The sequence below is a fragment of the Delftia sp. S65 genome, assembly GCF_016516495.1.
Taxonomy (GTDB): Bacteria; Pseudomonadota; Gammaproteobacteria; order Burkholderiales; family Burkholderiaceae_C; genus Comamonas; species Comamonas acidovorans.
Genome location: NZ_JACVUR010000044.1, coordinates 1 through 52,569, shown reverse-complemented (window position 1 = coordinate 52,569; position 52,569 = coordinate 1). Strand labels below are relative to the sequence as shown.

Below are 52,569 nucleotides of genomic sequence, written 5' to 3'. Positions count from 1 at the left end.
GGGGGGGGGGGCCGTGGGGGGCCCCCACGGCCCATCTTCTGGCGGGACATGGCGTGGGCGACCCGGATGCCTGCCCGCTGGCACCGGTGAACGGTGCCGAGGATTTCAGCGCGGCGATCGAGGCGACCTCCTGGGGCGCGGCGCGGCGCCTGAGGGCGCCGGTGGAGGTGGCGGGTGCGTCCATGCATTGGGAGCGCGCGGCCTGTGCGCTGGGCACGTCTGTCGCAGCGTGGTGAGACGGGCGGCTGGAATGCAAAACGCCCCGCGTGAGCGAGGCGTCTGTGGGTGCCGTGGGCTGGATCTGTGCGATCAGCCGCCGCGGCGCATCATGTCGAAGAAGTCCACGTTGGTCTTCGTGGCCCGCATGTTCTTGATCATCAGCTCCATGGCTTCGATCTCGTCCATGTTGTACATGAACTGGCGCAGGATGCGGGTCTTTTGCAGGATCTCGGGAGCCAGCAGCAGTTCTTCGCGGCGTGTGCCGCTCTTGTTGAGTTCGATGGCGGGGAACACGCGCTTCTCGTAGAGGCGGCGGTTCAGGGCCAGTTCGCTGTTGCCCGTGCCCTTGAACTCTTCGAAGATCACTTCGTCCATGCGGCTGCCGGTATCGACCAGGGCCGTGGCGATGATGGTCAGCGAGCCGCCTTCTTCCACATTGCGTGCCGCGCCGAAGAAGCGCTTGGGACGCTGCAGGGCGTTGGAGTCCACGCCGCCCGACAGCACCTTGCCCGATGAGGGCACGACGTTGTTGTAGGCGCGGGCCAGGCGGGTGATGGAGTCCAGCAGGATGACCACGTCCTTCTTGAGCTCGACCAGGCGCTTGGCGCGCTCGATCACCATCTCGGCCACGTGCACGTGGCGCGTGGCGGGCTCGTCGAAGGTGGAGGCGATGATTTCGCCCTTGACCGAGCGCTGCATCTCGGTCACTTCTTCGGGGCGCTCATCGACCAGCAGCACCATCAGGTGCACGTCGGGATGGTTGGCCGTGATGGAGTGGGCGATGCTCTGCATCATCATGGTCTTGCCGCTCTTGGGCGGTGCGACGATCAGCGCGCGCTGGCCGCGGCCGATGGGGGCGATGATGTCGATGATGCGGCCGGTGATGTTCTCCTCGCCCTTGATTTCACGTTCCAGGCGCAGCTGCTGGGTGGGGAACAGGGGGGTCAGATTCTCGAACAGCACCTTGTGCTTGTTCTGCTCGGGCGAGCCGCCGTTGACGGAGTCGAGCTTGGTCAGTGCGAAGTAGCGCTCGCCATCCTTGGGCGTGCGCACTTCACCTTCGATCATGTCGCCGGTGTGCAGGTTGAAGCGGCGGACCTGGCTGGGCGAGATGTAGATGTCGTCGGTGCTGGCCGTATAGCTGGTGTCGGGGCTGCGCAGAAAGCCGAAACCGTCCGGCAGGATTTCCAGCACGCCGTCGGCGAACACTTGTTCGCCTGCCTTGGCTCGCTTTTTGATGATGGCGAACATCAACTCTTGCTTGCGCATGCGACCGACGTTTTCGATCTCAAGCGCTTCGGCCTGCTTCAGGACTTCAGACACGTGCAGTGCCTTGAGTTCATTAAGGTGCATGGAGTGACTCCAGAACGGAGTGGAAAGAAACCAGGGGAAGGCGTTGAGCCAAGCGAAACACTGTGGAAGTGGGCTGGCTTGCCTGAGGGTCTCAGCGCGGCCTTCAATGCATAAGGCCGGTGATGAAGGGCATTATGACAGGAAAAAATCCGAAGGTCACAGGGAAATTTGCGCTGGCGCCTCGTTTATGCGCCAGTGCGATGCGGTGCTGCGGCCAACGCCGGCCCGCATCTGTGACGGCCCCATGTGCGGGGCCGTCGGGGGAATCAGGCCAGGTGCTGTTCCAGGAAAGCGGACAGCTGTGCCTTGTTGAGGGCGCCCACCTTGGTGGCGGCCAGTTGGCCATCCTTGAACAGCATCAGCGTGGGGATGCCGCGGATGCCGAACTTGGCGGGGATCTCGCGGTTCTCGTCCACATTCATCTTGGCGATGGACAGCTTTTCCTTGTAGGTCTGCGCTGCTTCGTCGAGGATGGGGGCGATCATCTTGCAGGGGCCGCACCATTCGGCCCAGTAATCGACCAGCACCGTGGTGCCAGGCTGCAAGACGTCGGCTTCAAAGCTTGCGTCGGAGATGTGTTTGATCAGTTCGCTGGCCATGGGTGGAGTCCTTGATTTTTCGCAATGAGGAAGGCGCAGGAAAATCCGCACCGCAAAAAGATTGTGACAGAAACCTATCACCTGCTGCACCGTATGGGCGGTAGCTCAATGCTATGACTGTCATAGCTGTTTATGGGGTGGCGACAGGGTTGCCGGGACTCCGGGAATTAGTGGCGCCTGCGCGCAGACCGGCCTGCGGCAGGGTATTCTGCGCGCCCGCGCTGCAGGCATATGTGCCGGCCGGCAGCGCCAAGTTGAATGCGAGCATGGAATGGAAACTGATGTGATGGATGCTTTTGAACCCGGTGCGGCAGCGCGCACGATGGACTGCGATGTGGCGGTGATCGGTGCGGGGCCTGCGGGCCTGATGGCGGCCGAAGGGCTGGCCGGCAAGGGGCTGGATGTCCATGTGTTCGAGGCCAAGTCCTCCGCTGGGCGCAAGTTCCTCATGGCAGGCAAGGGCGGGCTCAACCTGACCCATTCCGAAAACCTGCCCGCCTTTGTCTCCCGCTACGGCGAGCGCAGTGCCGAGGTGTCGCGCTGGCTGGAGCTGCTGTCCCCGGATCAACTGCGTGCCTGGGCCGGTGAACTGGGCGTGGAAACCTTTGTGGGCAGCTCGGGCCGCGTATTCCCCAAGGACATGAAGGCTGCGCCCTTGCTGCGTGCCTGGCTGGTGCGTCTGCAGACCCAGGGCGTGGTGCTGCACACGCGCCACCGCTGGGTGGGCTGGCAAGACGGCGATGCGCTGGGCTTTGATACACCCGAAGGGCGGCTGCAGGTGCGGGCAAGGGCCGTGGTGCTGGCATTGGGCGGTGGCAGCTGGGCGCGCCTGGGCTCGGATGGCGCCTGGCTGCCCTTGCTGGAGCAGCGCGGTGTTGAAGTCGCTGTGTTGAAGCCTTCCAACTGCGGGTTCGATGTGGGTCTGGATGGCGCGGCTTCGGGCGGACAGATCGATCGCCGGGAGTTCATGGCCGAGCTGCTGGGTGCCAGCCCCCAGCCTGCGCGCGGCTGGAGTCCTTATTTCACCGAGCGCTTTGCGGGCCAGCCCTTCAAGTCGGTGGCGCTGTCCTTTGATGATGGCAAGGGCCACGTTTTCTCGCGCAAGGGCGAATTCGTTGCCACGACCACGGGCGTGGAAGGCAGCCTGATCTATGCCGTCTCTGCGGCGTTGCGCGAAGCCATTGCGCGCGATGGGCAGGCCACCGTCCATCTCGACCTGCTGCCCCAGTTGACGCCCGAGCGCGTGCTGGTGGAAGTGCGCCATCCGCGCGGCTCGCGCAGTCTGGCCAGCCATCTGAAGGGACGCCTGGGCCTGGACGGCATCAAGGCCGCCGTGCTGCATGAGGTACTGGGCAAGGAAGGTGTGGCCGACCCTGTGCGGCTGGCCCATGCCATCAAGGCCCTGCCCATCACCGTGGTGGCGGCCCGACCCATTGACGAGGCCATCAGCACGGCAGGTGGCGTGCGGCTGGAAGCTCTGGACGCCAACGGCATGTGCGCAGCCGCTCCTGGCGTTTTCTGCGCCGGCGAGATGCTGGACTGGGAGGCTCCCACGGGCGGCTACCTGCTGACGGCGTGCATGGCCAGCGGCCTGCAGGCGGCGCAAGGCGTTGCGCGCTATCTCAAGGCGGATGGCGCAGAGCGTTAAGGAGGAGAGGGTGCCGCAGCGGGCCTGGACGGGGCAGGCGCCCGCAGGGCCTGCTGTTCAATGAAGGTGACGAGCCTTGCCCTCGGCACTGGTTTCACGGTTAGGGCTGCTTGGTTCCCCACCTGACCCGGTTGGCCGCTTCCCCATGCGAGGAGGCCCGTCACTCTCGATTATAGGGGCAAACACCGGGCCGCCCGGACGACATGGCCGGCCAAACCCGGGTGGCCTCGGGCAAGGGCGCCCAGCCCCGTAGAATCGCGGGATGTCTTATCTTGTGCTGGCCCGCAAATACCGCCCCCGCAATTTCTCTGAAATGGTGGGGCAGGAGCATGTCGTTCAGGCGCTCACCAATGCCCTGACGCAGCAGCGCCTGCACCATGCCTATCTGTTCACCGGCACGCGCGGCGTGGGCAAGACCACGGTCTCGCGCATTCTGGCCAAGTCGCTCAACTGCCAGGGCGCCGATGGCCAGGGCGGCATCACGGCAACGCCCTGCGGCGTCTGTGCGGCCTGTACCGAAATCGACAGCGGGCGCTTTCCCGACTACACGGAGCTGGACGCTGCCTCCAACCGTGGCGTGGACGAGGTGCAGAGCCTGCTGGAGCAGGCTGTCTACAAGCCGGTGCAGGGACGCTTCAAGGTCTTCATGATCGACGAAGTGCACATGCTCACGAACACGGCCTTCAACGCCATGCTCAAGACGCTGGAGGAGCCGCCCGAATACCTGAAGTTCGTGCTGGCCACCACCGATCCGCAGAAGGTTCCCGTGACCGTGCTCAGCCGCTGCCTGCAGTTCAACCTGCGCCCCATGGCGCCCGAGACCGTGCTTGAGCATCTGGGCCAGGTGCTGGGGCAGGAAGGCGTGGCCTCCGAGCCCCAGGCCCTGCGCCTGCTGTCACGCGCCGCGCGTGGCTCCATGCGCGATGCACTGTCGCTGACCGACCAGGCCATTGCCTTTGGCAGCGGACAGCTGCAGGAGGCCACGGTGCGCCAGATGCTGGGCAGCGTGGACCGCAGCCATGTGTTCCGCCTGATCGAGGCACTCGCCCAGGCCGATGGCCAGGTGGTGGTGGAAACCTCCGACGCGCTGCGCCGCAATGGCCTGTCCGCAGCCTCCACGCTGGAGGAAATGTGCGCCGTGCTGCAGCGCATGGCCGTGGCACAGGCCGTGCCGCAGATGGCCGCCGACGCCAGCGATCCAGAAGCTGCAGAGATCGCCCGCCTTGCGGTGCTGATGCCGCGCGACGAAACCCAGCTGCTCTACAGCATCTGCCTGCATGGCCGGGCCGAACTGGGTCTGGCACCCGACGAGTACGCGGCGCTGACCATGGCGCTGCTGCGGCTGCTGGCGTTTAAGCCGCAATCTGCAGAGCCCGCCCCGGGCGTGGCTGAAAAAAAAACTCCAGCGCTGACCCCCTCCACGGCGAAGCCTGAATCTCCCGCGCCCGTTGCGCAGCCCGCACAGCCCGCTGTGCCTGAGGCTCCCGCTGTGCCCGAGGCTCTCGTTGTCCCAGCCAAGGCGGCCATGCCCGTCCCGGTAGCGCCTCCTGCTCCTGTCGCGCCTGTCGCATCTCCCGTGACCGCTGCGCCCGCCGTGGTCGCTCCCGTGGTGCAAGCCGTTGCGGCTCCAGCGCCTGTTCAGGCGCCCGTGGCCGTGGCCGCAGTTGCCAGGCCGGAACCTGTGCTTGCGCCTGTCCAGGAGGCCAGGCCTTCCGCTGCTCCAGAGGTGAAGCCGGCCGTCGGTGTCGCCCAGGAGCCCCTGGACGAGCCTGTGGATGAGCCCGTGGACGATGTGCAGGAAGACGAAGACTCTTCTGCCGATGAGGCGCCGCAGGCGCAGGATGCCGATGCACCGGACGAGGGTGCCTGGGCCGGGATGCCCGATGAAGGCTGGGCCGACGAAGGCCGCTGGAGCGATGACGGAGATCTGGCCCTGGAGCCGCCTACCGCTGCCGTGGCACGGCAGTCCGAACCGCAGATCGACACTCAGATCGATGTGCAGGACTTCGCTCCCGAACGTGGCCGCCAGTCCCCCGGTGCGCCACCCGCGCCGACCGTGGAGCGCACGCCCGATGGCGATGTCTGGCACGCTGCCGTCCAGCAACTGGTGCAGGCCGAGGCCGTCACGGCGCTGGCGCGGCAGCTGGCGCTGCAGTCGCAACTGGTGGCGCGCGATGGCGATGCATGGACGCTGCGCGTGGAAAGCAGCTCGCTGGCCCAGCCCGCCACGCGCGAGCGCCTGCGTGCGGCGCTGGAGGTCGCTGGCCTGGCGCGGCAACTGCATGTGGAGCAAGGTGCCGTGGTGGACAGCCCCGCGCGGCGCAATGCGGTGGCCAGCCATGAGCGCCAGCGCATTGCAGAAGACATCGTGATGAATCATTCTCTGGTGCAGACCCTGATCCGCAGCCATGGCGCGAAAATCGTGCCCGGCAGTATCAAGCCCGTATCCATTCAGCCCTGACACGCTCTAGAGCGTTTCGTTTTTACCCTACAGAAGAAGGAACTCACATGTTCAACAAAGGACAACTGGCCGGCCTGATGAAGCAAGCCCAGGCCATGCAGGACAACCTCAAGAAGGCCCAGGATGAACTGGGCAACATCGAGGTGGAAGGTGAATCGGGCGCGGGCCTCGTGAAGGTGGTCATGACCTGCAAGCACGACGTCAAGCGCATCACCATCGACCCCAGCCTGCTGGCCGAAGACAAGGACATGCTGGAAGACCTGGTGGCTGCCGCCTTCAACGCCGCCGTGCGCAAGGCCGAAGAGACTTCCAACGAGAAGATGGGCAAGCTCACGGCTGGCATGCCCGGCCTGCCGGGCGGCATGAAGTTCCCGTTCTGAGGCAGGCCCCAGCGGTTGTGCCGAACAGCCTGGAGAGGCCATGCCGGCTTCTCCAGCTGCCCACTCGTGTGGAGTGGCCATCGAGCGATCTGCCCCTGCAGATCGCTTTTTTTCTGAGAACCTTCTCCATTGAAAGGAAGCTGCCATGTCGGACGTGCAATCGCTCGATGGCCTGATCGAGGCCTTGCGCAGGCTCCCGGGTGTGGGCATCAAGTCGGCGCAGCGCATGGCCTTCCACCTGTTGCAGCGCGACCAGGACGGCGCGCGGCAACTGGCCCGTGCCCTGACCACGGCCGTGGAGTCGGTCACCCACTGCGAGCGCTGCCATACCTTCACCGAAGGCCGCATCTGCTCCATCTGCCAGGATGAAGGGCGTGACGCGGCCCGGTTGTGCGTGGTGGAGGCACCCGCCGATATGGCGGCCATGGAGCGCACGGGTGCCTACCAAGGCTATTACTACGTGCTGATGGGGCGGTTGTCGCCACTCGACGGCATAGGTCCGCGTGATCTGAACCTGTCATCCCTGCTGGAGCGTGCCGGCGACGGCAAGGTGCAGGAGGTGATCCTGGCCACCAGCTTCACGGCCGAAGGCGAGGCCACGGCCCATGCGATCAGCGAGGCCCTGAAGGCGCGCGGCATCCATGTGACGCGGCTGGCGCGCGGCGTGCCCATAGGCAGCGAACTCGAGTACGTGGACCTCGGTACGATCGCCCATGCGCTGGTGGACCGCCGGTAGTGGCCGAGGCGGCTGGCGTTTCTTGTCTATTCATCAGGAGCCTGTATGCCGACCTCTGTCATCCTGCCGCCCGGCGGCTTCTCCATAGCGCATTGGTGCCTGTTGGTGGCGGCCCTGCTGCCGCTGGCCTGCGCCTACATTGCCAAGGCGCCCGGCATGAAGCACCGGCCGGGGCAGCGCGGTTTCGACAACCACGAACCCCGGGCCTGGCTGGCGCAGCAGACGGGCTACCAGGCACGGGCCAACGCGGCGCAGGCCAATAGCTTCGAGTGCCTGCCGTTCTTCATTGGCGCCTTGCTGGTTGCCTGGCAATTGGGTGCACCGTCCGCGCGTGTCGATGGCCTGGCCGTGGCCTTTGTTGTGTTGCGCATTGCCTACATCGCCTTCTATGTGACGGACCGCGCCACGCTGCGCAGTCTGGCCTGGGCGCTGGCGCTGGTGGTGAATCTGCTGCTGTTTTTCGCGGGCTACCGCTGAGGCCTGGGTGAGACCTGGGTGAGGGCCGGGCGCGTGTTCACCGCGCGCCGTGCTGGCCCTGAAGCCTACGGTGTTTCACATACGGGCAAGCACCGATGCTGTGCATGCGGGCTCTGGGCATGATCGTGTTGCACTGCAGCAAAATAACCATCATGTCTTCCCACGTGCTTGATCGCCGAACCTTGTTGAGCCTCATGGGGCTGGGTTCCCTTTGGTCGCTTCCTTCCCTCGGTTCGGCCGAGCTGGTGACGATTTCCGTGGGCGGTCAGGGCCTGCTGTATTACCTGCCGCTGGTGATTGCCCAGCAACTGGGGTACTTCGAGGCCGAGGGCCTGACCGTGCGCATCGATGACTATCCGGGCGGGTCGCAGTCGCTGCAGGCGCTGGAATCGGGCGCCGCCGATGTGTGCGCGGGTGCCTATGAACACACGCTTGTCGCGCAGCAGCGCGGCAGTGTGCTGCGTGCCTTCGTCGTGCAGGGGCGTGCGCCGCAGATTGCGCTGGGCGTGTCCTCGCGCTGGATGCCGCGCTACCAGACGCTGGCCGACCTGCGCGGGCGGCGCGTGGGCGTGTCCTCGCTGGGCGCATCCACGGCCCGGGCCGTGCAACTGATGCTGCTGGGCGATGGCCTGGAGGCCGATCTGGTGCAATTGGTGGGTGTGGGCTCGGGGCCTGACGCCATGGAGGCGCTGCGCACCGGGCGCGTGCATGCGCTGTGCCATGCGGACCCGCTGATGAGCGTGCTGGAGGACAAGGGAGCCGTGCGCATCGTCAGAGACCTGCGTGATCTGCGCAGCAGCGCACAGCTGTACGGCGGCTCCATGCCCTCGGGCACGCTGTACGCGACCCAGGCATTTTTGCGCAAGAACCCGGCCAAGGCCCAGGCGCTGAGCAATGCCATGGTCCGATCGCTCAAGTGGCTGCAAACGGCTGCGCCCATGGATGTGCTCAGGGCCGTGCCTGCACCTTATCTGCTGGGCTCGCGGCGCGCCTATCTGTCGGCCTTCGAGCACATGCGCACCACGATCTCCCCGGATGGCCTGATGCCCGATGACGGGCCTGCCACGGCCCTGCGCGCCCTGGTCCGGCTCAACCCTGCGCTGGCGCGCAGCGGTATCGACCTGGAGCGCTCGTTCACCAACGAATTCGTGCGGCAGTCCCGCCAGCGTTTCCACACCTGAGCCCCGGGCCGCACGCAAAAGAGCCCGCGAAAGCGGGCTCTGTGGAGGGGGCAGCGATGGTGCCTTCAGCGCTTTTTCACCTTGGATGGCTTGCCGCCACGCGGCGCCGTGGTGACCGACACCTTGGCGTTGCGGTTTTGCGGCTGCACGGCCACCTTGCGCGCGGTTCCGGTGGACTTGGCCGCCCGGGCATTGCCGCCGCTGCTGGCGCGCACCGGCAGGTAGGCCACCAGCGATTGGCCGGCATGCAGGGTGGCGGAGGACTTCAGGTCATTCCAGTCCGCCAGATTGGACGCGCTGACGCCGTAGCGGTTGGCCACGCTGATCAGCGTGTCGCGCTTGCGGGCCTTGATGGTGGTGCGGCGCGTGACGATCTCGGGGGCAAAGCTGATCTGGCCGTTGTCGGCCACGTGGCCGGCCACGTCGGCACGCACGTTGGCGCCGCGCGGCACCATGAGCGCGGAGCCGGCCTTGATCAGCATGCGGGGCGGGATGTTGTTGAGGGCGCGCAGGTCGGACTCGCCCAGGCCCACGCGCTGGGCTGCCTCGGCCACGCTGATGGTGGAGGGCACGGTCCACACGGTCCAGCTCGCGTACTGGCCTTCGTCGAAGGCCTGCATGTTGCGGCGGAACACCTTGGCGTTGTCCCAGGGCAGCAGGATTTCCGGCGTGCCGGCCGCAAAGATCACCGGCTTGCGGAAGCTGGGATTGAGCGCCTTGAAGTCATCGGTCGACACGTCGGCCAGCTTGGCCACCAGTTCCACGTCGATGTCACGGGTGATGGTGACGGTCTGGAAGTAGGGGTGGTTCTCGATCAGCGGCAGCTCGGTGTTGAACGCATCGGGGTTGGCCACGATGTTCTTGACGGCCTGCAGCTTGGGCACGTACATGCGGGTCTCGGCCGGCATCTGCAGGTCGGTGTAGCCCGTGGGCAGGCCCAGCTTCTCGTTGCGCTTGATGGCGCGGCCCACGCTGCCTTCGCCCCAGTTGTAGGCGGCCAGGGCCAGGTGCCAGTCGCCGAACATGTCGTAGAGCTTTTGCAGGTAGTCCAGCGCGGCGCGCGTGGAGGCCAGCACGTCGCGGCGGTCGTCGCGGAAGGCGTTTTGCTTGAGGTCGAAATAGGTGCCGGTGGCCGGCATGAACTGCCACATGCCGGCCGCCTTGGCGGTGGAGACGGCCTGCGGGTTGAAGGCGCTCTCGATGTAGGGCAGCAGTGCCAGCTCGGTGGGCATGTTGCGCCGCTCCAGTTCCTCGACGATGTGGAACAGGTACTTGCTGGAGCGCTCGGTCATGCGCTGTATGTAGTCGGGCCGGCTGGCATACCACTGCTCGCGGTCCTTGACCAGATCCTGGTCCAGGTCGGGCATGGCGAAGCCCTGCCGAATGCGTACCCACAGATCGCCCGTGGTCTCCAGCGAGGCCACGCCGCCGTTGCCGGCGCTGCCTGTGCCCAGCGGGCTCAGCGGTCCGTTGGGGTACATCGGGGAGTGCGGTGCGGTGCTGGGGGCGGGGGCCGTGCTGGCCAGGTCCGGGCTGCTGGTGGTGGCGCAGCCCGCAAGAGCCAGCAGGCTGCCCAGCAGCAGGGTGTGTAGCAGTTTCATCAGAAGACGTTTTTCCATTGGCGCAGGCCGGCCAGCACGCTGGCGGGGTCCTGCTGTCTCACCTGTGCGTCGAAGCCTGCGGCGGCGGCGGCCACTGCGGATTCGCGCGTTCTAAGAAAGGGATTGATGGAGCGCTCGGTCTCCATCAGGGAAGGCAGCGTGGGCCGGCCGGCCTCGCGCAACGCCTGACAATGCCTCTGGTAGTGAGCCAGGGCCTGGTTGTTTGGTTCCACGGCCTGCGCAAAGCGCAGGTTGGACATTGTGTACTCATGTGCGCAGCAGACCAGGGTGTTGTCCGGCAGCGCGGCCAGATCGTCCAGCGATTGCTGCATCTGCTGCGGCGTGCCTTCGAACAGGCGCCCGCACCCCCCTGAAAACAGCGTATCGCCGCAGAACAGCACGGGCTGCGCCTGCGCCGCCGTGCTGTAGAAGGCGATGTGGCCGCTGGTGTGGCCGGGCACGTCAATGACCTGCCAGGGGCCGCCCAGGGCCTGCACGGTATCGCCACCCTGCACACGCTGCACGGGTTCGGGCAACTGCTCGTAGGCGGGGCCCCAGACCTGGGCGCCCGTGGCCTGGCGCAGCTGCGCCACGCCGCCGACATGATCGGCATGGTGGTGGGTGACTAAAATGCCCTGCAACTGCAAGTCCAGCTGGCGCAGGCTGGCCAGCACGGGCGCTGCATCGCCGGGATCGACGACCAGGGCCTGCCCTGCGTCGTACAGCAGCCAGATGTAGTTGTCGGAAAAAGCGGGGATGGGCAACAGGTTCATGAGCAGCAAAATTATAGGGACGCATCACTGGACGCAATCTGCCCTCGGCCACTACCTGCTGGAATGGGAGCAGCAGCGCTGCGACGAGGCGGTGGCCGATATTTTCGGCTATCACAGCCTGCAGTTGGGCATGCCCATGCTCCAGGGGCTGCGCGCCAATCGCATGCCGCACCGCTGGCTGGCCCTGGATTCCATGCAGGATGCGGTGCCAGCCGAGGCAGTGCCGCCGCTGGAGGTGCCCGTGGCGCTGCTGGCCGATCCGGCCGCGCTGCCGTTTTCCGAGGCCAGCCTCGACCTCGTCGTCATGCCGCACACGCTGGAGACCTCGCCGGACCCGCATGCCGTGTTGCGCGAGGCGGCCAGGGTGCTGATGCCCGAGGGCCGTATCGTCGTGTGCGGGCTCAACCCCGCCAGTCTGCTGGGCGTGCAGCGCCGTGCCGAGCGCGGCGTGTACCTGCCTGATGTGGGCTGGGGCGTGGGCTACTGGCGACTGCGCGACTGGCTGCGATTGCTGGCCTTCGAGATCGAGGCCGTGCAGTTCGGCTGCTATCGTCCTGCCGTGCAGACGGATCGCTGGCTGCGGCGCTGGCAGTTCATGGACCGCGTGGGGCGGCTGGGCTGGCCCATGCTGGGCGGCGTGTACTGCGTGGTGGCCGTCAAGCGCGTGCCGGGCGCACGCATGCTGGAGCCTGCCTGGCGTGGCCGCGCAGCCGTGTCGGGAGCCTCCGTGCCTGTGGCCCACCGCATGCCGGCGCAGGCGGTGCAGGGCGGCGATCCGCATTCCAACCGGCCTGAAGGCCGGGCCATTCAACCCAAGGAAATTTTTTGAATCAAGTTGTTATCTACACGGACGGTGCCTGCAAGGGCAATCCGGGTCCCGGCGGCTGGGGCGTGGTGCTGGAGGCCGGCAGCGCCAGGAAAGAGCTGTTCGGCGGCGAGCTGAACACGACCAACAACCGCATGGAGATGATGGCCGTGATCGAGGCGCTGTCCGCGCTCAGGCGGCCCTGCGATGTGGTGCTCTACATCGACAGCCAGTACGTGCTCAAGGGCATCACCGAATGGATCCATGGCTGGAAGGCCAAGGGCTGGAAGACGGCCTCCAAGGAGCCGGTCAAGAACGTCGAGCTGTGGCAGCGGCTGGACGCCCTGGTCCAGGGTGGCGGCCACCGCATCGACTGGCGCTGGGTCAAGGGCCACGCAGGCGACCCTGGCAACGAGCGGGCAGACGCCCTGGCCAACAAGGGCGTGGACCAGGCACTGGGGCGCTGAGCGCCTGGTGCGGGGGCGGGTGCAATGCCCGTCCCTTGCTTCCACCTCCCGAGACCTACCTACAACGCGGTAGATGAAAACCCCAGAACCAGAATTCGGCCCGCGCAGCTAATATTTCCATAAGTGGAAATTAGTTCGCGCCCTGCCAGGCATCTTCCGTGGCGTGGTGTTCAAAATTGCCACTTGTGGAATTTTTAAACCATCTCACGATGAAAGAGCCTTGCGATGAAATACAAAGCAATTGCCGCATTGGCGATGCTGGGCGGCGCGGGAGCGGCGCTGGCCCAGAGTTCGGTGACGCTGTACGGCAGCATGGACCTGACCATGCCCTGGATCAGCGATGTGCGCGGGAGCCGGCTGACGCGCATGGATTCGGCCATTTCCCAGCCTGACCTCTGGGGTCTGCGCGGCTCGGAGGACCTGGGCGGTGGCATGAAGGCCTCGTTCCAGCTGGAGAACGGATTCCTCACGGACATCGGCTCGCCGATCTCGCCGACCAGCTACTTCAACCGGGCTTCCTGGGTGGGTCTGGACAGCGCGTCGATGGGCTCGGTGCGGCTGGGTCGCCAGGTCGATTTCACGGCCGGCACGCTGAGCCAGTGGGGCAACGGCTATCAGCTCTACAACTTCTATCTGTACCACCCGGGCAACCTGGACGGCCTGTCCAGCCAGTTTCCGGTGGACAACTCCGTGGTCTACCTGACGCCCAGGATGGGCGGCATGCAGTTCGGCGCGCAGTACGGCTTTGGCGAGGTGCCGGGCCGCTCGCAGGCCAACCGTACCTACAGCGTCATGGGCAGCTATTCCAGTGCCAAGCTCAATCTGGCCGTGGCCTACACCGATGCGCGTGGCCGTGCCTTCGATATCGCCGGGCGCACGGGCCTGGCGAACGCGCTTGGCCAGGACCTGGTGGCGGGCCGGCCGCTGGTGCTCGATACCTTCCAGGTGCTGGGCATCGGCGGCGGTTACCAGCTCGATGCACTTCCGGTCCGGCTCAACGCGCTGCTGACGCGCTCCACGCTCAAGTACGGCGCAGCCTCCAGCAACATGAGCGCGCTCGACCTGGGCCTGGCCTGGCAGACCAGCCAGTCCGTGACCATCAACACGGGCTACTCCTTCAGCCGTTTCGAGCAGACGAAGTGGAACCAGGTCCACCTGGGCGCGCGCTATGCCTTCTCCAAACGCACGCAGCTGCATGCCTCGGTCACGCACCAGCGCGCCTCGGATGGCGTGGCGGCGATGAATTCCGTGGGCGTTGCCAGCGGGCGCACGCAGACCGTGATTGCGGCAGGCATACACCACTCGTTCTGAGAGGCATGAGACATGCAGCCCGGTCGATGCGGGCGCATTGGAGACCCCACGATGAAATTCACCCTCAATTCCCGAAGCGTGGCCTTTGACGGCGACGGGCAGACCCCCTTGCTGTGGGTGCTGCGCGATCACTTCAAGCTGCCCGGCACCAAGTTCGGCTGCGGCATCAGCATGTGCGGGGCCTGCACGGTCCATGTCGATGGCGAGCCGGTGCGCTCCTGCGTGCTGCCCGTCTCGACGGTGGGCGGCAAGGCGGTCACGACCATCGAAGGGCTGTCCAGCAACCGTTCCCACCCCATCCAGAAGGCCTGGATGGACAAGGACGTGCCGCAGTGCGGCTACTGCCAGTCCGGCATGGTCATGGCCGCTGCCGCGCTGCTCAAGACCCATCCACAGCCCACCGATGCGCAGATCGACGAGGCCATGACCAATCTGTGCCGCTGCGCCACCTACCACCGCATCCGGGAGGCCATCCATGCCGCAGCGTCCAAGCAATGAACGGGGCCGCACGGCCGGCTCTGCCATCTCGCTGCGGCGCAGGCATCTGCTCCAGAGCGCTGCTGCGCTGCTGGTGGTGCCTGCTGCCGGCAGCCTGCTGATTCCGCTGGCGCAGGCCGCGCCAGCGGAGGCCGGTGCAGCGGCAGCAACGGCCTCCTCCATCGGCGACTGGGTCTGGATCGAGCCTTCGGGGCAGGTCGTGATCGGCGTGTCGCAGTGCGAGGTGGGCCAGGGCATCTACACGGGCCTGCCCCAGGTGCTGGCCGACGAGCTCGATGCCGACTGGGCCAGCGTGACCGTGCGCTTCGTCACGGGGCGCGACGCCTACCGCAACGATGCGGGCGAGATGCCGTTCCAGCAGTTCGTGGGCGCATCGATGTCGATGAACTATTTCTACGAGCGCATGCGCCTGGCCGGTGCCCAGGCCCGTGATGTGCTGCTGCGTGCCGGCGCGGCCCGGCTGGGCGTGCGGGCATCCCAGTGCAGCACGCGCGCCGGCCGCGTGCTGCACTCCGCGACGGGTCGCAGCGTGGGCTACGGCGAGATCGTGGCCGAGGCTTCCAGGCTGTCCATCGCCGCGCGCCCGCGCATGAAGTCGGCTTCCGAGCAGGGCCTGATCGGCCGCAACCTGCGGCGGGTGGACACCCCGGCCAAGGTCGATGGCAGCGCGGTCTTCGGCATCGACGTCGAGGTGCCCGGCATGCTGATCGGCGCCGTGCGCATGGCGCCCAGCGTGACCGGGCGCATCGTGCGCATCCGCAACGAGGCAGAGGTGCGCGCGCGCCCCGGCGTACATGCCGTCGTGCGCACCACGCAATGGCCCGACCCCGAGCCCAGCACCGTTGTCGTGGTGGCCGATTCGTACTGGATCGCCAAGCAGGCCGCCGACGCGCTGGACATCGAATTCGACGCCGGCGCGGCGGCCGGCGTGGACAGCGAGCGCATCCATGCGCAGTTCGTCGCAGGCCTGTCGAACGACAAGGCCGTCGTTGCCCGCAGCCTGGGCAAGCCGCGCGAAATGCTGGCGGCGGGCAAGCCGATCACGGCCGACTACCACTCGCCCTACATCACGCACGCCACCATGGAGCCGCTGGCCGCCACTGTCCATGTGCGCGACGGTGAGGTCGAGACCTGGGGGCCCTACCAGGGCCAGGACTTCCTGCGCGGCGAACTCGGCAAGGCCTGCGGCGTGCCTGCGGACAAGGTCATCGTGCACACCACCTTCCTGGGCGGCAGCTTCGGGCGCAAGTACATGCCCGACTTCGCCTTGCATGCGGCAGCGGCATCCAAGGCCGTGGGCCGGCCCGTCAAGGTCATCCGCTCGCGCGAGGACGACATACGGCATTCCTACTACCGGCCCGGCGCCTCGGGGCGGCTGAGTGCAGTGCTGGGCGCCGACGGCATGCCGGCCGCGCTGCATGCACGCATCTCGGGCCAGTCGCTGTACGGAGCCATCAACCCCAAGAAGATGGCCGATGCAGGCGGCTGGGACGAGACCATGGTCGAGTCCATCTACGACCTGATCTACGGCGTGCCCAACCTGCTGGTGGATGCCGTGGACGTGCAGCAGCCCATACCGCTGAGCTATCTGCGCAGCGTGGGCACCACGTCCAGCGTGTTCTTCCTGGAGAGCTTCATCAGCGAACTCGCCCATGCGGCAGGCGTGGACGACTACCAGTACCGGCGCCGCCTGCTGGCCGGCCAGCCGCTGGCGCTGGGCGTGCTGGATGCGGCGGCCAAGGCCGCGCGCTGGGAGCAGCCCGCACCGGCAGGCCTGCACCGCGCCATGACCTTCAACGTCTACACGGGGCGGGGCGAGAGCTTCCAGACCTTTGTCGCGCTGGTCATGGAATTGCGTGTTGTGGAAGGCCGCGTGCGGCTGGAGCGCGCCATCTGCGCCATCGACGCGGGCCGCGTGGTCAACCCGGGACTGGTCAAGGCCAATGTGGAAGGCGGCATCGGCTTTGCGCTGACCAACACCTTCAAGAGCCGGCTGGGCTTTGACAAGGGCGTGGTGCAGCAAAGCAATTTCCACGACTACCCGCTGCTGCAACTGTCCGAAATGCCCCGCGTGGAGGTGGTCCTGGTCGAGAGCGACCGGCCGCCCCAGGGCTGCGGCGAAGTGGCCCTGGGCCCCACGGCGCCTGCCGTGGCCACGGCCCTGTTCCATGCCACCGGCCGCCGGTTCCGCTCCATGCCGCTGCCGCAGGACATCGCGTCCACCTGATCACCCCCAACCCGCTTTTTTTGAGAAAAGGAATTTCATGCAAGTCGAACACATCACCCCGTGCATAGGATCGGAGATCTACGGCATCGATCTCTCGGACCCGGCGCAGGTGCATGACCATGCGGACGCGCTGCGCCGGCTGCTGGCCGAGCGCCAGGTCATATTCTTCCGCGACCAGACGCTGGACCCTGCGCAGCAGGTGCGCGTGGCCCAGGTGTTCGGCAAGGTAGAGCCCGTGTCCTCCACCTTTCCCTCGCACCCGGACGATCCCCATGTCGAGCTGCTGATCAGCCAGGGCACGCGCACCGGCACCGACATCTGGCATGCCGACCTGACTTGGCAGACCAAGCCGCCCGCCGGCGCCTGCCTCTACGCCGTGGACGTGCCGCCCACGGGCGGCGACACCATGTGGGCCAGCATGACCACGGCCTTCGCCTCGCTGGCGCCCGAGCTGCAGGCCTATCTGCGCAAGCTGCGTGCCACCCACAACTGGGAGGCGCCAGCGCTCAGGCAAAGCCTGATGCGCCGAGATCCGTCGGGCGAGGCCTATCGCACCACCCGCCTCAAGCATCCGCCGCTGGAGCAGCCCGTGGTTCTGGAGCACCCGGTCACCGGGCTGCCCGTGGCCTTTGTGAACTCGCTCTACACCACGCACATAGAAGGCGTGACCAGCGACGAGAGTGCGGCCCTGATCGCCATGCTCAGCGGCCTGGCCAAGGTGCCTGAATGGCAGGTGCGCTTTCGCTGGCGCAAGGGCTCGGTGGCCATCTGGGACAACCTGGCCACGCAGCACTACGCGGTCAATGACTACCACCCCGCAGCGCGGCGGATGCACCGTGTGGCGATACGCCAGGCTTGAGCCCGGCAACGACCTTTGCTGACAATGAAAAAACCACGATGAAAGCCCTCTCCATGAAAGCGAAACGCAGAACGCTCGCCCTGGGCGCGGCCATGGCCCTGGCGCTGCTCGCCGGTCCGGCACAGGCCCAGACCTACCCCCACAAGCCGGTCACCATCGTCGTGGCCTACCCCGCAGGCGGCGATACCGACGCGCTGGCGCGGCTGCTGGGCGAGAAGCTGTCGGCCCGCATCGGCCAGTCCGTGCTCGTGGACAACCGCGCGGGCGCCAGCGGCACCATAGGCAGCAGTTTCGTGGCCAAGGCACCGGCCGATGGCTACACGCTGCTGCTGGCGCCCAATACCTTTGCCATGGCCCAACTGGTGCTCAAGCTGGGCGCGGGCCACGGCTACGACGTGCTCAATGGCTTCACGCCCGTGATCGAAGTCGGCTCCACTTCGCTGTTCCTCGTCGCCGGGCCCGGTGCGGGCGTGCGCAGCTTCAAGGAGGCCATCTCCTCCAGCCAAGGCCGCTCGCTGGGCTATGCCACGCCGGGCAACGGCTCGCCCATGCACTTCCTCGGCGAGATGGTCCGGCGCGCCACGGGCGCCCGCTTCGAGGCCATACCCTACAAGGGCGTGGCGCCGGCCGTCACCGATGTGGTGGGCGGCCATGTGCCCTTCACCTACAGCACGCTGGGCTCCATCGCTCCCTACCTGCCCGGCGGCAAGCTGGTGGCGCTGGCCGTGGCCGACGCCCAGCGCTCACCGCTGGCGCCCGACGTGCCCACGCTGGCCGAGCTGGGCTACAAGGACGTGGAGCTGACCGCCTGGTATGGCCTGTTCGGCCCCAGGAACATGCCCGCCGAGGTGGTCAAGCTGCTGAACACCCACCTCAACGAGATCCTCAGGATGCCCGACGTGGTGGCGCGCATGGCCACGCTGGGAACCGTCCCTGTGGGCGGTCCGCCCCAGCGCCTGGGCAAGACCAATGCCGGCGATTTCGAGCGCTTCGGGCGGCTGGTCAAGGAGCTGGGCATACAGCCGGACTAGATTGAACAGGCGCTGAACGAAAGGAGGGAGGAAGCAGCGGGCGCCGGCGCAAGTCATCCCGGGTGGTGGCCCGGGGACGGAGGGTGGTCTTGCGCCGGCGCATCCTGCCTGATGCGCTCGGCCAGCAGATGGGACATGAAGCGCAGGTAGCGCTCGATCTGCTGGTCTGCCTCGGGTCCCTCACCGAACAGCTCGGCCAGCAGCGGCCGTGCCGTGGGCAGGAAGGCCGAAATGCTGAGGATGGCCAGGTGGATGAAGCGCGGGTCCACCTGTGCCGGGTGGCTGGCCTGCGCTCCGTCCATCAGCATGGTCGAGGTCAGCTCCAGCCCGCGCCGCGTGATGCGCTGCAGCGGCGTGCCCGAGGGCGGCGGCTCTTCTTCGCTTTCGTAGTGGTAGATCTCGGAGAGCGCCAACCGCTCGAACTGCGGGTGCTCACGCATGAAATCCAGCCGCAGCAGCAGGCGCTGGTAGACGCGCTCTTCCACCGTGCCCTGCGTCCTGAGCGCCACTTCCATGCGGTTTTGCAACTCGCGCATCAGGGACTCCGTCACCTCCTGCAGCAAGCCCTTGAGGCTGCTGAAGTAGTAGCGCACCAGGGCACGCGTGACACCGGCTGCCGCCGCGATTTCCAGAATGCTCAGCTGCTCCGGCGTGCGGGTCTTGAGCAGGTTGACCGTGGTCTGCAGGATGATGTCCCGTCCCACGGCATCGTCGGCCAGCGGGCGGCCGCTGTTGCGGCGGGGCTTCTTGGGCGCGGATTCGGTTGGCTTCTTTTGAGGCGGCATGCGGGCCATTGTCGGCGATACACAGGCAGCGGCCGCGCCGCAAGCGTCAGGGCTGGGCGGTGATGCGGGCCAGCGCGTCCGCGATCTCGCGGGCCTGCTGGGGCCGCACCAGCCTTTGCACCTCCTGCCCGTCACGCAAAAAGATCAGGGTGGGCCAGAGCTTGACGCGGTAGCTGCGACCCAGGGCCCGGCCGGGGCCGTCTTCCACCTTGATGTGGGCCACCTGCGGGGCGGCCTCCAGCACCTGGGCAATCAGCGGTTGCGCGCCCTGGCAGTGGCCGCACCAGGCGGTGCCGAACTCCAGCAAGGTAGCGCCGGGCAGCGTGTCGACGGTGCTGCGATCGGGGGCGTCGGTCAGGTGCTTGGACTGGAAGGGCATGGGAATCTCCTGTCAGGGAAAGGCCTGCAGCGGCAGGATGGATACGGTTTCACCGGCTTGCACGGCACCGCGCTCATGTTCGAGCACGATGAGGCAATCCGCCTCGGCCATGGAGCGCAGCACGCCCGAGCCCTGCGGCCCGGTGGTGCGGACCAGGCAGCGGCCATCGGCGCCTGTGGACAGAAGGCCGCGCTGGTACTCGGTGCGGCCCGGCCGCTTGGACAGCGCATGGGCAGCCACGGCCTGGGGCAGGGCGGCCGGCTCGGCAGCTGCCTGCGCAGCGCCCATGAGCTGCAGCAGCGCCGGACGGACAAAGACCAGAAAGCTGACCATGGCGGCCACGGGATTGCCAGGAAGGCCGATCAGCACCGTGGTGCGTGCAGGCGTGCGGCTTGCGGCAAACGGCGTGCCCGCATCGGGCTGCAGCAGGCCCACGGCCAGCGGCCGGCCGGGCCGCATGGCCAGTCGCCAGAAGTGCACGCAGCCCATGCGCTGCAGCATGGCGCGCGTGTGGTCGGCCTCGCCTGCGCTGATGCCGCCGCTGGTCAGCACCACGTCGGCCAGGGAGGCGGCTTCGCGCAGGCGCTCCTGCAGGGCCTCGGGCTCGTCGGCCACCACGCCCAGGTCCAGTACCTGCACGCCCATGCGCTGCAGCAGGCCGATGAGGCTGAAGCGGTTGCTGTCGTAGACCGCACCCTCGCGCGGCGCCGTGCCGGGGTGGAGGATTTCATCGCCCGTGGAGAAATAGGCCACGCGCAGCCGCCTGCGCACGCGCACCTGGGGCTGGCCCAGGCTGGCGATCAGGCCCAGGGCCGCGGGATGCAGGCGCTGGCCCGCCGCCAGGGCCACGCGGCCCAGGCTCAGGTCCTCGCCGCGCAGGCGCCGGTTGTCCCCGGCACGCACGCTGCCTGCCGGAATGCCGATGTGGTCAGTGCCTGCGGACACGGTGCGTTCATGCGCGATCACCGTGTCCAGCCCGCTCGGCAACACGGCGCCGGTCATGATCTTGATGCACTCGCCGGCCTGCACGGTGCCGTGCCAGGGTTTGCCGGCCAGGGCCTGGCCGACCACGCGCAGCACCAGCGTTGCAGCGGGCGAACCGGCGTGAGCTGCCTGCAGCTGGCCGCCATCGAAGGCATAGCCATCCATGGCGGCGTTGTCATGCGCTGGCACATCGACGGGGGAGACGATGTCTTCGGCCAGCACGCGGTCCAGTGCATCGGCCAGCGCCAGCGTCTCCAACTCTGCCACCGGGCCCAGGGGCTGCAGCAGGCTGGCCAGCTGTGTCAGGGCCTGATCGACCCTCAGGTCCTGGGTGGATGCGGTGGTGGGGGATGCGGGCTGGAAGGATGCTGTCATCAGAACGGAATCCGGTTGGGCAAGGCGGCGTGCGGGCCGGCGGCGCGGGGCACTACGACGGGGTGGCTGCGGCGCGCGCCAGCGCCTGCAGCTCCTGCTGCGTGTTGGCGTTGGCAAAGGCCAGCGGGCTGTCGCCCGCGCGGTCGAAGAGGGCCGTGGCGCAGCGGTGCTGGCCCGTCCATGCATCGATCTTGCGGCCGCCCGAACGTATGAACGATTGCAGACTATCACGCAGCGATGACCGCACCAGGCAGAACACGGGCTGGGCCCGCAGCAGGGATTGATCTGCGTCAAGCGAGTGCTCCCAGCCATGGGCGACGACGATGTCGGCCGCAGGCTGCTGCGACAGCGCCGCCTGCACAAGCCGCTCCACAAGGTCCAGCGGGAACAGCGGCGTATCGCAGGGCACGCAGACCAGCCAGGGCGTCCGGCAGTGCATCAGGCCGCTCAGGAAGCCGGCCAGCGGGCCGGGATAGTCGGGTTCGGCATCGGGCCAGACCGGCGCACCGTGGGCCGCGCCCAATTGCGCATAGGCCTCGGCATGGCGATTGGCGTTGATCAGCAGATGCCCGACCTGGGGCGCCAGGCGGTCCAGCGCATGGGCTGCCAGCGGCTGGCCCAGAAAGGGCTGCAGTCCCTTGTCGATGCCGCCCATGCGCATGCCGCGCCCGCCTGCCAGCACGCAGCCCGTGATGTCGTTCAGGGGCAGGGGGGCGTGCAGGGGAGCGGGATGGGAAGAAGGGGGCATGTGGGGCGGGAGGGCGCAGCGGGAAAAGGAGTAGGGGGTGGGGCGGCGAAGGCAGGGCGCCGACGCCCCGCGCACGCCGCACGGATCAGCCGCCGATGTAGCTCATCTCGATGCGCCTGCGCTGCGTGCCCGTGCTGGCCGGCAGGCTGGCGCGCAGCTCGGAGTAGCGGTCGCTGCGCTGCTGCCAGATGGGGGCCAGCGCGGAGGCGACCTCGGCATCGCTGGCGCCGCTGCGCAGCAGGCTGCGCAGGTCCCAGCCTTCGGAGGCGAACAGGCACAGGTACAGCCGGCCTTCGGTGGACAGGCGTGCGCGGTTGCAGTCGCCGCAAAAGGCATGGGTGACGCTGCTGATCACGCCGACCTCGCCCAGCGACGGGTCGTGCAGGCCGCGTGCGTCGGCATAGCCCCAGCGCACGGCCGTCTCGCCGGTGGCGCTGGGCTGCAGCGGCACCAGGGGCAGTTCGGCGCGCAGCCGGGCGATGACCTCGTCGGAGGGCAGGACCTCGTCCATGCGCCAGCCGTTGGTCGCGCCCACATCCATGTATTCGATGAAGCGCAAGGTCACGCCCGTGCCCTGGAAGTGGCGCGCCATGGGCAGGATCTGGTCTTCGTTGGTGCCGCGCTTGACCACCATGTTGACCTTGATGTTGGTCAGGCCCGCAGCCTGGGCCGCCTCGATGCCGGCCAGCACGTCGGAGACCGGGAAGTCCACGTCGTTCATGCTGCGGAACACCGCGTCGTCCAGCCCGTCCAGGCTCACGGTGACGCGGTTCAGGCCGGCGTCCTTGAGCGCGCGGGCCTTGCGGGCCAGCAGGGAGCCGTTGGTGGTCAGCGTCAGGTCCAGGGGCTGGCCGCCGGGCGTGCGCAGGGCGGAGAGCTGCTCCACCAGCGTTTCCACGTTCTTGCGCAGCAGCGGCTCGCCACCCGTCAGCCGGATCTTCTGCACGCCGTGCTGCACGAACAGGCGTGCCGTGCGCGTGATTTCCTCGAAACTCAGCAGCGAGCCGTGCGGCAGGTAGCTGTAGTTCTTGTCGAAGACTTCCTTGGGCATGCAGTAGCTGCAGCGGAAGTTGCAGCGGTCGGTGATGCTGATGCGCAGGTCGCGCAGCGACCGGCCAAGCCTGTCCTGCAGATCGCCGGTGGGCGTCTGCAGCAGACTTGGCACGGCGGCCGGGCGCGTGGGGGAGCGCTCGTCGACCAGGGGGATCACTCGTTCTGCCATGCCTGCGATTTTGCCCGAATGCCTATGTCCAGGCACTGCGCAAGCCTGCAGTTCTTGATCTGTGTCTAGACGCAGCGCGCTCCGTCCACCTCGATGCAGGTGCCGCTGATGAAGGCTGCCTCGTCGCTGGCCAGATACAGCGCGGCATTGGCCACGTCCCCTGCGGTGGAGAAGCGGCCCAGCGGAATGGTCGCCAGAAAGCGTGCGCGGCGCGCTTCGTCCACCGGGCCGCCGGCGAACTCGGCGGCCAGGCCGGTGTCCGGGTTGAACACGGGGTTGATGCAGTTGACGCGGATGTTCTCGGGCCCGAGCTCGGCCGCCATGGACTTGCTGGTGATGATGACGGCACCCTTGGAGCCGTTGTACCAGGTCAGCCCCGGCCGAGGGCGCAGGCCGGCCGTGGAGGCGATGTTGATGAAGCTGCCGCCGCCAGGGCGGCCATCGGCCAGCGCCGGGTTGGCGCGCATGGCGGGCACGCCGTGCACGGCAGAAAGGTAGATGCTCTTGACGTTGATGGCGTAGACGCGGTCGAACTCGGCCTCGCTGACTTCGAGCATGGGGCGGTTGCGGTGCGTCCAGCCCGCGTTGTTGACGAAGGCATCGAGCCGGCCATGCGCCTGCAGCGTGGCCTCCACCAGGGCCTTGACCTGTTCGCTGCGGGTCATGTCCGCCTGCACGAAAAGTGCCCGGCCGCCATCGGCGGTGATGGACTGTGCCACGCGCGTGCCGGCCTCGCGGTCGATGTCGTTGACGATGACCCGGGCACCTTCGGCGGCCAGCCGCTGGGCGATGCCGGCCCCGATGCCGCTGCCGGCGCCTGTGACGATGATGGATTTGTCCTGGACACGCATCGGGCTTTGCTCCTCGGTCGGGGGTCAGGCCCCCTGGGTTTCGGTGGTTGCTGTGGTTGCTGTGGTCGCCGGGATCGGGGTCGCGCCGCCTGTGCCGGGCTGCCAGCCCACGAATTGCGGGTAATAGCGCGCCACGCCGGGGCCGTTGAAGTCCCAGCCCAGGCACTGGCCCAGGTGGCGTGGCGGCTGGCTGGGGTCGGCATCGCCAAAGACGCCCGGCACGGACTGGAAGGCGGCCGTGGCCATGTTGAACAGCAGCTCGCGCAGATGCGTGCAGCTGGCCACGCCGCCCAGGTTCTCGTTGATGGCCTTGCGCCAGCCGCGCGCCATGCTGCAGCCCACCATTTTCTGCAGGGCCCGCGTGGCCTCGGGGCAGTGGCCCAGCGGGTGGGAATCCATGACGACCTCGATGGCCTGCACCGCCAGGCGGGCATCGACCGTGGTGCGTATCCACATGTGGTGTATGGCCGTGCCGGCGGGCATGTGGCGGCCGCCGCTCAGTTCGATGTCATGGGTCTTGCTGTCGCGCAGCTCGCCTTCGATATCCCAGAGGCCATCGGCGCGGGCGTAGCTGCGGTAGCGCACGTCGCGTTCATGCTGGGGCGTGCGGTCGGGAATGGGGGACAAGGGCATGGGGGAAGCTGTTCTTTCTGTCGCGGGCTGCCGGCTGGCGCCGGGCATCCCGCGATTTTCCGTCATGCGCAAAGATCAGCCATGCCGTATGGCGACGGTCTTCAGCGTGGTAAAGCCGTAGAGCGCCTCGAAGCCCTTTTCGCGGCCATGGCCGCTGGACTTGACGCCGCCGAAGGGCAGCTCCACGCCGCCACCCGCGCCGTAGTTGTTGACGAAGACCTGGCCGCAGCGCAGGCGCCGCGCCAGACGCAGCTGGCGCGCGCCGTCGCGCGTCCACAGGCCGGCCACCAGGCCGTAGGCCGTGCCATTGGCCAGTTGCACGGCATGGTCCTCGTCATGGAAGGGCATGGCGCAGAGCACGGGGCCGAAAATCTCTTCCTGCGCCAGCCGGTGCTCGGGCGGCACGTCGCGCAGCAGGGTGGGCGCCTGATAAAAGCCGCTGTCGGGCGCATCCTCGACGATCTGGCCTTGCGCCACCACGGCAATGCCGGCCACCTGGGCGTCGGACAGGAAATCCCAGACGCGCTGCTGCTGGCTGGCGCGGATCAGCGGCCCCAGGTCCAGGTCCATGGCAGCCGGGCCCACGCGCAGCGCCTCGAAGGCCTGGCCCAGGCGTTCGAGCAGCGGCTCGTAGATCAGCGAGTCGATCAGCACGCGCGAACCTGCCGAGCAGGTCTGGCCCGCGTTCTGCACGATGGCGTTGACGATGGCGGGCACGGCGGCATCGAGGTCCGCGTCTGCAAACACGATCTGCGGGCTCTTGCCGCCCAGCTCCAGCGTGACCGGGCAGTGGCGCTCGGCAGCGGCCTGCTGGATCAGCGTGCCCACGCCGGGGCTGCCTGTGAAGCTCAGGTGGTCTACGCCGGGATGGCGCGCCAGGGCCTCGCCCACCTCGTGACCCAGGCCGGTGACCACGTTGAAGGCGCCGGCTGGAAAGCCTGCCTCGGTGGCCAGCCGCGCCACGCGTAGCACGGACAGGCAGGCGTCTTCCGAGGGCTTGACCACACAGGTATTGCCCGCGGCCAGCGCCGCGCCCACGCTGCGGCCCAGAATCTGCATGGGATAGTTCCAGGGCACGATGTGGCCGGTCACGCCGTGGGGCTCGCGCCAGGTCAGGGCGCTGTAGCCCTGCTGGTAGGGCAGGGTCTCGCCGTGCAGCTTGTCGCAAGCGCCAGCATAGAACTCGAAGTAGCGCGCCAGCGCCAGCACATCGGCACGGGCCTGGCGCGTGGGCTTGCCGCAGTCGCGCTGCTCAATGGCCGTGAGCTCATCGGCATGCTGGAGCACGCTGCCCGACAGGCGCATCAGCAGGCGCCCACGCTCTGCGGCAGAAAGCTTGCTCCAGACGCTGTCCTGGCACTCGCGCGCCGAACGCACGGCCAGGTCGATGTCCTGGGGCGAGCCGCGCTGCAGCTCGTCGAAAGCCTGCCCGTCCGACGGGTCCAGCACGGGGATCGTGCGCCCCGACTCCGTGGGCACGGACGCATTGCCGATGTAGTGGTATTGCATGGAGCCCGATTGTGGGGTGCCCGCGCCGCTTGTCCAGTCCCGGGCGTTGCTGCGTCCCCTCGCTCGCCTTGGTGGCTCCAGCGGCTACAGCGGTTTCAGTGGCTTCAGTCCTCGGGCCAGCCCGCGTCGCGCAGGCCCTGCCGGTCCAGCACCTCCATCTTGCCGCGCCGCAGTTGCAGGCAACCGGCCTGCTGCAGCTCCTGCAGGATCTGGTTGGTGGTCTGGCGCGACAGGCCCAGCATGCGCGCCAGCTGTTCCTGGGAAACATCCAGCTCGCGGCGCCAGCGCTGGCGGCCCTGGCCGTCCGGCTGCCACTGGTCAAAGCCTTCGGCCATGCGCACCAGGCGCCGCGCCAGGCGCTGCGGCGCAGGCAGCAGCGTGTGCTCCTCCAGCGCCATCAGGCACACGCGCAGCTTGTCGGTCAGCAGCAAGGCCAGCACCTGCCAGTGTTCAGGATGGGCCGCCAGCCATGCCTGCAATGGGGCCTGGGGCACGTGCAGCACGGTGCAGGCCGTGGCTGCCTGGGCATCGTGGGTGCGCTCGGCTCCATCGAACAGCGCGATTTCCCCCAGCCACATGGGAGGCTCCACCAGGGTCAGCAGTGCCGTGCGGGCCTGCTCGCCGCAGGCGGCCGTTCCCGAGATGCTGAGCGCACCACGCGCCACCGCATAGAGGCCGCAGGGCGGGTCGCCGCGCCGGAACAGCCAGTCGCCTGCCGCCAGCGTGCGGGGCTGGGCCAGTGCCTTGAGCTGTGCGCCCAGCTCCGGAGGCAGGGCGTGGAACCAGCGGCCCGCCTCGATGGTGGCCCAGAGATCGGCCATGCCCGGGGGGCCGGCCACAGCGCGGCGCCGTATGCCGCGCGGGGCGGCGTGGGCTGCCGGAGCTGCCGGGGCGGGTGCGGGTAAGCCCGAGGTGTGCGATGAGGCTTGTGTCGGATCCATGACAGACGCCAATCCTTGATGACACCACCATGGTTGCGCAACATCCACCGCAGGTGCAGCCTATGAAAACCCTCATCGACCAACTGTCCCAGTACGCGGACTATCACCGTGATCCACGCAACATCCTCACGCACTTCGTCGGCGTGCCGCTGATCATGTGGGCGGTGGTTATTTTGCTGGCCCGCCTGCAGTGGGCTGCCCCATTGGGTGACGGCCTGCCCGAGCTGCCATTGAGCCTGGCCCTGCTGGCGGCACTGGCGGCAGGCATCTACTACTGTCTGCTGGACCTGCGCTACGGCATCGCCATGGCCCTGGTGCTTGCCCTGATGCTGGCGCTGGCCCAACCCATCGCCATGCTGCCGATGGGGGCTTGGCTGGGCTGGGGCCTGGGCATCTTCGCCGTGGGCTGGGTGATCCAGTTCGTGGGCCATTACTACGAGGGCCGCAAGCCGGCTTTCCTGGATGACATCGTGGGCCTGGTCATCGGGCCGCTGTTCGTGCTGGCCGAGCTGGGCTTTGCCCTGGGCCTGCGCCGCGAAGTGCAGCATGCGGTGGAGCAGCGCAGCGGGCCCGTGCAACGGCGCGCGGGCGGCGCACACGCCTGAAAACGGCCCGGGCGCTGCAAGCTTGGAGCAGGCTTGGCGCCGTAGCATGGCAGGCGTTCCTGCGGAGCCATCCGTGGGGGCGTGTGCCTGCGCCTAAAATCACGCTGCTATCCCCCTGCGGGGGCTTTTTTGTTTCAACTCTCCTCATCCATCATGTCTTTCGACAAAGTCACACCGGGCAAGAACGCTCCTGAAACCTTCAACGTGGTCATCGAGATCTCGGCCAACTCCGATCCCATCAAGTACGAAGTGGACAAGGAAAGCGGCGCCGTCTTCGTGGACCGCTTCATGGGCACGGCCATGCACTACCCGGCCAACTACGGCTATGTGCCCCAGACGCTGTCCGGCGACGGCGATCCGGTGGACGTGCTGGTGATGACGCCCTTCCCGCTGCCCCCGGGCGTGGTCGTGGCCTGCCGCCCCATCGGCATCCTGCTGATGGAAGACGAGTCCGGCGTGGACGGCAAGGTCCTGGCCGTGCCCACGCAAAAGCTGCTGCCCGCCTACGACAAGATCAACACGCTGGAAGACATCCACGAGATCACCCTCAAGCAGATCCAGCATTTCTTCGAGCACTACAAGGACCTGGAAAAGGGCAAGTGGGTCAAGGTGCTGGGCTGGAAGGGCGTGGACGAGGCCAAGAAGGAAGTCGTGGACGGCATCGCCAACTACAAGGGCTGATCCTTTTCACTCCCGTTGAGGGAGTCTCAACTGCGCTGAGGTAAATGCCCGCTTCGCAGTTGATACAATTTGAAACGCACCCGTTGCCTACGCGCCGGGTGCGTTTTTTGTTTTGTCGTGGATCAGGGTTTTGGCAGATCAATCAGGCGCTGGTGCGAGCCATCAGCCCGGGAGCGAGCAAATGAAGTTGGCAGATTGGCGCATGGGCACGAAGCTGGGCATGGGATTCCTCGTCATGGTCCTGTTCTCGGCCATCCTGGGGGCGGTGGCCTGGTTGCAACTGGCGCAGATGCACCGCAACGCATTGCATTTGTCGGATGTGGCCCTGCCCAGCATGTTCCATGCGGGCGCCATGCGCTCCGAGTACAACCGCCTGCGCCGCCACGAGGCCGGCATCGCCTCGGCGCGCAGCCTGGGCGAGGTCGATGGCTTTGCCAAGCAGGTGCAGGACCGGCTGCAGACCATCGGCGAGCATGAGACGGCTCTGCGTGCGCTGATCGACCAGCATGCCCTGCGCGCGGCCTTTGACGACTACCTCGGCTTCAAGCAGCAGTTCCTGGCCATGCATGCGCGCCTGCTGGAGCGCGCGCGTGCCGGCAACTATTCGACCACCGAGGAGCAGGCCTTCATGGCCGACGAGATGGGGCTGATGTTCGCCGGCGAATCCGAGGCGCAGTTCGGCAAGCTGGCCGAAAGCGCCGGCCGCCTGCTGACCCTGCAGCGCGAGGCGGGCGAGCAGGCCCGCCAGCAGGCGCAGGCCGGCTTTGACCTCGCCCGCATCTGGGTGCTGGGCACGCTGGCCGTGGTGGTTGCCATTGCCGCCCTGGTGGGCTGGGCCATCACGCGTGCCGTGACCGGCCCCGTCGCCCAGGCCGTCCATGTGGCGCGCAACGTGGCGGCCGGCCATCTGGAGACGCCGGTCACCAGCCGCCGCCGCGACGAAATGGGCCAGCTCATCAACGCACAGGAAGACATGCGCCGCAAGCTCGCCGAGCTGGTGGGCGAGGTGCGCGGCAACGCGCAAGGCGTGGCACTGGCCGCCGGTGAGATCGCCCAGGGCAATGCCGATCTGTCGGCGCGCACCGAAAGCCAGGCCAGCGCGCTGGAGGAAACGGCAGCCTCCATGGAGCAACTGGGCGCCACCGTGCGGCAGAACGCCGACAGTGCGCGCCAGGCCAACCAGATGGCGGCCTCCGCATCGGGCATCGCCGCGCGTGGCGGCGAAGTCGTGGCCCAGGTGGTGGACACCATGAAGGGCATCAACGACAGCAGCCGCCAGATCGCGGACATCATCGGCGTGATCGACGGCATTGCCTTCCAGACCAACATTCTTGCGCTGAACGCCGCCGTGGAGGCGGCCCGCGCTGGCGAGCAGGGCCGGGGCTTTGCCGTGGTGGCGGGCGAGGTCCGTTCGCTGGCCCAGCGCAGCGCCGAGGCGGCCAAGGAGATCAAGGCGCTGATCCAGGCCAGCGAGCAGCGCGTGGAGCAGGGCACGCAACTGGTGGACAAGGCGGGCGAGACGATGTCGGAAATCGTCACCGCCATCCGGCGCGTGACGGACATCATGGGTGAGATCAGCGCGGCCAGCAGCGAGCAGAGCGCGGGCGTGGCCCAGGTGGGTGATGCCATCACGCAAATGGACCAGGCCACGCAGCAGAACGCGGCCCTGGTGGAGCAAAGCGCCGCCGCCGCCCAGTCGCTGCAGCAGCAGGCACAGGCCATGGTGGCCTCGGTCTCGGTATTTCGCACGGCGGCTGCCGATGCGCCAGCTGTCACTGTGGCGACTGCCGCAGCATCGCGCGCAACGGTTATTGCCTCCCTGGCATCGCGTCCGGCCCTGGCTCCCATGGCCGCCGGGACGGCACAACAAATCGCTGCGGCCACCCCGGCCAAGGCCACCAAGGCCGCCAAGACGACCACCGCCGACGAGGAGGAGTGGGCCGCGTTCTGAGGCCTCACGCGCAGTTCGGCTTCCTTTTCTGGCGGCCCCATGCTTTGCATGGGGCCGCTTTCCTTTTGCGTCTGGCGCTGAGCTGGCGCAAGACGGGAGCGAGAGGCTGTGGCACAAATCTGCCAGTGAAGGTTTCTGCCTACTGCCAGTCCCTGAACTTGTCCTGAACAATGCCTGGATACTGGCAGAATGTAAGTGGATGTAGTCCTATTCTTACAGCGTGAACAATGGCGGCTTCTGGTGCCGCTCCCTAGGAACGAAGGGGTATCCCGTGATCACCTTGTTCTCATGGCCGCCACGCCTGGCGGCAATCAGTCTTCCAGCGGACCGCGCCACCGCGGTGGCCCTCCCTCTCCAATCCTTGCCCACAAGCCGACTTGCGCGGTTGCGGCAGATCTATTTTTGCGAAGTCCGCGCCGGGCCTGGCTGACGCCTGTCCATGGCGCAACACAAAGCTAGGCACAACAAGATGGCAGGACTTCGACAAGAAAGACGAACGTGAAAAACCTCAAGATCTCAACGCGCATGCTGGGCACCTTCGGCCTGCTGGTGGTGCTGCTGCTGGCCGTGGTGGCTGCGGCGCTGGTGCAGTTGCGCGCCATGCGCGCCAGCATGGAAGTCATCACGGGCAACGCCATGCCCAGCGTGGAAGTGATCAACCAGATCGGCACCGATGTCGTGCGCACGCGCCTTCTGGAAGTGCGCCATGTCAACAATGACGATGCCGCCTACAAGACCGATTCGGAAAAGCAGCTGGAACAACTGCAGCGCCGCCTGGCCGAGCGCAAGAAGGCCTATGAGCCGCTGCTGTCATCGGACGAAGAACGCAGGCTCTACGCGCAACTGGTCCAGGAACGCGAGCGCTACCAGCAACTGAGCCAGCAGGTGCTGGCGCTGTCGCGCCAGGGCGAGAAGGAAAAGGCCCAGGCGGTGCTGGGCGGCGAGTCGCTGAAGCTCTACAACGATTCGTCGAACACGCTGGACCTGCTGGTCAAGCTCAACAGTGATGCCGCCTTGCAGGAAAGCCGCAATGCCGAGGCCGTGTACGGGCGCTCGGTCGTCGTCCTCAGCGTGGCCGCGCTGGCTGCCGTGCTGCTGGCCGTGCTGGCCGGCCTGTGGCTGACGCGCTCCATCCGCGCGCCGCTGGCGCATGCGGTCGATGCCGCGGACCGCGTGGCCAACGGCGACCTGGGCGGGACCATTCGCATCGACCGCAATGACGAAACCGGCCTGCTGCTGGGGGCGTTGCAACGCATGCAATCGAGCCTGGTGCAGACCGTGCGCAGCGTGCGCCAGAACGCCGAAGGCGTGGCCTCGGCCAGCGCGCAGATTGCCTCGGGCAATGCCGACCTGTCCAGCCGCACGGAAGAGCAGGCCAGCGCCCTGGAGCAGACGGCAGCCTCCATGGAGGAGCTGGGCTCCACCGTGCGCCAGAACGCCGACAACGCACGCCAGGCCAATCAGCTGGCGCTCAATGCATCCAGCGTTGCGCGCCGTGGCGGCGACGTGGTGGCCGAGGCCGTGGAGACCATGAAGGGCATCAACGACAGCAGCCGGCGCATCGGCGACATCATCGGCGTGATCGACTCCATTGCTTTCCAGACCAACATCCTCGCGCTCAATGCCGCCGTGGAGGCGGCCCGCGCAGGTGAGCAGGGTCGGGGCTTTGCCGTGGTCGCGGGCGAGGTGCGATCGCTGGCGCAGCGCAGCGCCGAGGCCGCCAAGGAAATCAAGGCGCTGATCACGGCCAGCGTGGAGCGTGTGGAGCAGGGCTCGCAACTGGTGGACCGCGCAGGCACGACCATGACCGAAGTGGTGGCCGCCATCGGCCGGGTCACCGACATCATGGGCGAGATCAGCTCGGCCAGCACCGAGCAGAGCTCCGGCGTGGCCCAGGTTGGCGAAGCCGTCACGCAGATGGACCAGACCACGCAGCAGAACGCGGCCCTGGTCGAGGAAAGCGCGGCCGCCGCTGCCTCGCTGCGCAAGCAGGCGCAGGACCTGGTCGAGGCCGTGGCCGTCTTCCAGTTGCCCCGTGGCGCCACGGACAGCCATGCGCATGTGCCGCACAGGGTGGCGGCACCGGCCAGCCCCGCAGCGCGCCCCGCAGCCCCGCCTGTCCGGCCTGCCCCACCCGCCAGCCCTGCGCGGCCTGCGGCCCTGGGCGGCGGCGGTGCGCCTGCAGGCGGCGAGACGCTGGCACGCCGGCTTGAGCGCGATGCCACGCCCCCCATCCGGCCGCGCGCCGGACCCACGCAGGCCGGCAAGCCGGCACCGCGCCAGCCCGGCCAGGGCGATGACGACTGGGAAACCTTCTGATCCCTACCCTTGGCGCAGCGGGCTGTGGGCCTGCAGCTCCTGCAGATATCCGGCCATGCCCTCGCCCTCGCGGTCCAGAAAGCGCGAGATGGCATCGGCAAAGGACGGGTGGGCAATCCAGTGGGCGCTGGGGGTGACCACGGGCAGCAGCGCCCGCGCCATCTTGTGCTCGCCCTGGGCACCTCCCTCGAAATGCGCAATGCCGCGTTCTATGCACCAGGCGATGGGCTGGTAGTAGCAGGCCTCGAAATGCAGGCAATCCACGCGCTCCAGTGCACCCCAGTAGCGGCCGTAGGCCGTTCCCTGCGGGGTCTGCGGCGCGTGGGCGCGTCCGCCTGGATGGCCCGCTGACAGCCTTGCGGCCGCAGCATCCAGCGCGATCAGGCTGCAGGCCATGGGCTGGCCGTCGCGCTCGGCGATGAACATCAGCCAGGCCTCGGGCATCTGGCGCGCCATGGCCTCGAAGAAGGCCGGTTCGAGGTACGGGGCGTTGCCATGCTCCAGGTAGGTTCGCTCGTGGCAGCGGTAGAAAAAGGCCCAGTCCTGTGCGCTCATGTCCGGCCCGTGCAGGGCGCGAAAGCGCACGCCGGCCTCATGCACCTTGCGCCTTTCCTGGCGTATCTTCTTGCGCTTTTCCTGGTTCAGCGTCGCCAGAAAGTGTTCGAAATCGCCGTGCCCGGCGCCATCGGCGCCCTGGTTGGTCCAGTGGAACTGCACGGTGCTGCGCTGCATCCAGCCGTCGGCATCGCAGGCTGCCAGATCCTCTGCATCGCTGAACAGCAGGTGCAGCGAAGACAGCTGCTGCGCCTGGGCCCATTCGCGCACCGCGCGCACCAGGGCTGCACGCAGCAAGGGCGTGCGCGCCAGCAGGCGGCTGCCCGGCACGGGCGTGAAAGGCACGGCCAGCACGCCCTTGGGGTAGTAGTCCAGCCCATGCTGGGCGTAGGCACGTGCCCAGGCAAAGTCGAACACGTACTCGCCATAGGAGTGCGCCTTGGCGTAGACCGGGCAGGCGGCGACCAGCTCGCCGCCCTGCCAGAGCGTGACCACGCGGCCGGCCCAGCCGGTTTGCGGCACGGCGCTGCCGCTGGATTCCAGCGCGCTCAGGTACTCGTGGCGCATGAAGGGAGTGGGCGCGGCCTGCGATGCCAGCAGCGCATTCCAGGCCTGGGCATCGAGCTGCTGCACGCTGTCCAGCACGCGGGTGATAATTGCGGTTTCAGCCATGCCATTCCTTGCAGGCCGGTGTGACGCGCGCTGCCGCCTTTCGCTGTGGGGTGGCCTTGTCGGCCCTGTTGGCTCCATTGCATTCCATGACGCTCTCCATCTGCACTGCCCAGCTCAACTTTGTCGTGGGCGACCTGCCCGGCAATGTCCAGAAAATCATTGCCGCAGCCCGTGAAGCTTATGCCACGGGAGCACGCTTGCTGCTGACGCCCGAGCTTGCCCTGTGCGGCTATGCGGCCGAAGACCTGTATCTGCGCCCCGCCTTTCTGGATGCCTGCGACCAGGCCGTGCAGCAGCTTGCGCTGGAGACCGCGCAATGGCCGGGCCTGGCGCTGGTGCTGGGCCATCCCTGGCGCGACCAGGGCGCCGTTGGCGCGTTGCGCAATGCGGCCAGCGTGCTGCGCGATGGGCGCGTGGAATGCAGCCATGCCAAGCAATGCCTGCCCAACTACGGCGTGTTCGACGAGCAGCGCTACTTTGTGGCCGGCCAATCGCCCTGCGTGATCGAAGTGCAGGGTGTGCGCGTGGGCCTGCTGATCTGCGAGGACGCCTGGCATCCCGAACCCGCACGCGCCGCCGCCCAGGCCGGTGCGCAATTGCTGGCCGTGATCAATGCCTCGCCCTTTCATGAGGGCAAGCAGGCCGAACGCGAAGCCACGCTGGCCGCGCGTGCGTGCGAGACCGGCCTGCCCCTGGTCTACGCACATCTGGTCGGCGGCCAGGATGAAATCGTCTTTGATGGCAGCTCCTTTGCCGTGCAGGCGGACGGCTCCATTGCCGCGCGCGCGCCGGCCTTTGCCGAGGCCTTGCCGCGGGTGGAGGTCCGCACGGGCGGGCATGCGCTGGTGCTGGTCGGCGAGGTGATTGCGCAGCCAGGGCACCTGCCGGCGCTGTGGTCCGCCCTGGTGCTGGCCGTGCGCGACTACGTGGGCAAGAACCGTTTCCCCGGCGCCCTGCTGGGCCTGTCGGGCGGTATCGACTCGGCCCTGGTGCTGGCGATTGCAGTCGATGCCCTGGGAGCGGACAAGGTGCATACGGTGATGATGCCTTCGCCCTATACGGCCGACATCAGCTGGATCGACGCGCGTGACATGGCAGAGCGCGTGGGCGTGCGCTATGACGAAATCTCCATCGCGCCCCAGTTCGAAGCCTTCAAGGCCGCCCTGGCCCCGGCCTTCGCGGGCCGCGCCGAGGACACGACCGAAGAAAACCTGCAGGCCCGCATCCGCGGCACCCTGCTGATGGGCCTGTCAAACAAGTTCGGCTCCGTGGTGCTGACCACAGGCAACAAGAGTGAGATGTCCACCGGCTACTGCACGCTCTATGGCGACATGGCGGGCGGCTTTGCGGTGATCAAGGACGTGCTCAAGACCGAAGTCTTTGCTCTGGCGCGCTGGCGCAATGCCAACGATCCGTTCGGCACAGGTCTGGACCCCATCCCGGAACGCATCATCACGCGCCCGCCCAGCGCCGAACTGCGCCCTGACCAGAAAGACCAGGACAGCCTGCCCGCTTATGAGGTGCTCGATGCCATCGTGCGCCGTTACATGGAAAATAACGAAAGCATCGCCTCCATCGTGGCCGACGGATACGCCAGCGCCGATGTGGAGCGAGTGACGCGCCTGATCCAGATCAACGAGTACAAACGCCGCCAGGCGCCCGTGGGGCCGCGACTGACGCGCCGCAGCTTCGGCAAGGATTGGCGCTACCCCATCACCAACCGCTTTCGCGCTTGAAATGAATATCCCCCTGAGTCGCTTCGCGCCTTCCCCCTCTCGCTTCGCGGGGGAGACGACAGCCTCGCTGCGGGGCTGCCCTTGCTCGCTGTCCCTGACTTTGGGGCGCGCCAGTGACTTGGGTCTTGCCGATCTTGTGTGGCCCTCACATTTGTAATACCTAGGAGTTCACCCCATGAAAATGATCACCGCCATCATCAAGCCGTTCAAGCTGGAAGAGGTCCGCGAGGCGCTGGCCGACTGCGGCGTCAACGGCCTGACCGTCACCGAGGTCAAGGGCTTTGGCCGCCAGAAGGGCCATACCGAGCTTTACCGCGGTGCTGAGTACGTGGTGGACTTCCTGCCCAAGGTGAAGATCGAGGTCGTGGTCCGCACCGAGGACGTGGACCGCTGCGTGGACGCCATCGTCAACGTGGCGCGTACGGGCAAGATCGGTGACGGCAAGATCTTCGTCACGGCCGTGGAGCGCGTGGTGCGCATCCGTACCGGCGAGCTCGACGACGGAGCCATTTGAGTCCGAGAGCAGGGCAGGGCGCATTCGGCGCCCTGCATTCCTGATATCTGGACGCTGGCGGCCATCCTCTCAAGGATGGCCGTTTCCGTTTCCGCTGCTGTTCAGATCACGGCGCGCAAGGGCGCAGTCTCCAGGCCCGTGCCGGCGTTCTGCACCAGGGATTGCAGCAGCGTGGGGATGTCGCTGCCGCTTTCGATCAGTCCCATCTGCCACTCACCCATGAAGCCATGGCCCACGCAGGTCTGCAGGAACTGCAGCATGCTGTCGTAGTAGCCATCCACATTGAGCAGGCCGATGGGCTTGTCGTGGTAGCGCAGCTGGCGCCAGGTCCAGACCTCGAACAATTCCTCGAAGGTGCCTATGCCGCCGGGCAGGGCGACGAAGGCATCGCTGCGCTCGGCCATCATGGCCTTGCGCTCGTGCATGGTCTGGACGATGTGCAGTTCATCGCAGGCATGGTTGGCCAGTTCCTTGTCCACCAGCGCCTGCGGGATCACGCCCACGACGCGGCCGCCGGCCTGCCGTGTGGCCTCGGCCACCTCGCCCATCAGGCCGCTGCGGCCGCCTCCATAGACCAGCTGGCCGCCGTGCTCGCCGATCCAGCGGCCGGTGGCGCGGGCCGCCTCGATGAATCCGGGCTGGTCGCCGGGGCGCGAGCCGCAATACACACAAATGGAAAACGTGGGATTTGTCATGCAATGAACCGTTGATAGAGGGCGGCCAGCCAGACGCCGGCGCACAGCAGCAGCGCCAGCATCACGGCCGCGCTGCCCATGTCCTTGGCCTGCTTGGACAGAACGTGCCATTCGGGGCCTATGCGATCGACCACGGCCTCGATGCCGCTGTTGAGCAGCTCCACGATCAGCACCAGCAAGACCGTGCCCGCCAGCAGTGCGACCTCGATCCAGCTGCTTCCCAGCCAGAAGGCGGCAGGGATCAGCACGATGGCGGCCAGCGCTTCCTGGCGGAAGGCTTTTTCATTCCATCCGGCGCGAAGGCCTGAGAGCGAATAGCCTGCTGCGTGCCAGACACGCGTCAGGCCTGTGCGGCTTTTCTGGGGATTGACAGGTGCACTGTCGGTCGGGTCGGGAGATGCGGCGGGCATGCTTGCGAGTGTAGGAGATGCGACGCTGCCTCTGGGCCTGTCAGCGCTTTTTCCTGGGTGCCGGTGCCTGATGGATCAATTGGGTGCCAGCCCATGCGTCATGCCAGAACTGGCGGCGCGGATGAAAGCGGCTCAGAAGTGCCCAGAGCGCCACCCACAGCACCAGCAGCATCAGCGTGGTCAGTGCAGGCACGCCGGTCGAGTAAGCCGCCAGCGGCGGCAGCAGCCAGATCCAGCTGAACACATAGCGCCGCAGTGCGCGCAACTGGCTGACGGGCTGGCCTGCCGCATCCACCAGGCGGATGTGCCAGGTCTTCATGGCCAGCGTCTGGCCCTTGGACCAGAACCAGACGAAATAGATGCCCAGCACCACGAACATGAAGGCCTGCAGCGCATGGCGGTTGTCCATGGCATTGCGTGTCTGCGACAGGGTGCCGAACAGATAGCCTGCAATGAAGACCACGCCGAACAGCAGCATGCCCTCGTAGAGCCAGCAGGCCATGCGCCGCGCCAGTCGCGGCGCCATCTGTGGGGAGGCTGCGATTGCGGCTGCCGTGGTGGAGGCGGGGGATGTGGCGTTCGTCATGCGGACGGGGAGATCGGTGCGTCAGTGCGTCAATGCGAGAGGGGCGCTTCGCCGTGCGATGGCTGGGATGCAGCATCGGGGCTGTCATGCAGTTCCATGGGCGGCAAAGGCATGGGCGTGGCCGAGGGCACTTCCACCGGCGCCGTCTCCACCAGCGCCGGCGGGCGCACGGGATGGGTTTCCACGGCCGCAGGGGATGGGGCAGGGGGTACCGGAAGCGGCGGGTTGTAGATGGTGGCGGGCGGAATCTTCGGCGGATTCGGAATGGTGGCCGGAGCCACCGAGGCCGCAGGAATCCGCGCCAGCCGCTTGGGGGCCACGGGCTCTATGGCGGTGGCGGCGCCCTTGGCCTTGGGCGCGGCGCGCGCGGCCAGCAGGCGTTTTTCCTCGTCGCTGAGCGCCTGGTAGGCCTCCCACTGGGCGCGCTTGTCCGTGGCCAGGCGGTTGGTCAGGGCGAAATTCAGGCGGGCCTGGCTGCGCTGCTGGGCGCTGAGGCTGGACCAGGTCTGCATGCGATCGCGCAGCTTTTCCTGCTCTTTTTCACTGAGCTTGTCCCAGCCCTCGGCCAGCGCCATCCAGCGGCGCTTTTGCAGCGCATCCATCATGGACCAGCGCTCGGACAGGGGTTCAAGCACGCTGCTCTGCGCCGGTGTCAGCTCTGCCCAGCGCGGGCCGGAGGCCAGGTCCGTGGCGCGCTGGCGCGTGGCTGCATCACCGTGCAGGGTCTTGGAGGCTGCGATCGTGGCCGGCGAGACGGTGCTGGGTGCCAGCCGTACCTGCTGCACGACGCGCCAGCCGGTCCAGGCCAGCGCCATCAACAGCACCGCCGCCAGGATGGCGGCGGCTGAGCGGTGGAACGCGGCGCGTGAATCAGTGGGCATGCAGGCAGGCAAGGCGGGGATCAGCGTTCCGTGTTGGTGGCCGAAGTCTTCAGGTACTGGATGAAGCCGGGGTCGGCGTAGGCGGCGGGCGGCAGATCATCGGTCAGCAAGGCGGTATCCACCTCGGCAACCTCGGTCAGACCTGTCTGGTCCGTCTGCACGTTGACGACCACCAGGCCAACGATCAACGCCAGCACCGGCACGGCCGAGATCAGCGCGCGCCACCAGGTGCCGCCCTCGTCGCCGGAGCCCAGTGTCAGCGTGCCGCCCTGGCCCTGGGTTGCGCTGGCGGTCTGCAGCGGTGCAGCGCGCAGCTCGCGCCGGCGAACGGACAGGGCGCGCTCGCGCCCAGCGCGCAGCCGCTCGGTGATGTCGTATGGCAGCAACGCCTCGCCATCACCCAGGCGCGCGGTGATCCGGCGTGCGATGCGGTCGGCCGCCATTTCGCTGTGGAGAGTGAGAGTGGGCGCAGTCTTCATAGCTCGATTCCTTTGGCCTTCAGTGCCTTGCTCAATGTCTGGATGGCGCGGAAACAATGTGTTTTTACACTTCCTTCGGAACACCCCATCGCGGCAGCGGTCTCCGCGACGTCCATCTCTTCCCAATAACGCATCAGGAAAGCTTCGCGTTGACGTGCTGGAAGCTCCTGTATCTCTTTTTCAATGCTTTGCAAAATCTGGGCCCGCTCGGTCAGATCTTCGGCGCTGCGGGCGGTTTCGCCGTTCTGGCCGGAATCGGCATAGGTTTCGAGCCAGTCGAAGTCCGCATCGTCGCCGGCCGACGCGTCCAGGTCGCTCATGCGGGTGAAGAGGGCGTTCTGCGTTTTTTGCCTGCGAAACCAGTCCAGCGTGCTGTTGGACAGGATGCGCTGGAACAGCATGGGCAGCTCGTTGATGGGCTTGTCGCCATAGTGCTGGGCCAGCTTGAGCATGCTGTCCTGCACGATGTCCAGCGCCGCCTCCTCATCCCGGACGTGAAAAAAGCTGCGCTTGAAGGCTCGCTTTTCTACGCTTTTGAGGAAGTCGGATAGTTCTTGCTCGGTTGCCAAAAGGAACGCAGGCCCGGATGAGGGGCTCGTTGATGAGGGGCTGAACGGGTGCGGGGCCTGATTATCGCACCGCACTGTCAATTTTTTTCGCAGGATGGTGCGCAGGCTTGTTGCAGTGCGATAATGTCTGCTGCAATTCAAAAAGGCAAACGGGTCACGGTCCGGCGTTTACTCACTCGCCCATGTCTGTTGGTCCTAAGTCCCGCACCGGCCTCACAAGGGCTTCAGGCAAGGGGCACCCAAGGTTTTTCGTTAGAGAAATTCACAAAGGTTGATCATGGAAATTTCCAAAGCCGAGTACTCCAGCGCGGCAGCAGCGGCGTCGCAGTCCCATGCATCCCAGGAGCTGATGGGCTCCGAGATCCTCGTCAAGTCCCTGCAGGCCGAAGGTGTCAAGCAGCTTTGGGGCTATCCGGGCGGTGCGGTTCTGTACATCTACGACGCCCTCTACAAACAAGATTCCATTCAGCATGTGCTGGTGCGCCATGAACAGGCGGCCGTGCATGCGGCAGACGGTTTTGCCCGTGCCACGGGTGAAGTCGGCGTGGCCCTGGTGACCTCGGGTCCCGGCTTGACCAACGCCGTGACCGGCATTGCCACCGCCTACACCGATTCCATTCCCCTGGTCGTGATCAGCGGCCAGACCTCGACGGCCTACATCGGCACCGATGCGTTCCAGGAATGCGACACCGTCGGCATCACCCGCCCCATCGTCAAGCACAACTTCCTGGTGAAGGATGTGCGCGAGCTGGCGGACACGATGAAGAAGGCCTTCCACATCGCGCGCACCGGCCGTCCCGGCCCCGTGGTGGTGGACATCCCCAAGGATGTGTCCTTCAAGAAGGCGCTCTACGCCGGCTACCCCGAGAAGGTGGAGATGCGCTCCTACAACCCGGTGCGCAAGGGCCATGCCGGCCAGATCCGCAAGGCGCTGCAGTTGCTGCTGGCCGCCAAGCGACCCTACATCTACACGGGCGGCGGTGTTCTGCTGGGCAATGCCTGCAATGAGCTGCGCACGCTGGTGGACATGCTGGGCTACCCGGTCACGCATACGCTGCTGGGCCTGGGCGCCTATCCGGCCAGCGACCGCAAGTTCCTGGGCATGCTGGGCATGCACGGCACCATCGAAGCCAACAATGCCATGCAGAACTGCGACGTGCTGCTGGCGGTGGGTGCACGCTTCGATGACCGCGTGATCGGCAACCCCAAGCATTTCATGTCGGTGGAGCGCAAGATCATCCACATCGACATCGATCCCTCTTCCATCTCCAAGCGCGTGAAGGTGGACGTGCCCATCGTGGGCGACGTCAAGGAGGTGCTGACCGAGCTGATCTCCATGATCCGCGAGGCAAGTGCCCGTCCCGACGCAGCGGCCCTGGGCCAATGGTGGGAGACCATCGAAGGCTGGCGCAGCCGCGACTGCCTGCAGTACAGCCGTGGCGATGGCTCGGTCATCAAGCCGCAGTACGTGGTGGAGACGCTGTGGAACATGACCCGCGACGCCGATGCCTACATCACGTCCGACGTGGGCCAGCACCAGATGTGGGCCGCGCAGTACTACCGCTTTGACGAGCCGCGCCGCTGGATCAACTCCGGCGGCCTGGGCACCATGGGCGTGGGCCTGCCCTACGCCATGGGCATCAAGCTGGCCAAGCCTGAATCCGAGGTGTTCTGCATCACGGGTGAAGGCTCCATCCAGATGAATATCCAGGAGCTGGCTACCTGCCTGCAGTACAACACGCCGGTCAAGGTGGTGTCGCTGAACAACCGCTACCTGGGCATGGTGCGCCAGTGGCAGGAGATCGAGTATTCGGGCCGCTACAGCAGCAGCTACATGGACTCGCTGCCCAACTTCGTGAAGCTGGCCGAGGCCTATGGCCACGTGGGCATGCTGATCGAGCGCCCCGAGGACGTGGAACCCGCCCTGCGCGAGGCACGCAAGCTCAAGGATCGCACGGTGTTCATGGACTTCCGTACCGATCCCACCGAGAATGTGTTCCCCATGGTGCAGGCTGGCCGTGGGATCACCGAGATGCTGCTGGGAGCTGACGACCTCTGAGCATGGTCCCTTGCGGGATCTGCCCGGGTTCATTCCTGCCGCATCCGTTCCAGTGAGCCGTCCTCGAGGCGGCCCCTTTGACGAATCTATTGCCTGCCAAGCCCGACGTTTACCGGCGCCGGGGGAGGGCAGCGAAAAGAGGAATCTTTCTTTCATGAAACACATCATTGCCGTGCTGCTCGAAAACGAGCCGGGAGCCTTGTCGCGCGTGGTGGGCCTGTTCTCGGCCCGCGGCTACAACATCGAATCGCTGACCGTGGCCCCCACGGAAGACGCATCGCTGTCGCGCATGACCATTCAGACGAATGGCTCCGAAGACGTGATCGAGCAGATCACCAAACACCTGAATCGCCTGATCGAAGTCGTCAAGGTCGTGGACCTGACCGAAGGCTCCTATACCGAGCGCGAGCTCATGATGGTCAAGGTCCGCGCCGTGGGCAAGGAACGCGAGGAGATGAAGCGCATGGCGGACATCTTCCGCGGCCGCATCATCGACGTGACCGAAAAGAGCTACACGGTCGAGCTGACCGGCGACCAATCCAAGAACGACGCCTTCCTGCAGGCGCTGGACCGCACGGCCATTCTGGAAACCGTGCGCACCGGCTCCTGCGGCATCGGCCGCGGCGAACGCATCCTGCGCGTTTGATGCGCTGCAACGCACCTGAAACCTGTCCCCTTCCCCTTTTCAACCCCTACACACACGAAGCCTGGAGCCAACATGAAAGTTTTCTACGACAAGGACTGTGACCTGAGCCTGATCAAGGGCAAGACCGTTGCCATCATCGGCTACGGCAGCCAGGGCCACGCACACGCGCAAAACCTGAACGAAAGCGGCGTGAAGGTCGTGGTCGGCCTGCGCAAGGGCGGCGCTTCCTGGGACAAGGTCGCCAAGGCTGGCCTGACCGTCGCGGAAGTCGATGACGCCGTGAAGTCCGCCGACCTGGTCATGATCCTGCTGCCGGATGAGAACATCCCCGAGGTCTACAACAACAACGTGGCCCCCAACATCAAGCAAGGCGCCACGCTGGCCTTTGCCCACGGCTTCAACATCCACTACAACCAGGTCGTGCCCCGCGCCGATCTGGACGTGATCATGGTCGCCCCCAAGGGTCCTGGCCATACCGTGCGTTCCGAGTACCTGAAGGGCGGCGGCGTGCCTTCGCTGATCGCTGTGTACCAGGACAAGTCCGGCAAGGCCCGTGACCTGGCCCTGTCCTATGCCATGGCCAACGGCGGCGGCAAGGGCGGCATCATCGAGACCAACTTCAAGGAAGAAACCGAGACCGACCTGTTCGGCGAGCAAGCCGTTCTGTGCGGCGGCGCGGTGGAACTGGTGAAGATGGGCTTCGAGACCCTGACCGAAGCCGGCTACGCTCCCGAAATGGCCTACTTCGAGTGCCTGCATGAGCTCAAGCTCATCGTGGACCTGATGTACGAAGGCGGCATCGCCAACATGAACTACTCGATCTCGAACAACGCCGAATACGGCGAGTACGTGACGGGTACCGAAGTCATCAACGACAAGTCGCGCGAAGCCATGCGTGCTGCCCTCAAGCGCATCCAGACCGGCGAATACGCCAAGATGTTCATCCAGGAAGGCCGCACCAACTACCCGAGCATGACGGCCCGTCGCCGCATGAACGCCGACCACGCCATCGAGAAGGTTGGTGGCCAGCTGCGCGCCATGATGCCCTGGATCTCCAAGAACAAGCTGGTTGACCAGAGCCGCAACTGAGATTGCTGCATTCCATCTTGCCTGGGTCGCGCAAGCGGCCTACGCAAGGTGCAGGACAAGGCCACCCCGACGGGTGGCCTTTTTCGTGCAGGGAAGGGGTGCGGCACGCAGGTACACTGACCCTTTCGGGGCGGCGCGGTCCGCTCCCTTAGAATACTATCGTTTTAATAGCTGCCCGCGCCCGTAGGCGCTGTGCTGGAGGCTGGATTGATGCAAAACCACAATGAGTCCAACGAGATTGAGGGCGTGGTGGTGCGCAAGCGCCGCAAGGGTATCTACATCCTGCCCAACCTGTTCACGCTGGCTGCGCTGTTCGGTGGCTTCTACGCCATCGTGATGGCCATGAACGGCCGCTTCGAACTGGCTGCCGCAGGTGTGTTCTGCGCCATGGTGCTGGATAGCCTTGACGGCCGTGTGGCACGCATGACCAATACGCAAAGCGCCTTTGGCGAACAGATGGACTCGCTGTCGGACATGGTGTCCTTCGGCGCCGCTCCCGCCTTGATCGCCTATGAGTGGGCGCTCAAGGGCATTGGTCGCTGGGGCTGGATTGCCGCCTTTGTCTATTGCGCCTGCGCCGCCCTGCGGCTGGCGCGTTTCAACGTGAATACCGGCACGGTGGACAAGCGCTGGTTCCAGGGCCTGCCTTCGCCTGCTGCGGCGGCGCTGGTCACGGGCTTCATCTGGCTGCTGGACGAGGCGGGCCTGCTGCGCGGGCAGGATGCCTGGCTGAGCTGGACGCAGATCACCTGGATCATGTTCTTCCTGACGCTGTACGCGGGCCTGACCATGGTCACCAATGTGCCGTTCTACAGCTTCAAGGACGTGCACTTCAAGAAGAGCGTGCCGTTTGCCGCCATCGTGCTGATTGCGCTGGGCATTGCCATCATCAACATCCACCCGCCCATCGTGCTGTTCGGCGTGTTCCTGCTCTACGGTTTCTCGGGCTATGGCGTCTACGCCTGGCGCAAGGCCAAGGGCCAGCGCACCAGTGTCATCAGCACCTCGACCGACGAGCCCGAGGAGCGCGGCCTGCACAAGTGATGCGGCGCAGCATCTTCACAGCCTTTGTGAACCTGTGCTAAAGTCGTCCGAATGCAATACCTGTCGCTAGCTCTACTACTGATGTCCAACGGGCAGAGACAGTAGCGCGCGCGTACATACCTACTTTCACGGCCCGTTTGCACCAGCGACGGGCCGTTTTGCATTTGTGGGGTCGCTGGAGCAGGTGGGTCTTGTTTTTACCTAGACGATAGAAAGCACTTCAGCCATGTTGCAAAACCCTTCGACCAAGTACCGTCCGTTCGCTTTCGCTCCCGTGCGTCTGCAAAATCGCAGCTGGCCCGACGCGACGATTACCAAGGCTCCGATCTGGTGCAGCGTGGATCTGCGCGATGGCAACCAGGCGTTGATCGAGCCCATGGACATCGATCGCAAGATGCGCATGTTCGAGCAGCTGGTGAAGATCGGCTTCAAGGAGATCGAGGTCGGTTTTCCCTCCGCTTCGCAGGTGGAGTTCGACTTCATGCGCAAGCTCATCGAGGAAAACCGCATTCCCGATGACGTGACCATCCAGGTGCTGACCCAGGCGCGCGAGCACCTCATCCGCCGTACCTTCGAAGCGCTCGAAGGCGTGCCCCGTGCCATCGTCCATCTCTACAACGCCACCGCGCCCGTGATGCGCCGCGTGGTGTTGAACATGAGCGAAGACGAGATCGTTGAGCTGGCCACCACCAATGCCCGCATGTTCAACGAGATCGCTGCCGGCTACCCCCAGACGCAATGGACCTTCCAGTATTCGCCCGAGATGTATTCGGACACCGAACTGGAGTTTTCCAAGCGCGTCATCGATGCCGTCACCGATGTATGGCAGCCCACGCCCGAGCGCAAGTGCATCATCAACCTGCCCACCACGGTGGAGCATTCCACGCCCAATCTGTTTGCCGACATGGTGGAGTGGACGCACCGCCACATCCAGCGCCGTGATTCCATCGTGCTGTCCGTCCATCCCCACAACGATCGCGGCACCGGCACGGCGACGGCCGAGCTCGCGCTGATGGCCGGTGCCGACCGCCTCGAAGGCTGCCTGTTCGGCAACGGCGAGCGCACGGGCAACCTCGACGTGGTCAACGTGGCGCTGAACATGTACATCCAGGGCGTGTCGCCCGGGCTGGATTTCTCCGATATCGACGGCATCCGCAGCACGGTCGAGCATTGCAACCAGTTGCCCGTGCACCCGCGCCATCCCTACGTGGGCGACCTGGTCTACACCTCGTTCTCTGGCTCGCACCAGGATGCGATCAAGAAGGCCTTCGCCGACCGCAAGGAAGGCGACGTCTGGGACATGCCCTATCTGCCCATCGATCCCAAGGACCTCGGTCGCAGCTATGAGGCCGTGATCCGCGTCAACAGCCAGTCGGGCAAGGGCGGCATCGCCTATCTGCTTGAAAGCGAATATGGCCTCCAGTTGCCGCGCCGCCTGCAGATCGAGTTCAGCCAGGTCGTGCAGCGCGAGATGGATGCCAGCGGCAAGGAATTGGCTGCCGCCGACCTGTGGAATCTGTTCCAGCGCGAATACGGCCTGCAATCCGTGCAGGCGCCGCACTACCGGCTGAGCGAGAACGATGGTGTGGTCAGCCTGTCGGCCGACCTGGCCGTCGAGGGCGGCAAGCGCACGATTGAGGCCGAGGGCACGGGCCCGATCGACGCCTTCGTGCAGGCGCTGAGCGAGCACAGCGGCCGCGCGGTGCGAGTGCTGGACTATGCCGAGCACGCCATTGGCGAAGGCGCCAACGCCAAGGCCATCGCCTATGTGGAACTGCGCGTGGACGAGTCCCACGTGTGCTACGGCGTGGGGGTCGATGCGAATATCGTCTCTGCCTCGTTCCGGGCCATCATGTCGGGCTTGCAGCGTGTTCCCTCCGCCGAGAATGCGGTGGCGCAGGAGGCGGTCGCCGCCTGAATTTCGTTCCCGAGCCGGTGCAGCCACAAGCGCACCGGCTTTTTTCATCGCCTGCCCGTGGGCAGGGGCTTCGCATCCACAAGAAAGACGAGACTCCCCATGACCGACCAATTGATCATTTTCGACACCACCTTGCGTGACGGCGAGCAGTCGCCCGGTGCCTCCATGACCCGCGACGAGAAGCTGCGCATCGCGCGCCAGCTCGAACGGCTGAAGGTCGATGTGATCGAGGCCGGTTTTGCGGCGAGCTCCAACGGTGACTTCGAGTCGGTGCAGGCCATTGCACGCGCCATCAAGGACTCCACCATCTGCTCGCTGGCGCGGGCCAATGACCGTGACATCGCCCGTGCGGCCGAAGCTCTGAAGGACGCCAACCGCGCGCGCATCCACACCTTCATTGCGACCAGCGCGCTGCACATGGAGAAAAAGCTGCGCATGACGCCCGAGCAGGTGCTGGAGCAGGCGCGCCAATCCGTGCGCTTTGCGCGCAACCTGATTGCCGACATCGAGTTCAGCCCGGAGGATGGCTACCGCAGCGACCCGGATTTCCTGTGCCGCGTCATCGAGACCGTGATCGCCGAGGGCGCAACCACGATCAACGTGCCCGACACCGTGGGCTATGCCATTCCCGAGCTCTACGGCGCCTTCATCAAGAACCTGCGCGAGCGCGTGCCCAATAGCGACAAGGCGGTCTGGAGCGTGCACTGCCACAACGATCTGGGCATGGCCGTGGCCAACTCGCTGGCCGGCGTCAAGCTCGGCGGCGCCCGCCAGATCGAATGCACCATCAATGGCCTGGGTGAGCGCGCCGGCAACTGCTCGCTGGAAGAGGTGGTGATGGCCATCAAGACGCGCAAGGACTACTTTGGCCTGGACGTCAACATCGACGCCCTGCACATCGTGGCCGCCAGCCGCATGGTCAGCCAGACCACCGGCTTCGTGGTGCAGCCCAACAAGGCCGTGGTGGGGGCCAACGCCTTCGCCCACGCCTCCGGCATTCACCAGGACGGCGTGCTCAAGGCGCGCGACACCTACGAGATCATGCGTGCCGAGGACGTGGGCTGGAGCGCCAACAAGATCGTGCTGGGCAAGCTCAGCGGCCGCAACGCCTTCAAGCAGCGCCTGCACGAGCTGGGCGTGGAGCTGGACAGCGAAGCCGCGATCAATACCGCCTTCGCCGCCTTCAAGGAGCTGGCCGACCGCAAGAGCGAGATCTTCGACGAGGACATCCTGGCCCTGGTGACCGAGCAGGACGCGCATCAGCAGGCCGACCCCTTCCAGTTCATCTCGCTGGCCCAGCAAAGCGAGACAGGTGAGCGCCCACACGCGTCGGTGGTGTTCAGCCGCGACGGCCGAGAGATCAAGGCCCAGTCCGACGGCAATGGCCCGGTCGATGCCTCGTTCAAGGCCATCGAATCCGAGGTGAAGAGCGGTGCCGAGATGCTGCTGTACTCGGTCAACGCCATCAGCGGCTCCACCGAAAGCCAGGGCGAAGTGACCGTTCGCCTGCAGCGCAGCGGGCGCGTGGTCAACGGCGTGGGCGCCGACCCTGACATCGTCGTGGCTTCTGCCAAGGCCTATCTGAGCGCGTTGAACAAATTACACAGCAATGCAGAGATCGTGGCTGCGCAGGGGTAAGCACTCGCCTTATAATTTCACTTAAATTATCGAAAAGTCGCACAAGTTATTGTCACAGTGCGACTTTTTCGATTAATGTAAGGTCTAGTCACAAATTCTTGCTGCTTGGAGCATTTCTCATGCCCACCCTACGCCGTGCCCGCCTCGGTCGATTTGCTCAGGTCATGTCCTTTCTGGCCCTGAGTTGTGCTCTTGCTGCTCCGGGCGCATATGCCGCGCCCGCCAAGAAAGTTGCCAAGAAACAGGTGGCCGTGGCCCCTGTCAAGAAGAAGGCGGTGAAGGAGCGCGCCACGGCCGCTCCCCAGGGCAAGCGCGTTGCCAAGAGCGCGCGCCAGCCCAGCCGCGTCGCTGCACGCAGCGTGGCCAGCCCCATTCGCGCCGTTGCCTACGAGCCACGCCTGTCCTTCGGCCAGATGGCCGGTCTGCATGCGGTGGCCGATCCTCTGGATCTCAAGAGCAGCGTGGCCCTGGTCCTAGATCAGGACACCCATGAGGTGTTGCTGAGCAAGAACGACCATGCCGTCTTGCCCATCGCCTCGTTGACCAAGCTGATGACCGGCCTGCTGATTTCCCAGGCCCATCTGCCGATGGATGAAACCATCACCATCACGCAGGACGACGTGGATACCGAAAAGGGCAGCAGCTCGCGTCTGGCCGTCGGCACCACGCTCACGCGCGGTGAAATGCTGCACCTGGCCCTGATGTCCAGCGAAAACCGCGCTGCCCATGCCCTGGGCCGCACTTTCCCTGGTGGCCTTGATGCCTTTGTCCAGCAGATGAATGCCAAGGCCCGTCTGCTGGGCATGACCGATACCCGCTACGTGGAGCCCACCGGGCTGTCCAGTCGCAACCAGTCCAGCGCCCGTGATCTGGCCGTGCTCGTCAATGTGGCGCACAGCGATCCGCTGGTGCGCGAGTACACCACCTCGCCCGGCTATGAGGTGGCCGTGGGCCGCCGCACGCTGCAGTACAACAACACCAACCGCCTGGTGATGAGCCCCACCTGGGACATCGGTCTGCAAAAGACCGGCTACATCTCCGAGGCAGGCCGCTGCCTGGTCATGCAGGCGCAGGTGGCTGGCCGCAAGATCATCATGGTCTTCCTGGATTCGGCTGGAAAGTTCAGCCGCCTCGGCGATGCCGAGCGCGTGCGCCACTGGGTGGAGTCCATGGGACAGGTGGCTGGCGATCCCATGATCCACAAGGTCAAGGGCTGAGTTTTCTTTCCCCTCACGACAAAGGCGCCGATGGCGCCTTTGTCGTTTCTGGGGGCAGAGGACTGTGTTGCCAATGGCCCCTGGCCAATGCCAATGGGGCCGACGGCTGTTCAGTGGCTGCTGCGCGCGTAGGGGTTGGGTGGCGGTGCTGCCGGGCGGGTTGCGTTGAAGCCCAGGGCGCCCGAGATCTCCTGTGCGGTGGATTGGAGCTTGGACATCCAGCTCTCGTCCAGCCGGTCGGCGGGAGCGGAGATGGACAGGCCTGCCACCAGCTTGCCCTGGTCGTCGTAGATGCCGGCGGCCATGCAGCGCACGCCCAACTCCAGCTCTTCGTTGTCGCGGGCCACGCCATGGTGGCGTACCTTGTCCAGTTCGTTTTCCATGTCGGCCAGCCGCGTGATGCTGAAGTGCGTCTTGCCGGGCAGGCCGGTGCGCGTGGCGTAGGCGCGGACCTGTTGCGCATCGTCGGCCGCCAGGAACAGCTTGCCGTTGGATGTCAGGTGCAGCGGCGCATGGCCGCCGATGGCGCGCACCACCTGCATGCCGGAGCGCTCGCTGTAGGCGCGTTCCACATAGACGATTTCATCGCCCTGGCGCACGCTGAGGCTGACCGGCTGCTGGATCTGCTTGTGCAGCTGGCGCATGGGGATCAGGGCCGCTTCGCGCACGCTCAGGCGGGCCTTGACCAGATTGCCCAGTTCCAGGAAGCGCATGCCCAGGCGGTAGCTGCCCGATTCGGGGCGATCGACAAAGCGGCCAATGGCCAGATCGTTGAGGATGCGGTGCGTGGTGGAGGGGTGCAGGCCGGTGCGCTCGCTGATCTCCTTGAGCGATACCGCTTCCTCGCGCGAGGCCAACACGTCGATCAACGTGAACATGCGTTCCAGGACTTGGACGCTGGGCTTGGGGGAGGCCGCGTTATCGTTTTTTTTCATGAGGCGGAGTGGAGTTTCGGCATTCGGTCATTCTAGCGGCGGCCATGGCATGGCGGCATATGTGCCGCCAGCAAACAGCGGCTATGCGCATAAGAAATGTCGCTGAAAAGGCGTGGAGTGACGCTGTATCAGCGCGGCAGCTGATCCACTCGCTGCCAGCGCTCGTCAACGCGCACTTCATGGGGCAGGAAGCGCGCCTTGTAATTCATCTTCTGGCTGTCGGCGATCCAGTAGCCCAGGTAGACATAGGGCAGGCTCATGGATCGGGCCTGGTCGATCTGCCACAGCACATTGAAGGTGCCGTAGCTGGCGGGGTCGTTGGGCTCGTAGAAGGTGTAGACGGCAGACAGCCCGTCTTCCAGCACATCGAGGATGGAGACCATCTTCAGCGTGCCGATGCCGCCATCGGCTGCGGGCGTGCGGAACTCCACAAGGCGCGAGTTGACGCGGCTTTGCAGCAGGAACTGGGTGTACTGGTCCACGCTGTCATGGTCCATGCCTCCGCCGCTGTGGCGGCTTTGCTGGTAGCGCAGGTACAGCTGGTAGTGCTCGTTCGAGTAGTGCAGGCGCTGGATCGATGCCGTGAGATTGGCGTGGCGCGCGGCGGCGCGGCGCTGGCTGCGGTCGGGGCGGAAGTCATGGACCAGGATGCGCATCGGCACGCAGGCGCGGCATCCGTCGCAATACGGCCGGTAGGTGAACATTCCGCTGCGGCGAAAACCCAGTGAAACCAGCTCCGAATAGGCGCTGTTCTGGATCAGGTGGCTGGGTGTGGCCACTTGCGAACGCGCCAGCCGGCCATCGAGATAGCTGCAGGGGTAGGCGGCGGTGGCATAGAACTGCAGGGCCTGCAGCGGAAGATCGTTCGGGTGCGTCATGGTGTGCTGGCGGCAGCCGGTGATGTGTCGCCAGCCTCGCCGGACGGTGGCAGCAACGCGTCCCAGTATACGTTTTCGAACTGCCAGCGCATGGGCGGCAGCTGGCTTTGCTCGGCCACGGTTTGCAGGAACCGGGCGCGCGGCATTTCGCGCGCCCCCAGCGAGGCCAGATGCTGCGTGGCCTGCTGGCAATCGATCTGCACGGCGCCTTGGTGTCTGCACAGCGCCACCAGGGCCGCCAGCGCGATCTTGGATGCGTCGGTGGCATGCGCGAACATGGATTCGCCAAACACGGCGCGGCCCAGTGCCACGCAATACAGGCCGCCCACGAGGCGTCCGTCCACCCAGGTCTCCACGCTGTGGGCTGCACCCTGGTGGTGCAGATCGGCATAGGCGTCAAGAATTTCCTGCACGATCCAGGTGCCATCCTGGTCGTGGCGCACCGTCTGGGCGCAGTGCTGCATCACGGTCTCGAACGCGCTGTCGATGCGGATCTCGCAGCCCGGCGTGGCGCGAAAGCGCTGCAATGTCTTGCGCAGGCTGCGGTGCAGCCGGAATTGCGATGTCTGCAGCACCATGCGGGGATCGGGCGACCACCACAGCGTGGGCTGGCCTTCGCTGAACCAGGGAAAAATCCCCTGGCTGTAGGCGATGCGCAGGTGCGCCGCATCCAGCGTGCCGCCTGCGGCCAGCAGGCCCGGGATGGGATCGTTGGGGCCCCATGCCGTTTCCACAGGAGGGAAGGCCTGGTGGGGGATGAGCCATGGGAGGGGATGGGACATGATCGGGTGCGGACGGAGGAAATGGATTCGTATTCTCTGCAGCCGCAGTCTTGCACAAACCATGCGCAAGAGGGCTGCGTGGATGCGAGGGCATCGCCTGGCCGGGGTAAGTGAACCTCCTACGCGGCCTTGTCGCGCCAGGGGACAGTGCCGTCTGGCAGGCTTGGGCTATGCTGGTTCCGTCTTCTTGCGGATGCTTGGCTTTCGCTGTGAAGGCATCGAAGGAGGATGAGCGATGTTTTTCAGCAAAATCTTTGGCGCAAGCCTTGCCGAGCCGCGCTATATCCGTCGCACCCGGGCCTACCTGCAGGAAGCCCGCATGGCGATGCTCGAGCACACCATTGCCGCGGAGTACTACAAGTCCTCTGCTGACATGTATGCGGAACGTGCCGCACGGCTGGAAGAAGAGCTGCGCGCATGGGAAGAGGGTGTCGAGCAATCCCGCGCTGCCCATGTCTCGCGCCGCGCACATGCCAGGCACAGCAAGCCCGTCACCGTGGAGCCCGCCGCAACTCCATCGCCACCGAACACGCCCACCGTGGGCATGGTGCGTGCAGCCTGACCCAACAAAAAAGCCCGCATGCGTTGGCATGCGGGCTTTTCATCTGGCTCCTCAACCTGGGCTCGAACCAGGGACCTACGGATTAACAGTCCGGC

At 66.2% G+C, this 52,569-nt stretch carries 50 protein-coding genes, 1 other RNA gene and 1 pseudogene; 28 read left to right on the top strand and 24 right to left on the bottom strand.

Going from position 1 to position 52,569, the window contains the following annotated elements:
- A pseudogene (locus tag IAE24_RS25200) lies at positions 1-236 on the top strand (CoA transferase); the annotation flags it as partial.
- Between the two features lie 73 nt (positions 237-309).
- Here the strand turns inward: IAE24_RS25200 and rho are convergent.
- Both rho and trxA read right to left on the bottom strand, forming a co-directional pair.
- Entirely contained in the window at positions 310-1,572 is a 1,263-nt protein-coding gene (rho, locus tag IAE24_RS25195) for a transcription termination factor Rho (RefSeq protein ID WP_012206705.1), read from the bottom strand.
- A gap of 266 nt (positions 1,573-1,838) precedes the next feature.
- A complete protein-coding gene (gene trxA, locus IAE24_RS25190; RefSeq protein ID WP_012206704.1) occupies positions 1,839-2,171 on the bottom strand; it encodes a thioredoxin TrxA in 333 nt (110 codons plus the stop codon).
- Between the two features lie 271 nt (positions 2,172-2,442).
- Here trxA and IAE24_RS25185 point away from each other — a divergent pair, with 271 nt between their 5' ends.
- Positions 2,443-3,819, top strand: a complete 1,377-nt coding sequence (locus tag IAE24_RS25185) for a TIGR03862 family flavoprotein (protein WP_199962426.1) — start codon at positions 2,443-2,445, stop codon at positions 3,817-3,819.
- Positions 3,820-3,884: 65 nt separating this feature from the next.
- Here the strand turns inward: IAE24_RS25185 and ffs are convergent.
- Positions 3,885-3,981, bottom strand: an RNA gene (gene ffs, locus IAE24_RS25180) — signal recognition particle sRNA small type.
- A 100-nt stretch (positions 3,982-4,081) separates the two neighbouring features.
- Here ffs and dnaX point away from each other — a divergent pair.
- The 5 genes from dnaX to IAE24_RS25155 all read left to right on the top strand — a co-directional run bounded on the left by dnaX (position 4,082) and on the right by IAE24_RS25155 (position 9,054).
- On the top strand, positions 4,082-6,280 hold the full coding sequence (gene dnaX / locus IAE24_RS25175; RefSeq protein ID WP_199962425.1) for a DNA polymerase III subunit gamma/tau: 2,199 nt from the start codon (positions 4,082-4,084) through the stop codon (positions 6,278-6,280).
- 47 nt (positions 6,281-6,327) lie between these two features.
- A complete protein-coding gene (locus tag IAE24_RS25170) occupies positions 6,328-6,660 on the top strand; it encodes a YbaB/EbfC family nucleoid-associated protein (protein ID WP_012206701.1) in 333 nt (110 codons plus the stop codon).
- 145 nt (positions 6,661-6,805) lie between these two features.
- Positions 6,806-7,396 carry a recombination mediator RecR gene (gene recR, locus IAE24_RS25165; RefSeq protein WP_012206700.1) on the top strand — a complete coding sequence of 197 codons (591 nt, stop codon included), beginning with the start codon at positions 6,806-6,808 and terminating at the stop codon, positions 7,394-7,396.
- A gap of 45 nt (positions 7,397-7,441) precedes the next feature.
- The gene (locus IAE24_RS25160) at positions 7,442-7,873 is read left to right on the top strand and encodes an MAPEG family protein (protein ID WP_012206699.1); all 432 of its coding nucleotides are present in this window, start codon (positions 7,442-7,444) and stop codon (positions 7,871-7,873) included.
- Between the two features lie 95 nt (positions 7,874-7,968).
- A complete protein-coding gene (locus IAE24_RS25155; protein ID WP_034396107.1) occupies positions 7,969-9,054 on the top strand; it encodes an ABC transporter substrate-binding protein in 1,086 nt (361 codons plus the stop codon).
- Between the two features lie 65 nt (positions 9,055-9,119).
- On the opposite strand, the gene IAE24_RS25150 is transcribed toward IAE24_RS25155, so the two are convergent.
- Positions 9,120-10,655, bottom strand: a complete 1,536-nt coding sequence (locus tag IAE24_RS25150; protein ID WP_012206697.1) for a transglycosylase SLT domain-containing protein — start codon at positions 10,653-10,655, stop codon at positions 9,120-9,122.
- On the bottom strand, positions 10,655-11,428 hold the full coding sequence (gene gloB / locus IAE24_RS25145; RefSeq protein WP_012206696.1) for a hydroxyacylglutathione hydrolase: 774 nt from the start codon (positions 11,426-11,428) through the stop codon (positions 10,655-10,657). The genes IAE24_RS25150 and gloB overlap by 1 nt, the downstream gene beginning before the upstream one ends.
- Between gloB and IAE24_RS25140 the strand changes: the two genes are divergently transcribed.
- The 7 genes from IAE24_RS25140 to IAE24_RS25110 all read left to right on the top strand — a co-directional run bounded on the left by IAE24_RS25140 (position 11,427) and on the right by IAE24_RS25110 (position 18,626).
- On the top strand, positions 11,427-12,257 hold the full coding sequence (locus IAE24_RS25140; protein WP_199962424.1) for a class I SAM-dependent methyltransferase: 831 nt from the start codon (positions 11,427-11,429) through the stop codon (positions 12,255-12,257). The two genes, gloB and IAE24_RS25140, sit on opposite strands and share 2 nt — an antisense overlap.
- The gene (rnhA, locus tag IAE24_RS25135) at positions 12,254-12,700 is read left to right on the top strand and encodes a ribonuclease HI (protein ID WP_013801482.1); all 447 of its coding nucleotides are present in this window, start codon (positions 12,254-12,256) and stop codon (positions 12,698-12,700) included. The genes IAE24_RS25140 and rnhA overlap by 4 nt, the downstream gene beginning before the upstream one ends.
- Positions 12,701-12,925: 225 nt before the next feature.
- Positions 12,926-14,011, top strand: a complete 1,086-nt coding sequence (locus tag IAE24_RS25130; RefSeq protein WP_065346092.1) for a porin — start codon at positions 12,926-12,928, stop codon at positions 14,009-14,011.
- Positions 14,012-14,062: 51 nt separating this feature from the next.
- Positions 14,063-14,509, top strand: coding sequence for a (2Fe-2S)-binding protein (locus IAE24_RS25125; RefSeq protein ID WP_012206692.1), 447 nt, complete (start codon positions 14,063-14,065; stop codon positions 14,507-14,509).
- Positions 14,487-16,736, top strand: a complete 2,250-nt coding sequence (locus IAE24_RS25120; RefSeq protein WP_199962423.1) for a xanthine dehydrogenase family protein molybdopterin-binding subunit — start codon at positions 14,487-14,489, stop codon at positions 16,734-16,736. The genes IAE24_RS25125 and IAE24_RS25120 overlap by 23 nt, the downstream gene beginning before the upstream one ends.
- A gap of 37 nt (positions 16,737-16,773) precedes the next feature.
- A complete protein-coding gene (locus IAE24_RS25115) occupies positions 16,774-17,595 on the top strand; it encodes a TauD/TfdA dioxygenase family protein (protein WP_199962422.1) in 822 nt (273 codons plus the stop codon).
- 53 nt (positions 17,596-17,648) lie between these two features.
- A complete protein-coding gene (locus IAE24_RS25110) occupies positions 17,649-18,626 on the top strand; it encodes a Bug family tripartite tricarboxylate transporter substrate binding protein (RefSeq protein WP_013801486.1) in 978 nt (325 codons plus the stop codon).
- A 53-nt stretch (positions 18,627-18,679) separates the two neighbouring features.
- Here IAE24_RS25110 and IAE24_RS25105 read toward each other — a convergent pair whose 3' ends face one another.
- From IAE24_RS25105 to IAE24_RS25065, 9 genes are all read right to left on the bottom strand, one after another.
- Positions 18,680-19,411, bottom strand: a complete 732-nt coding sequence (locus IAE24_RS25105; protein ID WP_225970995.1) for a TetR/AcrR family transcriptional regulator — start codon at positions 19,409-19,411, stop codon at positions 18,680-18,682.
- Between the two features lie 46 nt (positions 19,412-19,457).
- Positions 19,458-19,790 carry a thioredoxin family protein gene (locus tag IAE24_RS25100; protein ID WP_199962421.1) on the bottom strand — a complete coding sequence of 111 codons (333 nt, stop codon included), beginning with the start codon at positions 19,788-19,790 and terminating at the stop codon, positions 19,458-19,460.
- A 12-nt stretch (positions 19,791-19,802) separates the two neighbouring features.
- Positions 19,803-21,149 (bottom strand): molybdopterin molybdotransferase MoeA, encoded by a 1,347-nt coding sequence (moeA, locus tag IAE24_RS25095; RefSeq protein WP_199962420.1) that lies wholly within the window; start codon positions 21,147-21,149, stop codon positions 19,803-19,805.
- Positions 21,150-21,201: 52 nt separating this feature from the next.
- Entirely contained in the window at positions 21,202-21,897 is a 696-nt protein-coding gene (gene mobA / locus IAE24_RS25090; RefSeq protein WP_200016397.1) for a molybdenum cofactor guanylyltransferase MobA, read from the bottom strand.
- Positions 21,898-21,982: 85 nt separating this feature from the next.
- On the bottom strand, positions 21,983-23,119 hold the full coding sequence (moaA, locus tag IAE24_RS25085; protein ID WP_013801490.1) for a GTP 3',8-cyclase MoaA: 1,137 nt from the start codon (positions 23,117-23,119) through the stop codon (positions 21,983-21,985).
- Between the two features lie 65 nt (positions 23,120-23,184).
- Entirely contained in the window at positions 23,185-23,970 is a 786-nt protein-coding gene (locus IAE24_RS25080) for an SDR family oxidoreductase (RefSeq protein ID WP_199962263.1), read from the bottom strand.
- Positions 23,971-23,994: 24 nt separating this feature from the next.
- Positions 23,995-24,603 (bottom strand): DUF2889 domain-containing protein, encoded by a 609-nt coding sequence (locus tag IAE24_RS25075; RefSeq protein ID WP_199962262.1) that lies wholly within the window; start codon positions 24,601-24,603, stop codon positions 23,995-23,997.
- 75 nt (positions 24,604-24,678) lie between these two features.
- Positions 24,679-26,112 carry an aldehyde dehydrogenase family protein gene (locus IAE24_RS25070; protein ID WP_047218958.1) on the bottom strand — a complete coding sequence of 478 codons (1,434 nt, stop codon included), beginning with the start codon at positions 26,110-26,112 and terminating at the stop codon, positions 24,679-24,681.
- 104 nt (positions 26,113-26,216) lie between these two features.
- Positions 26,217-27,053: a Crp/Fnr family transcriptional regulator gene (locus tag IAE24_RS25065; protein ID WP_199962261.1), complete on the bottom strand. Its 837-nt coding sequence runs from the start codon at positions 27,051-27,053 to the stop codon at positions 26,217-26,219.
- Positions 27,054-27,115: 62 nt separating this feature from the next.
- Between IAE24_RS25065 and IAE24_RS25060 the strand changes: the two genes are divergently transcribed.
- From IAE24_RS25060 to IAE24_RS25045, 4 genes are all read left to right on the top strand, one after another.
- Positions 27,116-27,658: an Mpo1 family 2-hydroxy fatty acid dioxygenase gene (locus IAE24_RS25060; protein ID WP_012206679.1), complete on the top strand. Its 543-nt coding sequence runs from the start codon at positions 27,116-27,118 to the stop codon at positions 27,656-27,658.
- Positions 27,659-27,811: 153 nt separating this feature from the next.
- A complete protein-coding gene (ppa, locus tag IAE24_RS25055) occupies positions 27,812-28,339 on the top strand; it encodes an inorganic diphosphatase (protein ID WP_012206678.1) in 528 nt (175 codons plus the stop codon).
- A gap of 181 nt (positions 28,340-28,520) precedes the next feature.
- The gene (locus IAE24_RS25050; RefSeq protein WP_199962260.1) at positions 28,521-30,290 is read left to right on the top strand and encodes a methyl-accepting chemotaxis protein; all 1,770 of its coding nucleotides are present in this window, start codon (positions 28,521-28,523) and stop codon (positions 30,288-30,290) included.
- Between the two features lie 498 nt (positions 30,291-30,788).
- Positions 30,789-32,609 carry a methyl-accepting chemotaxis protein gene (locus IAE24_RS25045; protein WP_071956479.1) on the top strand — a complete coding sequence of 607 codons (1,821 nt, stop codon included), beginning with the start codon at positions 30,789-30,791 and terminating at the stop codon, positions 32,607-32,609.
- Between the two features lie 3 nt (positions 32,610-32,612).
- Here the strand turns inward: IAE24_RS25045 and IAE24_RS25040 are convergent, their stop codons facing one another.
- Positions 32,613-33,836 (bottom strand): GNAT family N-acetyltransferase, encoded by a 1,224-nt coding sequence (locus IAE24_RS25040; protein ID WP_043819744.1) that lies wholly within the window; start codon positions 33,834-33,836, stop codon positions 32,613-32,615.
- A gap of 86 nt (positions 33,837-33,922) precedes the next feature.
- Between IAE24_RS25040 and IAE24_RS25035 the strand changes: the two genes are divergently transcribed.
- A complete protein-coding gene (locus IAE24_RS25035) occupies positions 33,923-35,572 on the top strand; it encodes an NAD+ synthase (protein WP_199962259.1) in 1,650 nt (549 codons plus the stop codon).
- A gap of 175 nt (positions 35,573-35,747) precedes the next feature.
- On the top strand, positions 35,748-36,086 hold the full coding sequence (locus IAE24_RS25030) for a P-II family nitrogen regulator (RefSeq protein WP_012206673.1): 339 nt from the start codon (positions 35,748-35,750) through the stop codon (positions 36,084-36,086).
- Between the two features lie 101 nt (positions 36,087-36,187).
- Here IAE24_RS25030 and IAE24_RS25025 read toward each other — a convergent pair whose 3' ends face one another.
- From IAE24_RS25025 to IAE24_RS25000, 6 genes are read right to left on the bottom strand one after another with little or no spacing between them, the layout of a single operon-like run.
- Positions 36,188-36,781, bottom strand: coding sequence for a TIGR00730 family Rossman fold protein (locus tag IAE24_RS25025; protein WP_012206672.1), 594 nt, complete (start codon positions 36,779-36,781; stop codon positions 36,188-36,190).
- The gene (locus IAE24_RS25020; protein WP_043819740.1) at positions 36,778-37,191 is read right to left on the bottom strand and encodes a diacylglycerol kinase; all 414 of its coding nucleotides are present in this window, start codon (positions 37,189-37,191) and stop codon (positions 36,778-36,780) included. Before IAE24_RS25020 ends, IAE24_RS25025 begins: the two co-directional genes overlap by 4 nt.
- A gap of 40 nt (positions 37,192-37,231) precedes the next feature.
- Positions 37,232-37,777 (bottom strand): RDD family protein, encoded by a 546-nt coding sequence (locus tag IAE24_RS25015; protein ID WP_034396055.1) that lies wholly within the window; start codon positions 37,775-37,777, stop codon positions 37,232-37,234.
- Positions 37,778-37,806: 29 nt separating this feature from the next.
- Positions 37,807-38,658: a DUF3106 domain-containing protein gene (locus IAE24_RS25010; RefSeq protein ID WP_013801503.1), complete on the bottom strand. Its 852-nt coding sequence runs from the start codon at positions 38,656-38,658 to the stop codon at positions 37,807-37,809.
- A gap of 20 nt (positions 38,659-38,678) precedes the next feature.
- On the bottom strand, positions 38,679-39,137 hold the full coding sequence (locus IAE24_RS25005; protein WP_192366408.1) for a DUF3619 family protein: 459 nt from the start codon (positions 39,135-39,137) through the stop codon (positions 38,679-38,681).
- Entirely contained in the window at positions 39,134-39,706 is a 573-nt protein-coding gene (locus IAE24_RS25000; protein ID WP_199962258.1) for an RNA polymerase sigma factor, read from the bottom strand. Before IAE24_RS25000 ends, IAE24_RS25005 begins: the two co-directional genes overlap by 4 nt.
- A gap of 277 nt (positions 39,707-39,983) precedes the next feature.
- Between IAE24_RS25000 and IAE24_RS24995 the strand changes: the two genes are divergently transcribed.
- The 7 genes from IAE24_RS24995 (at position 39,984) to IAE24_RS24965 (ending at position 49,317) form a co-directional block, all read left to right on the top strand.
- Complete coding sequence (locus IAE24_RS24995; protein WP_043819761.1) at positions 39,984-41,765, top strand: acetolactate synthase 3 catalytic subunit; 1,782 nt, start codon at positions 39,984-39,986, stop codon at positions 41,763-41,765.
- A 154-nt stretch (positions 41,766-41,919) separates the two neighbouring features.
- Positions 41,920-42,411 carry an acetolactate synthase small subunit gene (gene ilvN / locus IAE24_RS24990; protein ID WP_012206665.1) on the top strand — a complete coding sequence of 164 codons (492 nt, stop codon included), beginning with the start codon at positions 41,920-41,922 and terminating at the stop codon, positions 42,409-42,411.
- 72 nt (positions 42,412-42,483) lie between these two features.
- Positions 42,484-43,500, top strand: a complete 1,017-nt coding sequence (ilvC, locus tag IAE24_RS24985; protein WP_012206664.1) for a ketol-acid reductoisomerase — start codon at positions 42,484-42,486, stop codon at positions 43,498-43,500.
- A 210-nt stretch (positions 43,501-43,710) separates the two neighbouring features.
- The gene (gene pssA, locus IAE24_RS24980) at positions 43,711-44,544 is read left to right on the top strand and encodes a CDP-diacylglycerol--serine O-phosphatidyltransferase (RefSeq protein ID WP_012206663.1); all 834 of its coding nucleotides are present in this window, start codon (positions 43,711-43,713) and stop codon (positions 44,542-44,544) included.
- Positions 44,545-44,770: 226 nt separating this feature from the next.
- Positions 44,771-46,462 (top strand): 2-isopropylmalate synthase, encoded by a 1,692-nt coding sequence (leuA, locus tag IAE24_RS24975; protein WP_199962257.1) that lies wholly within the window; start codon positions 44,771-44,773, stop codon positions 46,460-46,462.
- A gap of 99 nt (positions 46,463-46,561) precedes the next feature.
- Positions 46,562-48,100: a 2-isopropylmalate synthase gene (locus IAE24_RS24970; protein ID WP_012206661.1), complete on the top strand. Its 1,539-nt coding sequence runs from the start codon at positions 46,562-46,564 to the stop codon at positions 48,098-48,100.
- A gap of 119 nt (positions 48,101-48,219) precedes the next feature.
- On the top strand, positions 48,220-49,317 hold the full coding sequence (locus IAE24_RS24965; RefSeq protein ID WP_013801508.1) for a serine hydrolase: 1,098 nt from the start codon (positions 48,220-48,222) through the stop codon (positions 49,315-49,317).
- 110 nt (positions 49,318-49,427) lie between these two features.
- On the opposite strand, the gene IAE24_RS24960 is transcribed toward IAE24_RS24965, so the two are convergent.
- From IAE24_RS24960 to aat, 3 genes are all read right to left on the bottom strand, one after another.
- Complete coding sequence (locus tag IAE24_RS24960; protein WP_013801509.1) at positions 49,428-50,252, bottom strand: IclR family transcriptional regulator; 825 nt, start codon at positions 50,250-50,252, stop codon at positions 49,428-49,430.
- Positions 50,253-50,380: 128 nt separating this feature from the next.
- Entirely contained in the window at positions 50,381-51,130 is a 750-nt protein-coding gene (locus IAE24_RS24955) for an arginyltransferase (RefSeq protein ID WP_199962256.1), read from the bottom strand.
- Entirely contained in the window at positions 51,127-51,912 is a 786-nt protein-coding gene (gene aat / locus IAE24_RS24950; protein WP_063325907.1) for a leucyl/phenylalanyl-tRNA--protein transferase, read from the bottom strand. The genes IAE24_RS24955 and aat overlap by 4 nt, the downstream gene beginning before the upstream one ends.
- Positions 51,913-52,147: 235 nt before the next feature.
- Here aat and IAE24_RS24945 point away from each other — a divergent pair, with 235 nt between their 5' ends.
- Entirely contained in the window at positions 52,148-52,474 is a 327-nt protein-coding gene (locus IAE24_RS24945; RefSeq protein WP_012206656.1) for a hypothetical protein, read from the top strand.
- Positions 52,475-52,569: the final 95 nt, after the last annotated feature.

What these genes read in the sequence shown, in the direction of transcription:
- ppa (WP_012206678.1), top strand. Translation starts at nt 27,812, where the DNA reads ATGTCTTTCGACAAAGTCACACCGGGCAAGAACGCTCCTGAAACCTTC.
- IAE24_RS24995 (WP_043819761.1), top strand. Translation starts at nt 39,984, where the DNA reads ATGGAAATTTCCAAAGCCGAGTACTCCAGCGCGGCAGCAGCGGCGTCG.
- gloB (WP_012206696.1), bottom strand. Translation starts at nt 11,428, where the DNA reads ATGAACCTGTTGCCCATCCCCGCTTTTTCCGACAACTACATCTGGCTG.
- IAE24_RS24945 (WP_012206656.1), top strand. Translation starts at nt 52,148, where the DNA reads ATGTTTTTCAGCAAAATCTTTGGCGCAAGCCTTGCCGAGCCGCGCTAT.
- moaA (WP_013801490.1), bottom strand. Translation starts at nt 23,119, where the DNA reads ATGGCAGAACGAGTGATCCCCCTGGTCGACGAGCGCTCCCCCACGCGC.
- IAE24_RS25140 (WP_199962424.1), top strand. Translation starts at nt 11,427, where the DNA reads ATGAGCAGCAAAATTATAGGGACGCATCACTGGACGCAATCTGCCCTC.
- dnaX (WP_199962425.1), top strand. Translation starts at nt 4,082, where the DNA reads ATGTCTTATCTTGTGCTGGCCCGCAAATACCGCCCCCGCAATTTCTCT.
- IAE24_RS25005 (WP_192366408.1), bottom strand. Translation starts at nt 39,137, where the DNA reads ATGAAGACTGCGCCCACTCTCACTCTCCACAGCGAAATGGCGGCCGAC.
- IAE24_RS25185 (WP_199962426.1), top strand. Translation starts at nt 2,443, where the DNA reads ATGGAAACTGATGTGATGGATGCTTTTGAACCCGGTGCGGCAGCGCGC.
- ilvN (WP_012206665.1), top strand. Translation starts at nt 41,920, where the DNA reads ATGAAACACATCATTGCCGTGCTGCTCGAAAACGAGCCGGGAGCCTTG.
- IAE24_RS24965 (WP_013801508.1), top strand. Translation starts at nt 48,220, where the DNA reads ATGCCCACCCTACGCCGTGCCCGCCTCGGTCGATTTGCTCAGGTCATG.
- recR (WP_012206700.1), top strand. Translation starts at nt 6,806, where the DNA reads ATGTCGGACGTGCAATCGCTCGATGGCCTGATCGAGGCCTTGCGCAGG.
- IAE24_RS25110 (WP_013801486.1), top strand. Translation starts at nt 17,649, where the DNA reads ATGAAAGCGAAACGCAGAACGCTCGCCCTGGGCGCGGCCATGGCCCTG.
- IAE24_RS25065 (WP_199962261.1), bottom strand. Translation starts at nt 27,053, where the DNA reads ATGGATCCGACACAAGCCTCATCGCACACCTCGGGCTTACCCGCACCC.
- IAE24_RS25015 (WP_034396055.1), bottom strand. Translation starts at nt 37,777, where the DNA reads ATGACGAACGCCACATCCCCCGCCTCCACCACGGCAGCCGCAATCGCA.
- IAE24_RS25100 (WP_199962421.1), bottom strand. Translation starts at nt 19,790, where the DNA reads ATGCCCTTCCAGTCCAAGCACCTGACCGACGCCCCCGATCGCAGCACC.
- IAE24_RS25070 (WP_047218958.1), bottom strand. Translation starts at nt 26,112, where the DNA reads ATGCAATACCACTACATCGGCAATGCGTCCGTGCCCACGGAGTCGGGG.
- IAE24_RS24970 (WP_012206661.1), top strand. Translation starts at nt 46,562, where the DNA reads ATGACCGACCAATTGATCATTTTCGACACCACCTTGCGTGACGGCGAG.
- mobA (WP_200016397.1), bottom strand. Translation starts at nt 21,897, where the DNA reads ATGCCCCCTTCTTCCCATCCCGCTCCCCTGCACGCCCCCCTGCCCCTG.
- IAE24_RS25050 (WP_199962260.1), top strand. Translation starts at nt 28,521, where the DNA reads ATGAAGTTGGCAGATTGGCGCATGGGCACGAAGCTGGGCATGGGATTC.
- aat (WP_063325907.1), bottom strand. Translation starts at nt 51,912, where the DNA reads ATGTCCCATCCCCTCCCATGGCTCATCCCCCACCAGGCCTTCCCTCCT.
- IAE24_RS25020 (WP_043819740.1), bottom strand. Translation starts at nt 37,191, where the DNA reads ATGCCCGCCGCATCTCCCGACCCGACCGACAGTGCACCTGTCAATCCC.
- IAE24_RS25040 (WP_043819744.1), bottom strand. Translation starts at nt 33,836, where the DNA reads ATGGCTGAAACCGCAATTATCACCCGCGTGCTGGACAGCGTGCAGCAG.
- IAE24_RS25080 (WP_199962263.1), bottom strand. Translation starts at nt 23,970, where the DNA reads ATGCGTGTCCAGGACAAATCCATCATCGTCACAGGCGCCGGCAGCGGC.
- pssA (WP_012206663.1), top strand. Translation starts at nt 43,711, where the DNA reads ATGCAAAACCACAATGAGTCCAACGAGATTGAGGGCGTGGTGGTGCGC.
- IAE24_RS25155 (WP_034396107.1), top strand. Translation starts at nt 7,969, where the DNA reads ATGCTGTGCATGCGGGCTCTGGGCATGATCGTGTTGCACTGCAGCAAA.
- IAE24_RS25170 (WP_012206701.1), top strand. Translation starts at nt 6,328, where the DNA reads ATGTTCAACAAAGGACAACTGGCCGGCCTGATGAAGCAAGCCCAGGCC.
- IAE24_RS25160 (WP_012206699.1), top strand. Translation starts at nt 7,442, where the DNA reads ATGCCGACCTCTGTCATCCTGCCGCCCGGCGGCTTCTCCATAGCGCAT.
- rho (WP_012206705.1), bottom strand. Translation starts at nt 1,572, where the DNA reads ATGCACCTTAATGAACTCAAGGCACTGCACGTGTCTGAAGTCCTGAAG.
- IAE24_RS25075 (WP_199962262.1), bottom strand. Translation starts at nt 24,603, where the DNA reads ATGCCCTTGTCCCCCATTCCCGACCGCACGCCCCAGCATGAACGCGAC.
- IAE24_RS25060 (WP_012206679.1), top strand. Translation starts at nt 27,116, where the DNA reads ATGAAAACCCTCATCGACCAACTGTCCCAGTACGCGGACTATCACCGT.
- IAE24_RS25010 (WP_013801503.1), bottom strand. Translation starts at nt 38,658, where the DNA reads ATGCCCACTGATTCACGCGCCGCGTTCCACCGCTCAGCCGCCGCCATC.
- IAE24_RS25115 (WP_199962422.1), top strand. Translation starts at nt 16,774, where the DNA reads ATGCAAGTCGAACACATCACCCCGTGCATAGGATCGGAGATCTACGGC.
- IAE24_RS25120 (WP_199962423.1), top strand. Translation starts at nt 14,487, where the DNA reads ATGCCGCAGCGTCCAAGCAATGAACGGGGCCGCACGGCCGGCTCTGCC.
- trxA (WP_012206704.1), bottom strand. Translation starts at nt 2,171, where the DNA reads ATGGCCAGCGAACTGATCAAACACATCTCCGACGCAAGCTTTGAAGCC.
- IAE24_RS24960 (WP_013801509.1), bottom strand. Translation starts at nt 50,252, where the DNA reads ATGAAAAAAAACGATAACGCGGCCTCCCCCAAGCCCAGCGTCCAAGTC.
- leuA (WP_199962257.1), top strand. Translation starts at nt 44,771, where the DNA reads ATGTTGCAAAACCCTTCGACCAAGTACCGTCCGTTCGCTTTCGCTCCC.
- IAE24_RS24955 (WP_199962256.1), bottom strand. Translation starts at nt 51,130, where the DNA reads ATGACGCACCCGAACGATCTTCCGCTGCAGGCCCTGCAGTTCTATGCC.
- moeA (WP_199962420.1), bottom strand. Translation starts at nt 21,149, where the DNA reads ATGACAGCATCCTTCCAGCCCGCATCCCCCACCACCGCATCCACCCAG.
- IAE24_RS25130 (WP_065346092.1), top strand. Translation starts at nt 12,926, where the DNA reads ATGAAATACAAAGCAATTGCCGCATTGGCGATGCTGGGCGGCGCGGGA.
- IAE24_RS25030 (WP_012206673.1), top strand. Translation starts at nt 35,748, where the DNA reads ATGAAAATGATCACCGCCATCATCAAGCCGTTCAAGCTGGAAGAGGTC.
- IAE24_RS25025 (WP_012206672.1), bottom strand. Translation starts at nt 36,781, where the DNA reads ATGACAAATCCCACGTTTTCCATTTGTGTGTATTGCGGCTCGCGCCCC.
- IAE24_RS25105 (WP_225970995.1), bottom strand. Translation starts at nt 19,411, where the DNA reads ATGCCGCCTCAAAAGAAGCCAACCGAATCCGCGCCCAAGAAGCCCCGC.
- IAE24_RS25035 (WP_199962259.1), top strand. Translation starts at nt 33,923, where the DNA reads ATGACGCTCTCCATCTGCACTGCCCAGCTCAACTTTGTCGTGGGCGAC.
- IAE24_RS25125 (WP_012206692.1), top strand. Translation starts at nt 14,063, where the DNA reads ATGAAATTCACCCTCAATTCCCGAAGCGTGGCCTTTGACGGCGACGGG.
- ilvC (WP_012206664.1), top strand. Translation starts at nt 42,484, where the DNA reads ATGAAAGTTTTCTACGACAAGGACTGTGACCTGAGCCTGATCAAGGGC.
- IAE24_RS25150 (WP_012206697.1), bottom strand. Translation starts at nt 10,655, where the DNA reads ATGAAACTGCTACACACCCTGCTGCTGGGCAGCCTGCTGGCTCTTGCG.